This is a genomic window from Pelomonas caseinilytica (assembly GCF_021353235.1).
GTDB lineage: Bacteria > Pseudomonadota > Gammaproteobacteria > Burkholderiales > Burkholderiaceae_C > Pelomonas > Pelomonas caseinilytica.
This window is the reverse complement of sequence record NZ_JAJTWT010000002.1, coordinates 563,843-617,303: the sequence shown is the minus strand read 5'-3', so window position 1 is coordinate 617,303 and position 53,461 is coordinate 563,843. Positions and strand designations below refer to the sequence as shown.

Annotated in this window: 59 protein-coding genes and 1 tRNA gene (2 of these 60 cut by a window edge); 35 read left to right on the top strand and 25 right to left on the bottom strand. The window is 69.0% G+C overall.

Annotated elements, in window-relative coordinates:
* Positions 1-473 carry the 5' end (the start) of a glycoside hydrolase family 43 protein gene (locus tag LXT12_RS06675; protein ID WP_233390641.1) on the bottom strand. 577 nt of this gene lie to the left of the window's left edge, so 473 of the gene's 1,050 nt are visible here — the first part of the coding sequence; its start codon is at positions 471-473; its stop codon lies off the left edge, out of view.
* 57 nt (positions 474-530) lie between these two features.
* Positions 531-2,111 (bottom strand): GH39 family glycosyl hydrolase, encoded by a 1,581-nt coding sequence (locus LXT12_RS06670; protein ID WP_233390640.1) that lies wholly within the window; start codon positions 2,109-2,111, stop codon positions 531-533.
* Positions 2,112-2,308: 197 nt separating this feature from the next.
* Here LXT12_RS06670 and LXT12_RS06665 point away from each other — a divergent pair, with 197 nt between their 5' ends.
* Both LXT12_RS06665 and LXT12_RS06660 read left to right on the top strand, forming a co-directional pair.
* Positions 2,309-3,013, top strand: coding sequence for a FadR/GntR family transcriptional regulator (locus LXT12_RS06665; RefSeq protein ID WP_233390639.1), 705 nt, complete (start codon positions 2,309-2,311; stop codon positions 3,011-3,013).
* A gap of 116 nt (positions 3,014-3,129) precedes the next feature.
* On the top strand, positions 3,130-4,095 hold the full coding sequence (locus tag LXT12_RS06660; protein ID WP_233390638.1) for a hypothetical protein: 966 nt from the start codon (positions 3,130-3,132) through the stop codon (positions 4,093-4,095).
* Positions 4,096-4,113: 18 nt separating this feature from the next.
* Here the strand turns inward: LXT12_RS06660 and LXT12_RS06655 are convergent, their stop codons facing one another.
* The 3 genes from LXT12_RS06655 to nirK are packed head-to-tail and all read right to left on the bottom strand — an operon-like array spanning position 4,114 to position 6,853.
* The gene (locus tag LXT12_RS06655; protein ID WP_233390636.1) at positions 4,114-4,677 is read right to left on the bottom strand and encodes an SCO family protein; all 564 of its coding nucleotides are present in this window, start codon (positions 4,675-4,677) and stop codon (positions 4,114-4,116) included.
* Positions 4,674-5,405, bottom strand: a complete 732-nt coding sequence (locus LXT12_RS06650; protein ID WP_233390634.1) for a formylglycine-generating enzyme family protein — start codon at positions 5,403-5,405, stop codon at positions 4,674-4,676. Before LXT12_RS06650 ends, LXT12_RS06655 begins: the two co-directional genes overlap by 4 nt.
* Positions 5,405-6,853 carry a copper-containing nitrite reductase gene (gene nirK, locus LXT12_RS06645; RefSeq protein WP_233390633.1) on the bottom strand — a complete coding sequence of 483 codons (1,449 nt, stop codon included), beginning with the start codon at positions 6,851-6,853 and terminating at the stop codon, positions 5,405-5,407. The genes LXT12_RS06650 and nirK overlap by 1 nt, the downstream gene beginning before the upstream one ends.
* A 157-nt stretch (positions 6,854-7,010) precedes the next feature.
* Here nirK and LXT12_RS06640 point away from each other — a divergent pair, with 157 nt between their 5' ends.
* The 3 genes from LXT12_RS06640 to LXT12_RS06630 all read left to right on the top strand — a co-directional run bounded on the left by LXT12_RS06640 (position 7,011) and on the right by LXT12_RS06630 (position 8,082).
* Positions 7,011-7,250: a hypothetical protein gene (locus LXT12_RS06640; RefSeq protein ID WP_233390632.1), complete on the top strand. Its 240-nt coding sequence runs from the start codon at positions 7,011-7,013 to the stop codon at positions 7,248-7,250.
* A 7-nt stretch (positions 7,251-7,257) separates the two neighbouring features.
* Positions 7,258-7,803, top strand: a complete 546-nt coding sequence (locus tag LXT12_RS06635; RefSeq protein WP_233390631.1) for a 2'-5' RNA ligase family protein — start codon at positions 7,258-7,260, stop codon at positions 7,801-7,803.
* A gap of 93 nt (positions 7,804-7,896) precedes the next feature.
* Entirely contained in the window at positions 7,897-8,082 is a 186-nt protein-coding gene (locus LXT12_RS06630; RefSeq protein ID WP_233390630.1) for a hypothetical protein, read from the top strand.
* Between the two features lie 14 nt (positions 8,083-8,096).
* On the opposite strand, the gene LXT12_RS06625 is transcribed toward LXT12_RS06630, so the two are convergent.
* The 4 genes from LXT12_RS06625 to pxpB are packed head-to-tail and all read right to left on the bottom strand — an operon-like array spanning position 8,097 to position 11,418.
* Complete coding sequence (locus LXT12_RS06625) at positions 8,097-9,080, bottom strand: DUF72 domain-containing protein (protein WP_233390629.1); 984 nt, start codon at positions 9,078-9,080, stop codon at positions 8,097-8,099.
* 12 nt (positions 9,081-9,092) lie between these two features.
* Entirely contained in the window at positions 9,093-9,854 is a 762-nt protein-coding gene (gene pxpA / locus LXT12_RS06620; protein WP_233390627.1) for a 5-oxoprolinase subunit PxpA, read from the bottom strand.
* Entirely contained in the window at positions 9,851-10,774 is a 924-nt protein-coding gene (locus tag LXT12_RS06615) for a 5-oxoprolinase subunit C family protein (protein ID WP_233390624.1), read from the bottom strand. Before LXT12_RS06615 ends, pxpA begins: the two co-directional genes overlap by 4 nt.
* The gene (pxpB, locus tag LXT12_RS06610; RefSeq protein ID WP_233390623.1) at positions 10,771-11,418 is read right to left on the bottom strand and encodes a 5-oxoprolinase subunit PxpB; all 648 of its coding nucleotides are present in this window, start codon (positions 11,416-11,418) and stop codon (positions 10,771-10,773) included. Before pxpB ends, LXT12_RS06615 begins: the two co-directional genes overlap by 4 nt.
* A 14-nt stretch (positions 11,419-11,432) precedes the next feature.
* On the opposite strand from pxpB, the gene tadA reads away from it, so the two are divergent.
* The 7 genes from tadA (at position 11,433) to LXT12_RS06570 (ending at position 17,325) form a co-directional block, all read left to right on the top strand.
* Positions 11,433-12,011, top strand: coding sequence for a tRNA adenosine(34) deaminase TadA (gene tadA, locus LXT12_RS06605; protein ID WP_233390622.1), 579 nt, complete (start codon positions 11,433-11,435; stop codon positions 12,009-12,011).
* Positions 12,008-12,991 (top strand): LD-carboxypeptidase, encoded by a 984-nt coding sequence (locus LXT12_RS06600; protein ID WP_233390621.1) that lies wholly within the window; start codon positions 12,008-12,010, stop codon positions 12,989-12,991. Before tadA ends, LXT12_RS06600 begins: the two co-directional genes overlap by 4 nt.
* A 535-nt stretch (positions 12,992-13,526) precedes the next feature.
* The gene (locus tag LXT12_RS26890) at positions 13,527-14,168 is read left to right on the top strand and encodes an ABC transporter substrate-binding protein (protein ID WP_233390825.1); all 642 of its coding nucleotides are present in this window, start codon (positions 13,527-13,529) and stop codon (positions 14,166-14,168) included.
* Between the two features lie 77 nt (positions 14,169-14,245).
* Positions 14,246-15,076, top strand: coding sequence for a MotA/TolQ/ExbB proton channel family protein (locus LXT12_RS06585; protein ID WP_255763479.1), 831 nt, complete (start codon positions 14,246-14,248; stop codon positions 15,074-15,076).
* Positions 15,077-15,106: 30 nt separating this feature from the next.
* Positions 15,107-15,535 carry an ExbD/TolR family protein gene (locus LXT12_RS06580; protein ID WP_233390619.1) on the top strand — a complete coding sequence of 143 codons (429 nt, stop codon included), beginning with the start codon at positions 15,107-15,109 and terminating at the stop codon, positions 15,533-15,535.
* A gap of 15 nt (positions 15,536-15,550) precedes the next feature.
* Positions 15,551-15,988: an ExbD/TolR family protein gene (locus LXT12_RS06575; protein ID WP_233390617.1), complete on the top strand. Its 438-nt coding sequence runs from the start codon at positions 15,551-15,553 to the stop codon at positions 15,986-15,988.
* Positions 15,989-16,071: 83 nt separating this feature from the next.
* Positions 16,072-17,325, top strand: coding sequence for a hypothetical protein (locus LXT12_RS06570; protein WP_233390616.1), 1,254 nt, complete (start codon positions 16,072-16,074; stop codon positions 17,323-17,325).
* A 219-nt stretch (positions 17,326-17,544) separates the two neighbouring features.
* On the opposite strand, the gene LXT12_RS06565 is transcribed toward LXT12_RS06570, so the two are convergent.
* The 7 genes from LXT12_RS06565 to LXT12_RS06535 form a co-directional block, all read right to left on the bottom strand.
* Positions 17,545-18,303, bottom strand: coding sequence for a 3-hydroxyacyl-CoA dehydrogenase (locus tag LXT12_RS06565; protein WP_233390615.1), 759 nt, complete (start codon positions 18,301-18,303; stop codon positions 17,545-17,547).
* Between the two features lie 136 nt (positions 18,304-18,439).
* Positions 18,440-19,096, bottom strand: coding sequence for an adenylate kinase (gene adk, locus LXT12_RS06560; RefSeq protein WP_233390614.1), 657 nt, complete (start codon positions 19,094-19,096; stop codon positions 18,440-18,442).
* Positions 19,097-19,195: 99 nt separating this feature from the next.
* Positions 19,196-19,933 carry a 3-deoxy-manno-octulosonate cytidylyltransferase gene (gene kdsB, locus LXT12_RS06555; RefSeq protein WP_233390613.1) on the bottom strand — a complete coding sequence of 246 codons (738 nt, stop codon included), beginning with the start codon at positions 19,931-19,933 and terminating at the stop codon, positions 19,196-19,198.
* Positions 19,933-20,145, bottom strand: a complete 213-nt coding sequence (locus LXT12_RS06550; RefSeq protein WP_233390612.1) for a Trm112 family protein — start codon at positions 20,143-20,145, stop codon at positions 19,933-19,935. Before LXT12_RS06550 ends, kdsB begins: the two co-directional genes overlap by 1 nt.
* Positions 20,130-21,185, bottom strand: coding sequence for a tetraacyldisaccharide 4'-kinase (lpxK, locus tag LXT12_RS06545; protein ID WP_233390611.1), 1,056 nt, complete (start codon positions 21,183-21,185; stop codon positions 20,130-20,132). The genes LXT12_RS06550 and lpxK overlap by 16 nt, the downstream gene beginning before the upstream one ends.
* Complete coding sequence (locus LXT12_RS06540) at positions 21,151-21,567, bottom strand: ExbD/TolR family protein (RefSeq protein ID WP_233390610.1); 417 nt, start codon at positions 21,565-21,567, stop codon at positions 21,151-21,153. The genes lpxK and LXT12_RS06540 overlap by 35 nt, the downstream gene beginning before the upstream one ends.
* Positions 21,568-21,840: 273 nt before the next feature.
* Positions 21,841-22,458, bottom strand: a complete 618-nt coding sequence (locus LXT12_RS06535) for a MotA/TolQ/ExbB proton channel family protein (RefSeq protein ID WP_233390609.1) — start codon at positions 22,456-22,458, stop codon at positions 21,841-21,843.
* 350 nt (positions 22,459-22,808) lie between these two features.
* Here LXT12_RS06535 and xseA point away from each other — a divergent pair, with 350 nt between their 5' ends.
* From xseA to LXT12_RS06480, 11 genes are all read left to right on the top strand, one after another.
* Positions 22,809-24,110, top strand: coding sequence for an exodeoxyribonuclease VII large subunit (gene xseA, locus LXT12_RS06530; protein WP_233390608.1), 1,302 nt, complete (start codon positions 22,809-22,811; stop codon positions 24,108-24,110).
* Between the two features lie 59 nt (positions 24,111-24,169).
* Entirely contained in the window at positions 24,170-24,751 is a 582-nt protein-coding gene (locus LXT12_RS06525) for a superoxide dismutase (RefSeq protein WP_233390607.1), read from the top strand.
* Positions 24,752-24,877: 126 nt separating this feature from the next.
* Positions 24,878-27,088 (top strand): heavy metal translocating P-type ATPase, encoded by a 2,211-nt coding sequence (locus LXT12_RS06520; RefSeq protein ID WP_233390606.1) that lies wholly within the window; start codon positions 24,878-24,880, stop codon positions 27,086-27,088.
* 6 nt (positions 27,089-27,094) lie between these two features.
* On the top strand, positions 27,095-27,244 hold the full coding sequence (gene ccoS / locus LXT12_RS06515) for a cbb3-type cytochrome oxidase assembly protein CcoS (protein ID WP_233390605.1): 150 nt from the start codon (positions 27,095-27,097) through the stop codon (positions 27,242-27,244).
* A gap of 46 nt (positions 27,245-27,290) precedes the next feature.
* Positions 27,291-28,736 carry a cytochrome-c oxidase, cbb3-type subunit I gene (gene ccoN / locus LXT12_RS06510; protein ID WP_233390604.1) on the top strand — a complete coding sequence of 482 codons (1,446 nt, stop codon included), beginning with the start codon at positions 27,291-27,293 and terminating at the stop codon, positions 28,734-28,736.
* 10 nt (positions 28,737-28,746) lie between these two features.
* Positions 28,747-29,370 (top strand): cytochrome-c oxidase, cbb3-type subunit II, encoded by a 624-nt coding sequence (gene ccoO, locus LXT12_RS06505; protein WP_233390603.1) that lies wholly within the window; start codon positions 28,747-28,749, stop codon positions 29,368-29,370.
* A gap of 12 nt (positions 29,371-29,382) precedes the next feature.
* The gene (locus LXT12_RS06500) at positions 29,383-29,514 is read left to right on the top strand and encodes a cbb3-type cytochrome oxidase subunit 3 (RefSeq protein ID WP_233390602.1); all 132 of its coding nucleotides are present in this window, start codon (positions 29,383-29,385) and stop codon (positions 29,512-29,514) included.
* Positions 29,511-30,428 (top strand): cytochrome-c oxidase, cbb3-type subunit III, encoded by a 918-nt coding sequence (gene ccoP / locus LXT12_RS06495; protein WP_233390601.1) that lies wholly within the window; start codon positions 29,511-29,513, stop codon positions 30,426-30,428. Before LXT12_RS06500 ends, ccoP begins: the two co-directional genes overlap by 4 nt.
* Before the next feature lie 8 nt (positions 30,429-30,436).
* The gene (gene ccoG / locus LXT12_RS06490; RefSeq protein ID WP_233390600.1) at positions 30,437-31,870 is read left to right on the top strand and encodes a cytochrome c oxidase accessory protein CcoG; all 1,434 of its coding nucleotides are present in this window, start codon (positions 30,437-30,439) and stop codon (positions 31,868-31,870) included.
* 16 nt (positions 31,871-31,886) lie between these two features.
* Positions 31,887-32,159: a hypothetical protein gene (locus LXT12_RS06485; protein ID WP_233390599.1), complete on the top strand. Its 273-nt coding sequence runs from the start codon at positions 31,887-31,889 to the stop codon at positions 32,157-32,159.
* Positions 32,156-32,449 (top strand): hypothetical protein, encoded by a 294-nt coding sequence (locus LXT12_RS06480; RefSeq protein ID WP_233390597.1) that lies wholly within the window; start codon positions 32,156-32,158, stop codon positions 32,447-32,449. Before LXT12_RS06485 ends, LXT12_RS06480 begins: the two co-directional genes overlap by 4 nt.
* Here the strand turns inward: LXT12_RS06480 and LXT12_RS06475 are convergent.
* Positions 32,425-33,735 carry an NAD(P)/FAD-dependent oxidoreductase gene (locus LXT12_RS06475; protein WP_233390596.1) on the bottom strand — a complete coding sequence of 437 codons (1,311 nt, stop codon included), beginning with the start codon at positions 33,733-33,735 and terminating at the stop codon, positions 32,425-32,427. The two genes, LXT12_RS06480 and LXT12_RS06475, sit on opposite strands and share 25 nt — an antisense overlap.
* 78 nt (positions 33,736-33,813) lie before the next feature.
* Positions 33,814-34,530 (bottom strand): fumarate/nitrate reduction transcriptional regulator Fnr, encoded by a 717-nt coding sequence (gene fnr, locus LXT12_RS06470; protein WP_233390594.1) that lies wholly within the window; start codon positions 34,528-34,530, stop codon positions 33,814-33,816.
* Positions 34,531-34,686: 156 nt separating this feature from the next.
* Here fnr and hemN point away from each other — a divergent pair, with 156 nt between their 5' ends.
* The 4 genes from hemN (at position 34,687) to LXT12_RS06450 (ending at position 38,807) form a co-directional block, all read left to right on the top strand.
* A complete protein-coding gene (gene hemN, locus LXT12_RS06465) occupies positions 34,687-36,075 on the top strand; it encodes an oxygen-independent coproporphyrinogen III oxidase (protein WP_233390592.1) in 1,389 nt (462 codons plus the stop codon).
* Positions 36,075-36,701 (top strand): urease accessory protein UreH domain-containing protein, encoded by a 627-nt coding sequence (locus LXT12_RS06460; protein ID WP_233390590.1) that lies wholly within the window; start codon positions 36,075-36,077, stop codon positions 36,699-36,701. The genes hemN and LXT12_RS06460 overlap by 1 nt, the downstream gene beginning before the upstream one ends.
* A 61-nt stretch (positions 36,702-36,762) precedes the next feature.
* Complete coding sequence (gene icd / locus LXT12_RS06455; RefSeq protein ID WP_233390588.1) at positions 36,763-38,019, top strand: NADP-dependent isocitrate dehydrogenase; 1,257 nt, start codon at positions 36,763-36,765, stop codon at positions 38,017-38,019.
* A 278-nt stretch (positions 38,020-38,297) separates the two neighbouring features.
* The gene (locus LXT12_RS06450; RefSeq protein ID WP_233390586.1) at positions 38,298-38,807 is read left to right on the top strand and encodes an FxDxF family PEP-CTERM protein; all 510 of its coding nucleotides are present in this window, start codon (positions 38,298-38,300) and stop codon (positions 38,805-38,807) included.
* 87 nt (positions 38,808-38,894) lie between these two features.
* On the opposite strand, the gene LXT12_RS06445 is transcribed toward LXT12_RS06450, so the two are convergent.
* Positions 38,895-41,129: an NADP-dependent isocitrate dehydrogenase gene (locus tag LXT12_RS06445; RefSeq protein ID WP_233390584.1), complete on the bottom strand. Its 2,235-nt coding sequence runs from the start codon at positions 41,127-41,129 to the stop codon at positions 38,895-38,897.
* Positions 41,130-41,309: 180 nt separating this feature from the next.
* Positions 41,310-41,549 carry a cold shock domain-containing protein gene (locus LXT12_RS06440; RefSeq protein ID WP_233390582.1) on the bottom strand — a complete coding sequence of 80 codons (240 nt, stop codon included), beginning with the start codon at positions 41,547-41,549 and terminating at the stop codon, positions 41,310-41,312.
* A 182-nt stretch (positions 41,550-41,731) separates the two neighbouring features.
* Here LXT12_RS06440 and clpS point away from each other — a divergent pair, with 182 nt between their 5' ends.
* Together clpS and clpA are read left to right on the top strand one after the other, a co-directional pair.
* Entirely contained in the window at positions 41,732-42,109 is a 378-nt protein-coding gene (gene clpS, locus LXT12_RS06435; protein ID WP_233390580.1) for an ATP-dependent Clp protease adapter ClpS, read from the top strand.
* Positions 42,106-44,433: an ATP-dependent Clp protease ATP-binding subunit ClpA gene (gene clpA / locus LXT12_RS06430; protein ID WP_233390578.1), complete on the top strand. Its 2,328-nt coding sequence runs from the start codon at positions 42,106-42,108 to the stop codon at positions 44,431-44,433. Before clpS ends, clpA begins: the two co-directional genes overlap by 4 nt.
* A gap of 48 nt (positions 44,434-44,481) precedes the next feature.
* Here the strand turns inward: clpA and LXT12_RS06425 are convergent, their stop codons facing one another.
* Genes LXT12_RS06425 through LXT12_RS06405 form a run of 5 tightly spaced genes read right to left on the bottom strand, consistent with a single transcriptional unit; the run spans position 44,482 to position 47,588 of the window.
* On the bottom strand, positions 44,482-45,261 hold the full coding sequence (locus tag LXT12_RS06425) for a M90 family metallopeptidase (RefSeq protein WP_233390576.1): 780 nt from the start codon (positions 45,259-45,261) through the stop codon (positions 44,482-44,484).
* Positions 45,258-46,004: a UDP-2,3-diacylglucosamine diphosphatase gene (locus LXT12_RS06420; RefSeq protein WP_233390573.1), complete on the bottom strand. Its 747-nt coding sequence runs from the start codon at positions 46,002-46,004 to the stop codon at positions 45,258-45,260. Before LXT12_RS06420 ends, LXT12_RS06425 begins: the two co-directional genes overlap by 4 nt.
* Positions 46,001-46,498: a peptidylprolyl isomerase gene (locus LXT12_RS06415; RefSeq protein WP_233390572.1), complete on the bottom strand. Its 498-nt coding sequence runs from the start codon at positions 46,496-46,498 to the stop codon at positions 46,001-46,003. Before LXT12_RS06415 ends, LXT12_RS06420 begins: the two co-directional genes overlap by 4 nt.
* Positions 46,495-47,058, bottom strand: a complete 564-nt coding sequence (locus LXT12_RS06410) for a peptidylprolyl isomerase (RefSeq protein WP_233390569.1) — start codon at positions 47,056-47,058, stop codon at positions 46,495-46,497. The genes LXT12_RS06415 and LXT12_RS06410 overlap by 4 nt, the downstream gene beginning before the upstream one ends.
* 11 nt (positions 47,059-47,069) lie before the next feature.
* Positions 47,070-47,588, bottom strand: coding sequence for a tetratricopeptide repeat protein (locus LXT12_RS06405; RefSeq protein WP_233390567.1), 519 nt, complete (start codon positions 47,586-47,588; stop codon positions 47,070-47,072).
* Between the two features lie 137 nt (positions 47,589-47,725).
* On the opposite strand from LXT12_RS06405, the gene cysS reads away from it, so the two are divergent.
* The 6 genes from cysS to LXT12_RS06375 all read left to right on the top strand — a co-directional run.
* Positions 47,726-49,096 (top strand): cysteine--tRNA ligase, encoded by a 1,371-nt coding sequence (gene cysS / locus LXT12_RS06400; RefSeq protein ID WP_233390565.1) that lies wholly within the window; start codon positions 47,726-47,728, stop codon positions 49,094-49,096.
* Entirely contained in the window at positions 49,096-49,752 is a 657-nt protein-coding gene (locus LXT12_RS06395) for a DNA-3-methyladenine glycosylase family protein (protein ID WP_233390562.1), read from the top strand. Before cysS ends, LXT12_RS06395 begins: the two co-directional genes overlap by 1 nt.
* A gap of 56 nt (positions 49,753-49,808) precedes the next feature.
* Positions 49,809-50,780 carry an acetyl-CoA carboxylase carboxyltransferase subunit alpha gene (locus LXT12_RS06390; RefSeq protein WP_233390560.1) on the top strand — a complete coding sequence of 324 codons (972 nt, stop codon included), beginning with the start codon at positions 49,809-49,811 and terminating at the stop codon, positions 50,778-50,780.
* Positions 50,749-52,056, top strand: coding sequence for a tRNA lysidine(34) synthetase TilS (gene tilS, locus LXT12_RS06385; RefSeq protein WP_233390558.1), 1,308 nt, complete (start codon positions 50,749-50,751; stop codon positions 52,054-52,056). The genes LXT12_RS06390 and tilS overlap by 32 nt, the downstream gene beginning before the upstream one ends.
* Before the next feature lie 60 nt (positions 52,057-52,116).
* Positions 52,117-53,394 (top strand): aspartate kinase, encoded by a 1,278-nt coding sequence (locus LXT12_RS06380; protein ID WP_233390556.1) that lies wholly within the window; start codon positions 52,117-52,119, stop codon positions 53,392-53,394.
* 47 nt (positions 53,395-53,441) lie between these two features.
* Positions 53,442-53,461 (top strand) — tRNA-Ser (locus LXT12_RS06375); it runs 73 nt beyond the window's last position.

Here is a 53,461-nt window from a genome sequence, read left to right as displayed (position 1 = left end):
GGCGCCCAGGTGTTGCCGGCTTCCTCGGGCGCCACCTGGGCCAGGCGCGGTGCGCTCCAATGCACGAGGTCGGCGGACTCCCACACGACGATGGACAGGCTGCCCTGGCGCTGTACCACCCACCACTGGCCCATGTCCCTGCCCGCCATGCGCAGGTCGGTGGCGATGATGTAGAACTTGCCGCCGCCCGGCGCCCGGACGATGTAGGGATCGCGCACGCCCTTCTCGCCCACGGTGGAGGTCAGCACGGGCCGGCCGCCGTTCAGCGCGCGCCAGTGCAGCGGGTCGTTGCCGACGCTCAGCGCGTAGCGGATCTGCTCGCCGTCTGCGGTGCTGTCGCCGCCGAAGTAGACGAAGAGGTAGCCGGCGTAGCGCGGCGCCCGGGCCGGCTCGACCGTGGCGCAGGACGCCATGAGCGCGGCCACCGGCAGGGCGATGCAGGCCAGCAGGAGTCTGGAGAGGAGGTGAGACATGTCGAAGTCTGGGCGAAGGATCCGAAGCGCTCCACGGCCTTGCGGCGAGAAACGCCGTTACTTCGCGGCGGTGACCGGCTCCAGCGTGAGCAGCACAATGTCGTTGCTGTGCATGGGGAGCTGCCATCGCAGCTTGCCGTCCTGGCCGACCTTCACGAGTTCTTCGGTTTCAGGACGGTCCTGCGTGAGGGATTGCAGCTGGGCGAGCTGCTCGGCACTCAGGTCCTTGGGGGCGCCCATTTCGAGATAGGCGGTGTAGGCGTCGTTGGCCTTGTGGCCGGTGCGGCGGACCTGCACGCGGTAGCGGCCGGCGTCGAGGTTGCGCAGTTGCAGCGTCACCGGTGGCGCCGAGCCGTTGGGTACCGGTTTGCCGAAGAACACGCCGTTGCTGACGGTCTTCTGGTCCGGATGCTGCCAGTCCCAGACGAGCACCGCCGTCCTGCCCCCGTCGACCGCGGCCAGCACCCGGCCGTCGGCGCTCGGCACCTCCTTGCCGCGCAGGGCGTTGAGGTATTTGTAGGCGAACCAGGCCGGCTTGCGGATGCCGTCGCGCGTCATCAGCCCGAAGCCGCCGTGGAAGGCGCGGTCCGGCGGCCCCGGCTCCTCGAACAGGTCGCTGTAGGTCCAGTAGCTCATGGCCTGGGCATGGCCGCGCGTGCCGCGCAGCTTGGTCAGGATCCACGGCGCGCTGACGTAGCTGTCGTGCACCTTGTCCCGCGGGTTGTAGCTGGTGCTCCACTCGGTGATGTAGAGCGGGATGCCGGCGAAGGCCGAGGCCTGGATCTCGCGGCGGTTGCGGCGCACGTCGCCGATGATGGAATCCGGGTCGGTGGCGAGGATGCGGTCGGACTGGCCGTATTCATCGAGGAAGCCCTCGGTCACGCCGTAGGTATGGGTGGTGACGAAGTCCACCGGCAACTCGTGCGCCTGGGCATAGGCCAGCAATTCGGGCACCCAGGCGGCGCCTGCCGTCGACGGGCCGCCGACCTTCAGCCCCCGGTCGACCTTCTTCAGCGCCCGCGCGGTGTTGGCATAGAGCTCGAAATAGGCCTGCTGATCGGCCTTCTCCCAGAAGCCCGCCAGATTGGGCTCGTTCCAGACCTCGAAGGGCCATTGCCTGACCTCGTCGGCGCCATAGCGCTGGATCAGGTGGCGCGCGAAGGCCTCGACGAGCTGGCTCCAGGGGCCGGGCAGGGGATGCGAGGTGTTGCCCTTCCAGTGGAAGATGGTCTGCCCGGAGGTGGTCATGGCCTTGGGCGAGAAGCCCAGTTCGACGAAGGGCTTGATGCCGCGCGCCAGCAGCGCGTCGTAGACGCGGTCGATGCCGCTGAAGTCGAACACCCACTCGTCGCCCCGCTTCTGGACCGTGCCGTAGACGTCGTGGAACACGTCATGGAAGCGCACGTGGCGAAAGCCGAGTTCGTCCACGGCGGTCTTCAGCTGTGCGAGGTTCTCAGGGCGGCCGGTGGTGCCGATGTAGTCGGCGCCGACGCAGAAGTCGAAGAAGCGGTCCAGGGGTTGGACCGCGGCGGCGAGGTCGAGGTCGACGTTGCGCGGGAGGGGGCCGGCCGCTGGTGTCGGGCTGGAAAGGCCCAAGGCAAGCATGGCGGTCGCGATGGAGGTCAGGCGTTTGATCATGTGGCGGTCGTGTTGGGCGGGGCCGTTGGTCGTGCGACCTTGAGTCGGGGCTGGAGTCGGTCGTCAGATTTTTCGATAAATCATTCTGCAGGTAGTCCGTTGCCCAAACACTTCGCGCTTCCCCTGACGTGACTTTGCGTTAAATCATGCAGAATGCGGGCGGACCGGCGCTCCCGTCGGTCCATGCCGAGTGATCCATGTCCCTTCCGTTGCCCAGCCAAGAAGCGCCTCGCCAGCATCAACTGGTTGCTGAACGAATCCGCTCGCTGATCGCCCTGGACCACATCGCCATGGGTTCGCGCCTGCCCAGCGAGAGGGAGCTCGCCTTGCGGCTGGGTGTCTCGCGGCAGACGGTCCGCGAGGCGCTGATCGCCCTGGAGATCGACGGGCATGTCGACATCCGCGGGGGATCCGGCGTCTATGTGTGCGCCACGGCCAAGCTGAGCACGGATGTGGCGCCGCTGGTGCTCGGGGAATCGCCCGAGGCGCTGGCGAACGCCAGGGCCGTTCTGGAGAGTTCCGTGGCCAGCCTGGCAGCGGCGCGGCAGAACGAGGACGGCCTGCGGCGTGTCGAGGACGCCCTGCAAGCCATGCGCGACGACGTCGCCGTCGGGCGCCGGCCCATCGAATCTGACCGGCTCTTCCACGTCTGCATTGCGGAGATGTGCGGCAATGCCGTGCTGGCTGCGCTCGTCGGCGTTCTCTTCGATGGGCGCAACAACCCGGCGACCTTGCGCTTGTGCCACCGCTCGGAGTCGGCAGCGACGTGGCGCGCGGCGATCGCCGAGCATGAGGTCATCCTGGGCGCATTGAAGGGCCGGGACCCGCAATCGGCGTCCGCCGCCATGGACCACCATCTTCGGGCGTCGGTGCGGCGCTGGACCGAAGGTCCGGCGGCTTGAGCGGAGGCGGGGCGATGCGGTCGCCCGGCCGCACCCCTAACTAGAATGCCGGCCGGTGCCGAGCGGCCTGGTCCTTCGGCGTGTGGCGTTCGGGCGAGAGCCGTGGGAGATCCGCGATGAGCGAGGGTGCCGGCAATGTGACGCGCAAGGCGTTGGCCTTCCTGCGAGGGCGGCTGCAGGAGAAGGAACTGGGCACCAACCCCGAGTTCCACCAGGTCGCCAAGAAGAAGGCCTTCGGCCCGGAAGTCGCCGAAGTGGCGACCTGGTGCCAGACGCACCAGGACCCCAAGCACCAGCCCAGGACGCTCAAGGAAGCGGTCGCCTTCGTGAAGGCGCACGGCCATCGCGCCGAAACCCTCAGGGCCTGGCTGGTGAAGACGGGCCAGGCGGAACTCGACACCCTGAGCCCGTCGGAGCTGGCCAGGATCCTCGGCCAGCTGACGGCCAGGGACGTGGATCTGGTGGCGCAAAAGAGCCTGGAGCCGGCCGCGCGCGCCTATGCCGAGGCCTGCCGCGTGCTCGAGGAGCAGGTGCACAAGGCGCGCTTCGCCGAGGCCGACGCCGCGCGTCATCTGGCGGATCAGCAGGCGGCCTGGCTCAAGGGCCTCGAAAAGGCGCTCACGCATTCGGAAGTCGATCCGGCCGTGGCCAAGGCCTTCATGGAGAAGAAGAGCAAGCTGCTGCCCGACCTGTTCAAGCGCGGCCACGGCAAGGACGTGGTGGCCGCCGCCCAGGCGATCAAGCCGCGGCTCACGCGCTACCTGGCGATGGCTTCCCAATCGCCGGGCTCCGTCATGAAGATGGCGGTCGACGCCAAGATGCTCGACCTCGTCAACCAGATGCGTCTGCAGCGGCTCAACCTCGCCGACGAGATCCTGGAGCAGCTCCAGAAGTGGATCGCCGCCAAGGAAAAGCACAACGCCGAGCTCAAGCACCAGAGCGAGAAGCTGCCCATCGGCCGCCAGCTCAAGGCTCAGCTGACGGCCGACCGTGACCGCTGGAAGGGCCTGGTGCTCCAGCCTCCCCAGCCCGCGCACAAGCCGGCCAAGGGCACGCCGGGCGTGGACATGGTGAACTTCTAGGCTTGGCCCCGGCGGCGTTCAGCGCGCCGCCGCCAGTTGCTTGCGGATGGCGCCCACGATGCGCTCGTCGGCGCCGGCCAGCATGGACGTGCGGGCGGCCACGCGGCCCTCGCCGTCCAGCAGGATGAGCTCGGCGCTGTGGTTGAACTCGCCGTCGGGCAGCGCGCGGTACTGGAACTTCAGCAGCGCGGCGATCTTGCGCACCGTTGCGGGGTCGGTGCGCGCCAGCGTCCACTGCGTGGCGTCCAGGCCGCGTTCGCGCGCCATGGCCTCGAGCTTGGCCGGCGTGTCGCGCGCCGGATCGAAGCTGATCAGCAGCACCTTGACGCGCTTGCGCTCAGCCTCGGGCAGGGCGGCCCGGGTATCGCGTGCCGCGTCGATCAGCATCGGGCAGACGAACTGGCATGAGGTGTAGAACATGCTGACCAGCACCGGCTGGCCGCGCCCGGCATCGAGCTTGATGGCCTGGCCGCGCTGGTCGGTCAGCCTGGCGTCGAGCTGGTAGACGGAGTCGCCGGGCAGGGCCAGGGCCACGCCGGCCAGCCAGAACCAGGTCAGGATAAGGAATCGGAGTCGTTTCATCGCGTCACCTCGCGGGCACAACGGAAGCCCAGGCTGCCGGTGCTGTCGGCGGCGCTGAGGGAGGAGAGCAGGGCCACGCGCATCAGCACGGCGTAGTTCTGCCGATCCTGCAGGTCGATCGCGCCGGCCCCGCAGAACTTGAGCTTGTCGGGGTCTTCGGCGCTGCGGCTGTCGCCATTGACGAGCAGGGCGTTGAAGTCGTCCACCCACTCCCACACCAGGCCGTGCATGTCGCGCACGCCGTAGACGTTGGCCTCGCCGCCGACCTTGGGCAGGGCCTGGGTGGCTGGCCGGGCATACCAGCCGAGGATGCGGGCCAGCCACACCGGGTCGCCGCGCGCGTCGGTGCGCGTGGCGTCGGCGGCGGCGGCGTACTCCCACTCGTACCACGTCGGCAGCCGGCCGCCCTCGGCCTCGCAATAGGCCTGGGCTGCGAACCAGCTGACTTCGGTGACCGGCGCCTCGTCGTCGCCGCCTTGCAGCCCCTGGCGCAGATAGCCCGGCGATGCGAACACCGCCGGCACCTGCGCCGGCTGCCACTCGGGATGCGACTGCAGGAAGCGCCGGAACTCGCCGCGCGTGACCGGCCGCTCACGCAGCGAGAAGGCCGCCACGCGCGTCGGCTCGCGGTCGGTGTCGCGGGCCAGCACGCTGTTGAGCGTGCCGGCCGGCATCGCGACGTAGGCCGCGCCGGCGGCCAGCCCGATCAGCGCGGCGGCGAGGCTCATCAGTGGCCCGCTTGGTTGGCGGCTGCGGGCTTGGCGGCGCGCGCCTTCTTCACCTCGTCGGCCGAGATGCTGCCGCCGGGGTTGTCCCAGCTGTTGAGCACATAGGTCAGGATGTTGGCGACCTCGTCGTCATTGAGCTGGTTCATGGGCGGCATGACCGAGTCGTAGTCCTTGCCGTTGACCTTGACCTTGCCCGACAGGCCGTGCAGCACGACACCGACGGCGCGCTTGGGGTCGGCAGCCAGGAAGTCCGACTTGGCCAGGGGCGGGAAGACGCCGGGCAGCCCCGCGCCGTTCGCCTGGTGGCAGACCGAGCAGGTGCCGGCGAAGAGCTCGCGGCCGGCGTTGATCTGGTCCTGCGGCGTGAGCTTGCCGCCGGCGGCCGCCTGGGTGGCGCTGGCCACCGACTGCAGGTTGGGCTGCGCGCGGTCGCCCAGGTAGACCGAATCGACCTCCTTGCCGGAATAGATGCTCTTGTCCTCGGGGCCGTCGATCTTCATGATGGCCAGGGCGCCCTTGTTGAAGGCCCGGAAGATGGAGTGGTCGACCAGCACGTAGCTGCCGGGCACCTTGGCCGTGAACTTCACGATGGCCGCGCCGCCCGCGGGGATGAGCGTGGTCTGCACGTTCTTCTGGATGTTGCTGCCGCCTTCGTAGCGCACCTGGTCGAAGATGGCGCCGATGACGTGGAAGCTCGACACCAGGTTGGGGCCGCCGTTGCCGACGAACAGGCGCACCGTTTCGCCGACCTTGGCCGTCATGGCGCGGTCGCCGGTCAGCGATCCCTCGGCGCCGTTGAACAGCACGTAGGTCGGCTGCTCGGCGATGGCCTTCTCCATGTCGAAGGGCTGCTGGCCCTTTTCGCGGTACTTGCCCGCCGTGTAGAAGTCGCCCTGCATCACGTAGTACTCGTGGTCGACCTTGGGCAGGCCCTCGGGCGGCTCGACGAGGATGAGGCCGTACATGCCGTTGGCCACGTGCATGCCCACCGGCGCGGTGGCGCAGTGGTAGACGTAGATGCCTTCGTTGAGGGCCTTGAAGGTGAACTGGGACTCATGGCCCGGCGCCGTGAAGCTGGAGGCCGCGCCGCCGCCGGGGCCGGTGACGCCGTGCAGGTCGATGTTGTGGGGCATCTTGCTGCTGGGGTGGTTCTTCAGGTGGAACTCCACGGTGTCGCCCTGGCGCACGCGGATGAAGCTGCCCGGCACGGTGCCGCCGAAGGTCCAGAAGGTGTAGCTGACGCCTTCGGAGATGGGCATCTCCTTCTCGACGACTTCGAGCTCGACGACGACCTTGGCCGGCGCCTTGCGCCCGGTGGGCGGCGGCACGAGGGGCGGGCTGGTGAGCTGGGCCTTGATGACGGGCAGGCCGCTGCTGGCGGCCAGGACGGGCGGGCTCAGCAGCGTCGAGGTGGCGACGGCCGCGAGCAGGAGCAGGCGTTTGAACATAGGGTCTCCCCAGGGTTGAAGTGGTGGCGGCACATGCCGCGAACCCGGAGGAAATCCTAGGAAGGTCGTGGAAATATGTATTTGCGCTGCATCAATTGCGCGAGCGATGACCTTCGGCGGGCCGCGGCTATGCTTGCCAACTCCTCCACGACGCGGCATGACCATGCGCGCTGCCTTCAGCCTTCTCGCCCTCGTCATCGTTGCGGCCATCGTGCTGTCGCTGGCCAAGAAGCAGGCCACCGCGCTCAAGCCGCCGGCCAGCGCCGCATCTGCAAGCGCCAACGCCACGGGCGGCGCGGCGCTGCCCCAGCCCCGGGCGGTCGGCGAGCAGGTGCAGGGCAGCGTGGACGACGCCGCCCGCCGCGCGGCGGAAGCCGCCTCCGAAGCGACGCGCTGAAGCGCGCATGCCCGGCCACAAGCTCTTCTTCGCGCTGCGGCCAGATAACGAATCGGCCGAGCGCATTGCGCGTGTCGCCGCCGCGGAGCGCGAGGCGCGCGGCCTGGCGGCGCGCCTGCGCCCCACCCGCGTCTTCCACATCACGCTGCATTACTTCGGCGCCTTCGCGGGAGAGCCCGATGCGGGCCTGGTCGACCTGGCCTCGCGCGCCGCGTCGGAGGTCGTGCGGCCGGCCTTCGACCTCGCCTTCGAGGCCATCGAAAGCTGGGGCGGCGCGCAGGTGCGCCAGCATCCCTTCGTGCTGACCGGCGGCCAGGGCCTGGAGGCGGTGCGCGACTTGCGCGATGCGCTGGTCGAGCGCCTGGTCGCCCACGGACTGGCTGCGCCCGAGCGCGACTACGAACCCCATCTCACGCTCCGCTACGACAAGCATGTGGCCGCGGGCTGGCCGGTGGAACTGCCCGGCTGGGTGGCCAGCGAGTTCGCCCTGGTGAAGAGCCCGCAGGGCCTGACGCGCCACGACGTCATCGGGCGCTGGCCCTTGCAGCCCTGAGCCGGCCCGCTCCTACAGGGCATGGCGCCGCCCGCCGACGGGCGGGTGGGCGGGCGCCGGCCAGCATGGGCCGGTCCGCAAGGAGAACGCGCCATGATGATCAAGCCCCTCATCGCCCTCTTGGCCACGTCGGCGCTGGCCGTGAAACTGGTCCGGCATCTGAGCGACAGGCACCAGCTGCGCCGGGCGCACGATGAACGCCGGCGGCAGCGCGAGGACGTTTATCGCTGGGAAGAGGAGGGCGGCAACCTGCCGACGAGGAGCCAGGTGCCGCGCTGAGCGTCGCGCCGGGGTCAGCCGTCAACGATGGCTCGTGCGAGCGCTCGCACGCTGAGCGGCGCGCAGCCCTCGGCCTTGTTGGAGATGGTCACGAAGGCCTCCTGGCCAGCGCCCGCGGTACCGCGGATGACGCGGGCCAGCGTCGCGCGGGTGTCGGGGTCGGGATCCATCAGCGCGTCGAACTCACCATAGCGCTTCTCCGCCGCTTCATAGCCGAAGGGCCCGTGCAGGCGGTTGAGGTTCCAGCGCGCCACCAGCGGCCCGGGCCACATCGCGCGCAGTAGGGGCAGTTGGTCCGGCAGGGGCGGCAGCTTGGGATGCAGGCCGAGGCAATAGCAGGCGCGGGCGTCGCGCAGCAGGGCGACGAGGTCGGGGCCGAGCCACTCCGCGTTGCGCACTTCGACGGCGATGACACCGGCGGGAGGCCGGGGCAGGGCGAGCAGCAGGTCGTGCAGGAGGTCCAGTTGTTCGTTCATGCAGGCCAGCCGCTGCGGCGGCAGCGGGCTGAGCTGGAAGACCAGGGCGCCGATCCTGTCTCCCAGGCCCTCGCAGACCGGTTCGATGAAATCCCGTCTTGCGGCGACCGGGTCCAGGAAGAGCGGGTTGGCCTCCTGGCCGCGGCCGTCCTCCGTGCGCAGCAGCGCGTCCGTCACCAGGCTGGGCGCCTTGACGGTGAAGCGGAAACCTCGCGGCACCTGCTGCGCATGGCGCTCGAAATCGCTGGCCGCCAGCGGCCGGTAGAAGCCGCGGTCGATGCCGACGGCGCGCAGCAGCGGGTGAGCAGCGTAGGCCGGCAGGCCGGTCCTGGACAGCGTCGACTCGCTGTGCCGGCCGGCCCACACCAGGCCCTCCCAGCCGGGATAGCTCCAGCTCGACGTGCCGAGATGGACGCGGGGTGACAGCGCCTTCGCCAGGGCCAGGTCGCCCACGTCGGGCGGCACGGGCTGCACGCCGCGGGCGCGCCTGAGCGGCGGTGCCTCGAACAGCTCGTCCTGCATGGGGCGCGGGATTCAGCGGCCGGCGGGGCTGGCGACGATTTCCACGCCCCGCGCGACCAGGGCCGCCCGCAAGGCCCGGGCGAAGGCCAGCGCATGCGGCCCGTCCCCATGCAGGCAGACGGTCTGGGCCAGCAGCGGCACGGTCTCGCCGGTGACTGCGGTGACGACGCCGTCACGCACCATGCGCAGGGTGCGCGCCACGGCTTCGTCCACATCGTCGACGAGGGCGCCCGGCTGGCCCCGCGGCACCAGGCTGCCGTCGGCGCGGTAGCCGCGGTCGGCGAAGACCTCGGCCACGGCGCGCAGGCCCGCCCGCTCGGCTGCGCGCAGGAGTTCGCCGCCGGCCAGGCCGTAGACGGCCAGGCGCGGGTCCACGGCGCGTACCGCGTCGGCGATGGCGTCGGCCAGCCCCGGATCGCGGGCCGACTGGCTGTAGAGGGCGCCGTGGGGCTTGACGTGGTGCAGCCGTGCGCCGGCCGCGCGGGCCAGGGCCTCCAGCGCACCGATCTGGTAGATCAGGTCGGCCCGCACCTCGGCGGGTTCGAGTTGCATGGGGCTGCGGCCGAAGTTCGCGCGGTCCGGGAAGCTGGGATGGGCGCCGAGGGCGACGCCGTGAGCCAGCGCGGCCTCGATGGTGGCTTGCATCAGGCGGGCGTCGCCGGCATGCCAGCCGCAGGCGATGTTCGCGGAGCTGACGAGGGTGAGCAGATCGGCGTCGTCGGGCGCGCCTTCGCCGAGGTCGGCATTCAGGTCGAGGGACGGTTGAAGGCTCATGCCAGTGCAGTCTTCCATTGATCGAGCAGCAGCTGCCGGCGGCGCCAGGCCTCGAGGGCCTCGTCGGGCGTGCAGGGGACGAAGCGCAGGCTGGCGCCCAGCCGCAGTTGCGCGAGCTTCCACAGGTCGGCCCGGATGACGACGCCGATCTTCGGATAGCCGCCGGTGGTCTGCGCGTCGGCCAGCAGCACGATGGGCTGGCCCGAAGGCGGCAGTTGCACGACGCCGGGCAGTACGCCGTGCGAAGCGAGCTCGCCGCCGCGGCGCCGCTGCAGGTTCGGGCCTTGCAGGCGATAGCCCATGCGGTTGCTTTGCGGCGTCACGGTCCAGTCGGTGGCCCAGAAGGCCCGCCGCGCCGCGGCCGAGAACTCGCCGTGCTCCGGCCCCGGCAGGGTGCGCACGGCCGCCTCCCACTCGGGCGCCCGCAGGCCGACCGACCGTCGGCGCGGGCCGGTCGCTGGTGCGATGGGAAGCCGGTCGCCATCGCGCAGCGCGCGCCCCGCGAGGCCGCCGAATCCGGCCTTGAGGTCGGTGCTGCGCGAGCCCAGCACCGGCTCGACGGCGATGCCGCCGGCCACCGTGACGTAGCTGCGCATGCGCTCACGCGGTGCGGCCAGTTGCAGGGTCTGGCCGGCGCGCACCGCCATCCGCCAGCCGGAGCGAAGGGGCCGGCCGTCGACGGTGGCGTCGCTGTCGCTGCCCGTCAGGGCGATGCAGCTGTCGGTTGCGAAGCGCAGCACCGCCGGGCCCATGGTGAACTCCAGCCCCGCCGCGCCGGCCTCGTTGCCCACCAGCAGATTGCCCATGGCCAGGGCCAGGTCGTCGAGGGCGCCGCAGCGGCTGAGGCCGCGGTCGCGCCAGGCCGTGCGGCCCAGGTCCTGCACGGTCGCCAGTGGGCCGGCGCGCAGCACCTCGATCACGCCGGCTCCGCGACGAAGCGCACCCGGTCGCCCGGCGCCAGCAGGGTCGGCGGCTCGGCCTGCGGGTCGAACAGCGCCAGCGCCGTCCGGCCGATGAGCTGCCAGCCGCCCGGCGTGGCCAGGGGATAGATGCCCGTCTGCGCGCCGCCGATGCCGACGCTGCCGGCCGGCACGGCCACGCGTGGCGCCGCGCGGCGCGGCACGTGCAGGGCCGGGTCGAGGCCGCCGAGGTAGGCGAAGCCCGGCTGGAAGCCGATGAAGTAGACGACGTAGTCGCCGCCGGTGTGGCGCCTGACGACCTCATCGGGCGTCAGGCCGCAATGCCCGGCCACCTCGTCGAGGTCGGGGCCGGCGTCGCCGCCGTAGCGCACCGGCACCTCCACGACCCGGCCGCCCGCAGCCTCCCGGGCCGGCTGTGCCCACAGCGCTCGCGCGGCGTCTTCGAGCGCCGGCCCCTCGGCGCGCAGCGGGTCGAACACCAGGGTGAGGTTGTTCATGCCGGGGATGAGTTCGAGCACGCCTTCCACCCGCCCCAGGCCTTCGGCGAGTTGCCAAATGGCTTGCTGCTGCGCCAGCGTGACCGGTGCCGGCGGGGCGAAGCACAGGGCCGCTTCGCCGAGGGGATGGACGGTCAGTGCAGTCATGGCCGGAGCATGCCATGGGTACACTGCCGGCCCTGATGACCGAAGCCCTCTTCTCGCCCGCCGACGAGTACGCGATGCGGCTCGCGCTGGACCAGGCCCAGAACGCCTGGCTGGTGGGCGAGGTGCCCGTGGGGGCCGTCATCATGAAGGCCGGCCAGGTCGTCGCCACCGGCTACAACCGCCCGATCACCACGCACGACCCGACGGCCCACGCCGAGATCGTCGCCCTGCGCCATGCGGCCACGCTGCTGGAGAACTACCGGCTGCCGGAGTGCGAACTCTTCGTCACGCTGGAGCCCTGCGCGATGTGCGCGATGGCCCTGATGCACGCGCGCTTCAAGCGGGTCGTCTTCGCCGCCCCCGACCCCAAGACCGGCGTCGCCGGCTCGGTCATCGACCTGTTCGGCGAAGGGCGTCTCAACCATCACACGCGCGTCGAGGGCGGCCTGCTGGCGGAGGCCTCCGCGCGGCTGCTGCGGGACTTCTTCACCGAACGGCGCGAGGCGGCACGCGCCCGCCGTGCCCGCACTGCCGGGCCGGGCGACGAACCCATCCCGGCCGGCGAGGCCACGCACCTGGACGACCCCCAATGACTTCCCTGACCCTGTTCACCCCTGCTGGCGCGCTGGCCAAGGCCGAACCGCTCAAGCGCGCGGCGCGGCGCCTGGGCCAGCTCGGCTTCGACGTCGCCATCGACGCCGACGCCCTGGCCCGGCACCAGCGCTTCGCGGGAGACGACGCCACGCGCCTGGCGGCCCTGCACCGCATTGCCGACGCCGCGCCCTCGGTGGCGCTGGCCACGCGCGGCGGCTACGGCCTGACGCGCCTGCTCGACCGGATCGACTGGGGCCGCATCGCGCACAGCATTGAGCACGGCACGCGGTGGGTGGGCTACAGCGACCTGACTGCCCTGCACAACGGCCTGATCGCACGCCACAAGGGGCTACCGATGTGGGCCGGGCCGCTGGCCTGCGACGACTTCGGCCGCAGCGAGGCCGAAGGCGGCGTCGACGAGGTCACGCGCGACTGCTTCGTCGAGGCCATGAGTGGGGCCCTGGAGGCCGTGGGCTTTCGCGAATCCTCACGTGGCAGCGATGGCGGATTCGACGGCCTGGAGGCGCGAGGCCGCCTGTGGGGCGGCAATCTCACCGTGTTGTGCTCGCTGCTCGGCACGCCCCACTGGCCCAAGGTGAAGGGGGGCATCCTCTTCCTGGAGGACGTCAACGAGCACCCCTACCGCGTGGAGCGCATGCTGCTGCAGCTGCAGCAGGCCGGCGTCATCGATGCGCAGGCGGCGGTGCTGCTGGGCGACTTCAGCGGCGCGGCCAAGTCGCCGCTGGACCGCGGCTACGGCATCAAGGACGCCGTCGCCGCCCTGCGTGCGCGGACCCGCACGCCGGTGCTGACCGGGCTGCCTTTCGGCCACGTGCGCACCAAGGTCTGCCTGCCCATCGGGGCCACGGTGGAGCTTTATGTGCAGGGCCGCGAGGCCATCCTCGGCTGGCAGTCGGATCCGCGGCTGGCGCATGCGGCGCATGACCATGGCCATGACGAGGGCGCTCACCGGCATTGACGTGCACGAGCCGCGGTCGGCTTCGATGGTGGTCAGGCTTTCTTGGTCACCAGAGGCTCCGTGGAGCGGCTTCGGGGAGGCTTGACAGCGATGTCGACATCCCTCGACGACTGTTGCGTGGTTGCCGCGTTATGGAACGTCAAGTTCTCCTAAGTTGCATCTTCATGACGCAAAACATAGCGGCGCGAGCTGGTTTCTTGTTGGTTTCATGCTCGGGTAAGCCCCAGGAAAGGTGCTTCGGGCTGCCACCTATGATGCCGCGCTTCGCGGTGTAGTAGAGGTCTGCCTCGTCGTGGTTCGGGGCTGGTGCAGATGCCCGATGGCGCTTGCCTTTGGGCGTTTTTTTTGTAAGTGGTCCGGCCTGTTTGCAGCAGCCGGTACACCCGGGCAAGCACTGTCGGATCACGATCTAAGATACTGCCCCTTGTCGTTGGCATCTTCGAACGGCTGAGGCGGTCAGGCCGCCGCGGGTTTGACGATTCAGTCTCGCCCTAGCGAATTGAAGAGTGTGTTGTAGTTGCAAGAAGGAGCGCGCATGAATTTTGCGCAGGAGAAGCAGGGCGCATCCCGGTTCACGGGCTTCGGCATCGTCGTCCTGATCCACATCGTGGCGATCTATGCGCTGGCCAGCGGCCTCGCCAAGGACCTCGTCAAGAAAGTCACCGGTCCCATCGACGTCAAGGTGATCGAGGAGAAGGTCAAGCCGCCGCCGCCGCCCGATAAGGTCATCCCGCCCCCGCCGGACCTCAAGGCGCCGCCGCCGCCCTTCGTGCCGCCGCCCGAGTTCCAGGTGACCGCTCCGGCCCCGCCGGCCCCGGCCATCCAGTCCACCCAGGTCGCGCCGCCGGCCGTCGCCGAAGTGCGGCCGGCTCCGCCGCCCGCCCCGGCCGCCCCGCCGGCCGCCAAGCCCGCCAAGATCACGGCCGGCATGGTCTGTACCAAGATGGGCAAGCCCGAGATGCCGTCGGTCAACTGGAGCGGCGAGGCCCTCTACAAGGCCGTCGCCACCGTCAAGTCCGGCCGCGTGACGGCCGTCGAAATCACCTCGCTGCGTGGCGGCGTGGATCGCAAGGCCCAGCGGGCCCTGGTCCAGGCCATCGAACAAACGCTGCGCGACACCTACGAATGCCCGGGCGACCACGTGTTCGAGCAGGAGTTCCAGTTCAAGATCGAATAAGCGACCCGCTTCGAACCCGGCGCCGCATCGGCGCCACTGACCAATCAAACCAGAATTTTTCCCTAGGAGTTGACTCCATGATCTCTCGCATCACCGGCTTCCTTGCCGCCATCGCCATGGCCGCGACCCTGGCTGTTTCGCCTGCCCATGCGCAAGACCAGAAGCCGGCCGACGCTGCTTCGGCCGCCACGGCCGAAGCCACCGCTCCCGCCGCTGCCCCCGCCACGCCCGCCGCCAAGCCCGAAAATCCCTACAGCCTGGGCAACATCGTCGCCCACGGCAACGTGGTCGACCAGGTCGTGCTGGCCATCCTCGCCATCATGTCCATGGGCTCGTGGTACATCCTGGTCGTGCGCCTGTGGGACACGAGCAAGCTGTCGTCCGAAGCCAAGGAAGTCCGCGCCAGCTTCTTCAAGAAGCCCAGCCTGGCCGATGGCATCCGCGGCCTGAAGGAAGAAAGCGCCTTCCGCTACATCGCCCAGACCGCCGTCGAGGCCTCGGAGCACCATGAAGGCGCCCTGACCGAGAACATCGACCACAGCAGCTGGGTCACGATGAACGTGGACCGCGCCGTCGGCGACGTCAACACCAAGATCTCCGGCGGCCTGGGCTTCCTGGCCACCGTCGGCTCGACCGCTCCCTTCGTCGGCCTGTTCGGCACGGTGTGGGGCATCCTGAACGCGCTGACCGCCATCGGCGTCGCCGGCCAGGCCTCCATCGACAAGGTTGCCGGCCCCGTGGGCGCCGCCCTGATCATGACCGCCATCGGCCTGGTCGTCGCCGTGCCGGCCGTGCTGGGCTACAACTGGCTGGTCAACCGCAACAAGAGCGTCATGGGCCAGGTGCGCGCCTTCGCAGGCGACCTGCATGGCGTGCTGATGGGCAACCGCGCCGTTGCCAAGCGCTAAGCCCGAGCTGCTCGTACAGGAGCCAATGCCATGGGCATGAACGTCGGATCCTCTTCCGGCGAGGACGATGTGGTCTCGTCCATCAACACCACGCCCCTCGTGGACGTGATGTTGGTGCTCTTGATCATCTTCCTCATCACCGTGCCGGTGGTGACGCAATCGATCGCGGTCAATCTCCCCAAGGAGACCAACATCGTCCGTGTCACCAAGCCGGAGAACATCGAAATCTCGGTCAGCAAGGACGGCGACGTCTACTGGGGTACCAAACTGGTTCCGGACATGGAGGAGCTCGTGCAGCGCCTCGGCAAGGAATCCGTGAAGAACCCGCAGCCCGAGGTGCACATCCGCGGCGACGACAAGTCCCGCTACGAGTCGGTGGGCCGCGTGGTCTTCGCCTGCCAGCGCGCGGGCATCATGAAGATCAACTTCGTCACCGAGCCGCCCGCACGCGGCGGTTGAGCCCAGGAGTCAAACATGGGAATGAATGTTGGAAGTTCCTCGGGCAGCGGTGAACCCGAAGTCCTGATGGACGTCAACACGACGCCGCTGATCGACGTGATGCTGGTCCTGCTGGTGATGCTCATCATCACCATCCCGATCCAGCTGCATACCATCAACCTGGACATGCCGCCGCCGAGTACGAACCCGCCGTCGCAGGAGCCCGTCGTGCACACGGTGATGATCGACTTCGACGGCACCATCTACTGGGACGAGAACGCACTGCCGAACATCGACGCGGTCAACTCCAAGATGGCCGAAGTCGGTGCCATGCCGATCTCCGACCAGCCCGAAATCCACATCAAGCCGAACAAGCTGGTGGACTACGGCGTCGTCGCTGCCGTGATGGCCTCGGCCCAGCGCAACAGCGTCAAGAAGATGGGCATGGTTGGTAACGAGCAATACGTCAAGTGACGTGCACTCGGGGCCGCTGACACCCATACTGTGATGCGCGCTGCCCGAAAGGGCGGCGCGCTTTTGCTTTGCAGGAGAGCAAGTTGAAGACTTTGAAAACCGTGGTCGCCGTCGCCGTCGGCGCTCTGGCCCTGTCCCTGAACGGTGCGCCCGGTGCCGCGTTCGGTATCAGCCAGGCTGCCGCCCAGGAAAGCGTGCGCAAGGAGGTCGGCACGCCGCTGACCGAGGCCAGCAAGTTCGTCAAGGCCGGCAAGTACCGCGAGGCGCTGGCCAAGCTGCGTGACGCCGAGGCGGTCGGTGGCCGCACGGCGGCCGAGAACAACGCCATCGAAGGCGTGCGCTTCTCGGCGGCCATGGGTGCCAACGATCCCGACACGATGGTGCGTTCGTTCGATGCCCTCAAGGGCGCGGGCAAGCTGTCGCAGTCGCAGCAGCTGCAGTACATGGAAGCCATCGCCGGCACCTATCTGCGCAATCGCGACAGCAACAAGGCGCTGACCTGGGCCCAGCGCTACTTCAAGGAAGGCGGCAACAGCGCCACCATGAAGCAGGTGCTGCAGAACGCCCAGTTCGCCACCGGCGACATGAGCGGTGCCATCAAGGACACGCTCGAAGAGATCGCCGCCGACGAGAAGGCCGGCCACACCCCGCCGAAAGACAAGCTCAACCTGCTGCTCTACGCAGCCCAGAAGAAGGGGGACGCCAACGCCGAGGGCATCGCCACCGAGAAGCTGCTGAACTACTACCCGGACCCCAAGCTCTGGGCGCAGATCCTCGGCAGCCTGCCGCAGAAGAAGAGCTTCGACAACAACCGCTTCCAGCTCGACCTCTACCGCCTGCGCCTGGCGACGGGCAATATGCGCGAGGCCAACGACTACATGGAGATGGCTCAGCTCGCCGCCCAGGCCGGCTATCCGGAAGAGGGCAAGCAGGTTGTCGACAAGGGCTTCGCCGCTGGCGTGCTCGGCCAGGGGGCCGAAGGCGCCCGCCACAAGCGACTGGCCGACCTGATGATCAAGAAGATCGCCGAGGCCAAGGCTGGCGCTGCTGCCAACGAGAAGGCGGCCCAAGACGCCAAGGACGGCAACGACTTCGTCAAGCTGGGCCTGGCCAACGCCTTCGGCGGCAACGCCAAGAAGGGCATCGACCAGCTCGAGCAGGGCATCGCCAAGGGCAACCTGAAGCGCCCCGAAGACGCCAAGCTCTACCTGGGCCTGGCCCACTATCTGGCGGGTGATACCGCCAAGGCGCAAGGCGTGTGGAAGACCGTCAAGGGCACGGACGGCTCGGCCGACCTGGCCCGCCTGTGGATCATCCAGTCGCGCACCAAGCACTGACCGGCCACTGCCGAAACGAAACGGGCCTGGTGCGAACCAGGCCCTTTTTCGTTCAGATGATCCGTTCGGAAATTGCGATGCCGGGCCGAGCGCTGGGCCGATCCCGAGCCGGCCCGCCTGGCGAAGTGCTTGCGGCTCAACGCCGCAAGCATCGCCGTCCCCTTGGGGGACCGGTCAGGCCTCGCTCGCGTTCAGCGCAGCGGGCCTGGCCGAGGGGTCTCACTTCGGGGCCAGGCGGATGGCCCCGTCCAGGCGGATCACCTCGCCATTGAGCATGTCGTTGGTGACGATCTGATGCACGAGCTTGGCGTAGTCCTCCGGCCGGCCGAGGCGGCTGGGGAAGGGCACGCTCGCCGCCAGGGCGTCCTGCACCTCCTGCGGCATGCCGAAGAGCATGGGGGTGCCGAAGATGCCGGGCGCGATGGTCATGTTGCGGATGCCGTTGCGGGCCAGGTCGCGCGCGATGGGCAGGGTCATGCCGACCACGCCGCCCTTGGAGGCCGAATAGGCTGCCTGGCCAATCTGGCCGTCGAAGGCCGCAACCGAGGCGGTCGAGATCAGCACGCCTCGTTCGCCGGTCGGCTCGGGGTCGTTCTTCGCCATCGCCTCGGCGGCCAGCCGGATCATGTTGAAACTGCCGATCAGGTTGACGGTGATGGTCTTGGTGAAGCTCGCCAGAGGATGGGCGCCGTCCTTGCCCACCGTCTTGATGGCCGGCGCGATGCCGGCGCAGTTGACGAGGCCGACCAGCTTGCCCAGGCCGGTCGCGGCAGCCACCGCCGACTGGCCGTCGGCCTCCTGGCTGACGTCGCACTTGACGAAGACGCCGCCGATCTCGGCCGCGACCTGCTGGCCGCGCTCGATCTGCAGGTCGGCGATGACGACCTTGCCGCCATGCGCGGCCAGCATGCGTGCCGTGCCTTCGCCGAGGCCCGAGGCGCCGCCGGTGACGATGAACACCTTGCCTGCGATTTCCATGGTGAGGATCTCCTGGGAGTTTGATTGACGTAAACGTCAATTGTGGCCGACAAATGCCTGCCCAGGCCGCTGCGGGCCGGCCATGAAAAAAGCCGCGGGGCTTGCGCGCCGCGGCTTCGGTGGGGCAGGGGGGCTGTCAGCTCGACAGCGCGGCCAGCGCCTTGCGCGTGATCTCGTCGACCGAGCCCATGCCTTCGATGCGGCGGTACTTCGGTGCGTTGGCATCGCCCGTGGCGGCCCACTGCGAGTAGTAGTCGACCAGCGGACGGGTTTGGGCCTGGTAGACCTCCAGGCGCTTGCGCACGGTCTCTTCCTTGTCGTCCTCGCGCTGGATCAGCTCCTCACCGGTCTCGTCGTCCTTGCCCTCCGCCTTGGGCGGGTTGTACTTGACGTGGTAGGTGCGACCCGAGGCCACGTGGACGCGGCGGCCGCTCATGCGCTCGATGATGGCCTCGAAGGGCACGTCGATCTCGAGGACGTAATCGAGCTTGACGCCGGCGGCCTTCATGGCGTCGGCCTGGGGAATGGTGCGCGGGAAGCCGTCGAACAGGAAGCCCTTGGCACAGTCGGGCTGGGTGATGCGTTCCTTGACGAGGCCAATGATGATGTCGTCGCTGACCAAGGCGCCGGAGTCCATGACCTGCTTGGCGGCCAGGCCCAGGGGCGTGCCGGCCTTGATGGCGGCGCGCAGCATGTCGCCCGTCGAAATCTGCGGAATGCCGAACTGCTTGCAGATGAAGGCGGCCTGGGTGCCTTTGCCGGCGCCGGGGGCGCCCAGAAGAATCAGTCGCATGGGTCTCCTCGTTGTGTCGGGACCGTGAACAAGTCCCGCATCAGCAGCGAAGGAGTATCGCATGTGGCCTTTCGGGGGCCTGACGCTCCAGGATGGTGCTCAGCCCTGGATCAGTGCGCGCACACGCTCCAGGTCTTCGGGCGTGTCCACCCCCGGTCCGGGGCGTTCGGGGCTGACGTGCACGGCGATGCGCTCCCCGTGCCACAGCACCCGCAGCTGCTCCAGCGACTCGATCTGCTCCAGCGGGCTCACCGCCAGCGTCGGGAACCGCCGCAGGAAGCCGGCGCGGTAGGCATACAGGCCGACGTGGCGCAGCGCCTGGTTGGGTTGGCCGCCGCCGTCACGCCACCACGCGATCGGGGCTCGGGAGAAATACAGCGCCCGGCCGGCCTTGTCGGTGACCAGCTTGACGACGTTGGCGTTCGCGAACTCGGAAGGATCGGTCAGGGCGTGGGCGACCGTCGCCATGACGCAGTCCGGCTGGGCCGCCAGCGTCGCGGCGCACGCGTCGATCATGGCCGGGGCGATGAGGGGCTCGTCGCCTTGCACGTTGACGACGGCGGCCTCGTCGGGCAGGCCGAGCTGCTCCACCGCCTCGGCAAGGCGGTCGCTGCCCGACGGATGGTCGGGCCGGGTCATGAGCGCCCTCACGCCATGGGCGGCACAGGCTGCGGCCACCTCCGGGGCATCGGTGGCCACGACGACCGCCGCAGCCCCCGACTCGGCCGCCCTGCGAGCCACGCGCACGATCATGGGCAGGCCGCCGATGTCCGCCAGCGGCTTGTTGGGCAGCCGCGTCGACGCCAGCCGAGCGGGGACGATGACGGTGAAGCCCATCAGTCGGCCGGCGCCAGCGACACCGGGGCCGGCGTGGCGTCCGGGTCCCAGGGGCGGGCCTCGTTCTCGAGCATCAGAGGGATGCCGTCGCGGATCGGGAAGGCCAGCCGGTCGGCCCGGCAGCCCAGGGCCGGCAGTTCGCCCTCGCGCAGCAGCGTCAGCGGGCCCTTGCACAGCGGGCAGACCAGCATCTCGATCAGTCTTTGATCCATCGGGAGGGGAAGAGGCGTTGGAGTTGGGCGTCCAGCGCGGCCTCGAAGCCGGCGCCGGGCGCAAAGTCTAGCGTCACCACCCACACCGGCGTGGCGCCGATGCGCTCGGGCGGCAGCTTGACGGCGTCCTTCTCCGTCAGCAGCACGCCGGCGGCGTCGGCCGGCCAGGGGAGGGCGGCATAGTCGGCGTGGTCGGGCAGGGCGAGCGGCGAGCACTGGAGACCCAGGTCCGCCAGCATGTCGAAGAAGCGCTGGGGGCGGGCCACGCCCGCCACGGCCACCAGGCCGGGCCGGCCGCGCAGCGCCAGCAGGCCGTCCATCGAAGGGGCTTCGCCCGCCCACCAGCCGGCCAGCGAGACGGCGCCGGCCAGGCGGCGCCCGGCGAGGAAACCGGGCAGGCCGGTGCTGGCCCGGGGGGCGTTGTAGACGACGAGCTGGTCCGGTGCAGGCGGCCCGGGTGGCTGGCGCAGCGGGCCGGCGGGCAGCAGCCGGCCGTTGCCCAGGCCCCGCTCATCGAAGACGAGCAAGGTCAGCGCCCGCGGCAGCCGCCAATGCTGCAGGCCGTCGTCGCTGACGAGCAGGTCGAGGCCGGGATGGGCGGCGAGCAGGGCTCGCGCCGCCGCGACGCGGTCGGCGCCCACGGCCACCGGCACACGACCGCGCAGGTGGATGAGCAGGGGCTCGTCGCCCACCTCGCTGGCCGTCGAGCCGGGCCCGACGAGTCGCACCTCGCGGCCATCGCGGCCATAACCTCTCGACACCACGCCAGCGCTCAGGCCGCGGGCGCGCAGCAGGTCCAGCAAAGCCAGGGTCGTCGGTGTCTTGCCGGCGCCGCCGACGATCCAGTTGCCGACGACGATGACCGGCACGGGCAGGGCGCCGACCTGCATGAGACCGAGGCGGTAGGCCCGGCGACGCAGTGCCAGCAGCCCGGCGTAGAGCCAGCTCAGCGGCAGCAGGGCGGCCGACAGCGCACCGCCACTCAGCCACTCGCGCTGCAGGCGATCAGCGAGCGTCGGTCTGGGCGGCGAAGGTGACACGCGTGAGGCCAACGCGGCGCGCGGCGTCCATCACGTTGATGACCGCCTGGTGGGGCGTGGCCGCATCGGCCGAGATGATGAGCGATGCCTCGGTGTTGCCGCCCGATGCCTGGCGCAGGGCGTTGATCAGGATGTCCACCGAACGGCCTTCCACGGGCTGCCGGTTGACCACGAAGCGCCCGTCGGCCGCGATGCCGACGATGACTTCCTGCGGCCGGTCCTTGAGCCTCTCCGCGTCGGCCGAAGGCAGCGTGATCTGCAGCTCGGTGAACTTGGAGTAGGTCGTCGACAGCATCAGGAAGATGAGGATCACCAGCAGCACGTCGATGAAGGGGATCAGGTTGATCTCCGGCGGCTCGCGGTGCGGGGAGCGGAATCTCATATGGGTCGATCCATGGTTTGCGGCACCGAGGCCGCGTGAAGCCGCGCGCGGCGGACCGGCGCCGGGCCGTCCCAAGCCGGCCCGCAGGCGATGTGCTCGCAGCTCAATGCTGCGAGCATCGCCGTCCCCTCGGGGGCTGAGGCCGGACACATGGCGCCCAATGGGCGGCATGTGCCTGCCGAAGAGCTGCGGCACAAGCCGCAGCGCGGTCTGCAAGACCGGCTGGGCACGCCTGCGTTCAGCAGGGCGAGACCAGACGAGGGGCTGTCCATTTCAGGCGGTGTAGCGGCGCAACTGGCCCAGCAGCCGGTCGGCGGCGGCTTCGAGTTCGAGCACGTACTCCTCGATGCGGCCGCGGAAGTAGCGGTAGAACATCAGCGAGGGGATGGCGATCATCAGGCCGAAGGCGGTGTTGTACAGGGCGATGGAGATGCCGTGCGCCAGTTGCGCGGGGTTGCCGCCGCCGGGCGTCTGGCTGCCGAAGATCTCGATCATGCCGACCACGGTGCCCATCAGGCCGAGCAGCGGGGCCGCCGTGGCGATGGTGCCTAACGTGTTCATGTAGCGCTCGAGCTGGTGCACGGCGCGCCGGCCCGCGAACTCGAAGACCATGCGCAGCTTGCCCTCGGGCATCTGCGGCTCGGCGGTGACGGCACGCAGTCCTGCGGCCAGCACCTCGCCGAGCAGAGAGTTCTCGGCCAGGCGGTCGACCATGTCGGGCGCGGGCAGCTGCTGGGCGCTCACGTTGAGCACGTCCTCCAGCAGCCTCGGCGGCAGGATGCGGCTGGCGCGCAGGCTGGACAGCCTCTCGATGATCAGGGCCAGGGCCACCACGGAGCACAGGAGCAAGGGCCAGATCGGCCAGCCGGCGGCTTGTATGATCGAAAACAAGGTCGTCCCCGTCGAGAAAAACGGCCGCGCACCGGCCGGTTGAGTGCGCGGGATTATGGCCCCAGCGTTGGCGCCCGCCGCAGGTCGCGGCGCGGCACGGAAGCGTTCCCATAATCCACTGCCGCTGTGGACAACTTTGTGGGCAAGACGCCTCGACGGGCCGACAGAGGCCGTCAAATCAAGGCCTTGGACAATTTGCCTCAAGTTTGAGCAGCGGAATTCGAATTGAAAAACAAGGCCTTATGTGCTCATGACGGCGGCGTGACAAGCCGCCCGGGCCGAAACTGCCCGCCAGCCCAGCATTGGCGCGGCTGTGGACTTCCCGGCCCGCGCCGGCATTGGGTTTGCGCGTGATTGACGCCCGCGAACCCGCGTCGAACCGAAGGGTCTGGGGTGTGGCTGGCCTCGTCGAGGCCATCTCCCAGAGCCTGGCGGAGCGCTTCTCGGTCGTCGTGGTCGGCGGCGAGATCACCGGCTTCACGCGCGCCGCCAGCGGACATTGCTACTTCTGCCTGAAGGACGCCGACGGCCAGTCGGCCAGCATGCGCTGCGCCATGTTCCGCCGCGCTGCCGCCATGCTGGACTTTTCTCCCGGCGAGGGACTGCTCGTCGAGGTGCGCGGCCGGGTCGCGGTCTACGAGCCGCGCGGCGAACTGCAGTTCGTCGTCGAGGCGATGCGGCGGGCCGGCGCCGGCAGCCTGTACGAGCAGTTCCTAAAGCTGCGCGCCCGGCTGGCGGCCGAGGGGCTCTTCGATGCCGCATCCAAGCGGGCGCTGCCCGTGCACCCGCGCCGCATCGGCGTGATCACCTCGGCGGCGGGGGCGGCCCTGCACGACGTGCTGACGGCGCTGGCCCGCCGCGCGCCGCACGTCGAGGTGGTCGTCTACCCCAGCCCGGTGCAGGGCGCCGAGGCTCCGCCTGCGCTGGTGCAGGCCCTGCGCACCGCCAACGCCAGGGCGGAGGTCGACGTGCTGCTGCTCGTGCGCGGCGGCGGCTCGCTGGAGGACCTTTGGGCCTTCAACGACGAACGAGTCGTGCGCGCGGTGGCGTCGTCGGCCCTGCCGGTCGTGTGCGGCGTGGGGCATGAGACGGACGTGAGCCTGTGCGACCTGGCCGCCGACCTGCGCGCCCCCACGCCCACGGCCGCCGCCGAACTCGCGGCACCCGCACGCGACGCCCTGCTGCAACAGCTCGCCGCCCTCGAGCGCGGCCTGGCCCTGCGCCTGGACCACCGGCTCCAATCCCTTGGCCAGCGCCTGGACCGCCTCGCCCTGCGCCTGGCCCGGCCCAGCGACGCCCTGGCCCGCCAGCGCCGCCGGCTGGAACTGCTGGCCCAGCGGGCGGCTGCGGCGCCCGGCCGACGCCTGGAGCTGCACCGGCAGCGGCTGGAGCACCTCGGGCCGCGTCAGCAGCGCGCGGCCGCCGAGCTGCTGCGCCGCCATGCCGTGCGCCTGGACGGGCTCCAGGCGCGACTGCAGGCCCTGGACCCCCAGCACGTCCTCGCCCGCGGGTATGCGTGGCTGGACGACGGACGGGGCGGCGCCATCACGTCCGTGCAGGCCCTGCAGCCCGGCGCCGACGTGCGCGCCGTGCTGGTCGATGGCAGTGCGGAGCTGAGGGTTCTGGGGGTAGTGCCTTCGCCACAAGGGTGATGCGGCCTCCCTACAATCCTGCGGTTTTTCCCTCCCCCCAAACACCTGAGGATTGCACGATGGAACACACGCTGCCCCCGCTGCCCTACCCGATCGATTCACTGGCGCCCCACTACAGCAAGGAAACGCTCGAGTACCACCACGGCAAGCACCACAACGCCTACGTGGTCAACCTCAACAACCTGCAAAAGGGCACCGAGTTCGAGAACATGCCGCTCGAAGAGATCGTCAAGAAGAGCTCGGGCGGCATCTACAACAACGCCGCGCAGATCTGGAACCACACCTTCTTCTGGAACTGCATGAAGCCCCAGGGCGGCGGCGAGCCCGGCGGCGCGCTGGCTGCGGCCATCAATGCGAAGTGGGGCAGCTACGCCGCCTTCAAGGAGGCATTCGTCAAGAGCGCCGTGGGCAACTTCGGCTCCGGCTGGACCTGGCTGGTCAAGAAGGCCGACGGCTCGGTGGACATCGTCAACATGGGCGCCGCCGGCACGCCGCTGACGACCGGCGACAAGGCGCTGCTGACGGTCGACGTCTGGGAGCACGCCTACTACATCGACTACCGCAACCTGCGCCCCAAGTTCGTCGAGACCTTCCTGAACAACCTCGTGAACTGGCAGTTCGCCGAAGCCAACTTCGCCTGAACGACACCGCTCTGACCCGCGACAGGCCGGCATCCGCCGGCCTTTTTTGCGCCCGCCCCGTAAAGCTCAGGTGCGATGCGTCTGCCTTGATGCAGATCATGGGCCGGCCGCGGGGCAGCGGCCAAGATGGCCGTCGTGAGTGCTCCCCCTCCCGGCCTGCACGCGGCTGATGCCGACGCGCGCCTCCTTGCCCCCTTCACGACCTGGCCCGACGGGCCGGATGGCGTGGCCGTGTCGCAGTTCCAGGTCGGGGGCATCCATTGCGCCGCCTGCTCCGGCATCATCGAGTCGGCCCTGCTGGCCCTACCCGGCGTCGAACAGGCCAGCGTGAACCCCGCTTCGGCGCGCCTGGCGCTGCGTTGGCGGCCTTCGCAACTCCCCCTGGCCGACGTGCTCGCCGGCCTGCAGGCCGTGGGTTACTCGGCCACGCCGGACGTCGCCGCGCCGGCGCGCGACCTGCGCCGGCGCGAAAAGCGGCAGGCGTTGTGGCGGCTCTTCGTCGCCGGCTTCCTGATGATGCAGGTCATGATGATGGCCACCCCCGCCTACGTGGCCGGCGCCGGCGAACTGGCCCCCGACCTGGACCAGTTGCTGCGCTGGGCCAGCTGGGTGATGGCCCTGCCGGTGATGGCTTTCTCGGCGGCCCCCTTCTTCGCCGGCGCCTGGCGCCAGCTGCGCGCCGGCCACCTTGGCATGGACGTGCCCGTGGCGCTGGGCATCGGCGTCACCTTCGTCGCCAGCACCGGGGCGCTGTTCGATCCCGGCGGCCTGCTGGGCCGCGACGTCTATTTCGACTCGCTGACCATGTTCATTGCGCTGCTGCTGCTGGCGCGCTGGTTCGAGCTTGGCGCGCGGCATCGGGCGGCCGAGGCCCTGGAGGCCGTGGCCGGATCGCTGCCGACGGCGGCCGAGCGGCTGCTGGACGATGGCCGCAGTGAGCGCGTTGCGCCCGAGTCCCTGCGCGTGGGCGACCGCATCCGCGTCGCGGCCGGCGAGGCCTTCGCTGCCGATGGCCTGGTGTTGTCGGGGCAGGGCTGGGTCAACGAGGCGCTGCTGACGGGCGAATCGGCACCCGTGGCCAAGGCCCTGGGCGACCCGGTCGTGGCGGGCAGCATCAACGGCGACGGCCCCCTGGTGGTGGCGGTGCAGCGTGTCGGCGCCGACACGACCGCCCAGGGCATCGTGCGCCTGATGCAGCAGGCGCAGAGCCAGCGGCCGCCTGCCCACGGCATCGTCGACCGCGTGGCGGCCGGCTTCACGGCCGGCGTGCTGCTGCTGGCCCTTGCCGCGGGCCTGGCCTGGTGGTGGGTGGAGCCCTCGCGCGCCGTGGCCGTGGCCGTCGCCGTGCTCATCGTCACCTGCCCCTGCGCCCTCACGCTCGCCGCGCCCGCCGCGTGGCTCACGGCCAGCGGCGCGCTCGCGCGACGCGGCCTGCTGCTGACCGACCTGTCCGCGCTGGAGCGGCTGTGCGGCGTCGGCACCGTCGTCTTCGACAAGACCGGCACCCTCAGCGAAGACCGGCTGCAGCTGCAGCGCCACTGGTCCTCGGGCGGCGATGCCGATGCCTTGCTGGCCCAGGCGCGCAGCCTGGCGGCGCTGTCCCGCCATCCACATGCGCGGGCCTTGGTCGACGGTCGCGATGCCAGCGGCTGGACGGATGTGCACGAGCTGCCGGGCCGCGGCGTCGAGGCGCGCGACGCGACGGGGCGGACCTGGCGCCTGGGCGCGCCCGGCTGGGTCAGCGAACGGCCCGATCCTGCGGCGCGGCTCGCCTTCGGCAGCGGCGACAGCGCGTTGTGGATGGACCTCGCCGAGGAGCCCCGCGAGGATGCCCACGAAGCCCTGGCGGCCTTGCGCGGCGCCGGCCTGCGCCTGCGGCTGCTGTCCGGCGACCAGCCCGCCGCGGTGGCCCGCATGGCCGCCGCCCTCGACATCGTGCACTGGCATGCCGGTGCCTCGCCGGACACCAAGCTCGCGCTGCTGCGGGACTGGCAGGCGCGCGGTGAACGCGTGCTGATGGTGGGCGACGGCATCAACGACGCGCCGGTGCTCGCCGCTGCCGACGTCCGCATCGCGATGGGGCAGGGCGCCATGCTGGCCCGCGCCGCGGCCGATGCGCTGCTCGTCTCCAACCGGCTGATGGCCCTTCCTCAGGCCGTGTCGCTGGCCCGTCGCACGCGGCGTGTGCTGCGCCAGAACCTCGCCTGGGCGGCGCTCTACAACCTGGCCTGCGTGCCGCTGGCGCTGGCAGGCCTGCTGCCTCCGCTCGCCGCAGGCATCGGCATGGCGGCGAGTTCGCTCTTCGTCGTGCTCAACGCACAGCGCCTGGCGCGCTGAACCCCCATGGACATCCTCTATCTCCTCATCCCTTTTTCCGTCGTCCTGGTGCTCATCATCCTGGCCGTCTTCGGCTGGGCCGTGAACTCCGGGCAACTCGAAGACCTGTCCCTCGAGGGGGAACGCATCCTGCTTGACAAGGATCAAGGCGTCTAAGACGGTCCACGCGAAGAATCGTTTGCATCAGACTGAAGGAGTCGCGATGGCGAACGAAAAGGCCCTGGCCACCGGGGCAATCTACGAGGATGGACCCGTGCGCGCCTTTGCGCTGGCAGCCGTTCTCTGGGGCGTGGTGGGCATGCTGGTAGGCGTAATCATCGCCGCCCAACTGGCTTGGCCCGATCTGAACTTGGGCATCCCGTGGCTGAGCTACGGCCGCTTGCGACCGCTGCACACCAACGCGGTCATCTTCGCTTTCGGTGGCTGCACGCTGTTCGCCACCAGCTATCACGTCGTTCAACGCACAGGCCAGACGCGGCTCTTCCTGCCGTCCCTGGCCTGGTTCACGTTCTGGGCCTGGCAGCTCGTCATCGTGCTGGCGGCCATCTCGCTGCCGCTGGGCTACACGACCGGCAAGGAATATGCCGAGCTCGAGTGGCCCATCGACATCCTGATCGCCGTGACCTGGGTGGCCTATGCGGTCGTCTTCTTCGGCACGGTGGGCACGCGCAAGATCCGTCACATCTACGTGGCCAACTGGTTCTTCGGCGCCTTCATCATCGCCGTGGCCCTGCTGCACATCGTCAACAGCGCCGAGATCCCGGTCAGCCTCACCAAGAGCTACTCCGCCTACGCCGGCGTGCAGGACGCCATGGTGCAGTGGTGGTACGGCCATAACGCGGTGGGCTTCTTCCTGACTGCCGGCTTCCTCGGGATGATGTACTACTACATCCCCAAGCAGGCCGAGCGTCCGGTCTACAGCTACCGCCTGTCCATCGTCCACTTCTGGGCGCTGATCTTCACCTACATGTGGGCGGGCCCGCACCACCTGCACTACACGGCCCTGCCGGACTGGGCGCAGAGCGTAGGCATGCTGTTCAGCCTGGTGCTGCTGGCGCCGAGCTGGGGCGGCATGATCAACGGCGTCATGACCCTGTCGGGGGCCTGGCACAAGCTGCGTGACGACCCCATCCTGAAGTTCCTCATCGTCGCGCTGTCGTTCTACGGCATGTCGACCTTCGAGGGCCCGATGATGTCGATCAAGACGGTCAACTCGCTGTCCCACTACACCGACTGGACCGTCGGCCACGTGCACAGCGGCGCCCTCGGCTGGGTGGGCCTCATCTCGATGGGTTCGCTCTACCACCTGATCCCGCGCATGTTCGGCCGCACGGAGATGTACTCCAAGCGCGCCATCGAGCTGCACTTCTGGATCGCGACCCTGGGCATCGTGCTCTACATCGCCGCGATGTGGATCGCCGGCGTCATGCAGGGCCTGATGTGGCGTGCGGTCAACCCGGACGGCACCCTGGTCTACACCTTCGTCGAGAGCGTCAAGGCGACCTGGCCGTTCTACGTGATCCGTCTCAGCGGCGGCCTGCTCTACCTGACCGGCATGCTGGTCATGAGCTGGAACGTCATCAAGACCGTGCAGGCCGGCCGTGCGCAGCCGGTGAGCATCCCCGCGCCTGTGATGGCCCACGCCTGAAGGAGATTTCATGAGTACCGATACCCAAGCCGTCTCCGGCCACCAGCGCATCGAGACCAGCAACCTGCTGATGATCGTGCTGGTGCTGCTGACCGTGCTGGTCGGCGGCGTCGTCGAGATCGTGCCGCTGTTCTTCCAGCGCTCGACCACCCAGGCCGCCCCTGGCCTGAAGCCCTACACCGCGCTGCAGCTGGCCGGCCGCGACATCTACCTCCGCGAGGGCTGCTACAACTGCCACTCGCAGATGATCCGGCCGCTCGCCGCCGAGACGCTGCGTTATGGCAAGTACTCCACCGCGGGTGAGTTCGTCTACGACCACCCGTTCCAGTGGGGCAGCAAGCGCACCGGTCCCGACCTGGCTCGCGTGGGCGGCAAGTACAGCGACGACTGGCATCGCATCCACCTGAACAACCCGCGCGACCTCGTGCCCGAGTCCAACATGCCGGCCTATTCCTGGCTGGCGGGCGCTCCGGTGGACGCTGCCGGCATGCCGGCACGGCTGGCCGCGATGCGCCTGCTGGGCGTGCCCTACAGCGAGGCTGAAGTGAAGTCCTCCGCGCAGGACGTGGCCGGCAAGACCGAGCTCGACGCGCTGGTGGCTTATCTGCAGGTGCTCGGCACCGCGAACAAGTAAGGAGCCCGCACCATGGGCATCAACGAACTCCGCATTGCCGTGACCCTCGTGTCGCTGGCCGTTTTCGTGGGCATCGTCGTCTGGGCCTGGCGCGGCCGTTTCGACGCCGCCGCCGCTCTGCCCTTCGAGGGAGGTGAGCAATGAGCGACTTCATCAATTCGGGCTGGTCGGTCTTCGTGGCCGCCGCCACCATCTTCGGCCTGGTGGCCTGCGTCGTGCTGCTGCTCATCGCCAGCCGCCGCCAGCCGTCCGCGGCCGACAACACCACCGGCCACATCTGGGACGAAGACCTGCGTGAGCTGAACAACCCGCTGCCGCTGTGGTGGATGGGCCTGTTCGTGCTGACCATCGTCTTCGCCGGCGCCTACCTCGCCCTCTACCCGGGCCTGGGCAGCTCGGCGGGCAAGCTGGGCTGGAGCAGCGCGGGCGAGCATGCGGCCGACGTGGCCCAGGCCCGCGCCACGATGGCTCCCGTCTACGCCGCCTTCAACGGCATGGCGCCGGAGCAGCTGGCCAAGGACCCCAAGGCCCACGCCATCGGCGAGCGCCTGTTCGCCAACAATTGCGCGCAGTGCCACGGTGCCGACGCCAAGGGCTCCAAGGGCTTCCCCAACCTGACGGACAACGACTGGCTCTGGGGCGGCAGCTACGACACCATCGTCGAAACCATCACCAAGGGCCGCGAGGGCAACATGCCCGTCATGGCGCCGGCGGTGGGCACGAGCGAGGACGTGCGCAACGTCGCCCACTACGTGCTGTCGCTGTCGGGCAGCCCGCACAACGCGCTGTACGCCCAGCTCGGCAAGCCCAAGTTCGTCGCCTGCGCGGCCTGCCACGGTCCCGCCGGCCAGGGCAACCAGGCCCTCGGCGCTCCCAACCTGAGCGACAAGATCTGGCTGCATGGCTGGGGCGAGCAGGCCGTGATGGCGATGATCAACAACGGCAAGCACAATGTGATGCCGGCCCACGGCGAACGGCTCACGCCCGAACAGATCCGCGTGCTGGCCGCCTACGTCTGGAGCCTGTCGCAATCGCAGGCCGTCGCCGCCGCACCCTGACCTGACCCATGACCGCTCCCGCCGCGCCCGGCTCGGGTGATGCCACCCACGTCATCCGCCTCTACCGATCGGAAGACAGGATCCACCCCCGATCGGTGGACGGCTTCTACGCCCGCTGGCGCTGGGCCTTCGTCGCGCTGACCCAGATCGTCTTCTACGGCCTGCCCTGGCTCAACTGGGGCGAACGGCAGGCCGTGCTGTTCGACCTGGGCGCGCGGCGTTTCTACGTCTTCGGACTGGTGCTCTATCCGCAGGACTTCGTCTACCTGACGGCCCTGCTGATGATCTCGGCCTACGGCCTCTTCCTGTTCACGGCCGTGGCGGGCCGCCTGTGGTGCGGCTATGCCTGCCCGCAGACGGTCTACACCGAGATCTTCATGCGGGTGGAGCATTGGTTCGAGGGCGACCGCAATGCGCGGCTGCGCCTGGACAAGGCCCCCTGGGGATGGAACAAGCTCTGGCGCAAGAGCGGCAAGCAGGCCGTCTGGATCGCCCTCGGGCTGTGGACGGGCTTCACCTTCGTCGGCTACTTCACGCCCATCCACACGCTGGCCGCGGAGGTCGCGGAGCTGGCGCTGGGCCCGTGGGAGACCTTCTGGGTGCTGTTCTACGGCTTCGCCACCTATGGCAACGCCGGCTACATGCGCGAGCAGGTCTGCAAGTACATGTGCCCCTACGCGCGCTTCCAGAGCGCGATGTTCGACCGCGACACCCTCATCGTCAGCTACGACCCCGACCGCGGCGAGCCGCGCGGCAACAACGCCCAACGCGGCAAGAAGGGCGAGGCGCGCGCCGACGCCATCGGCGACTGCATCGACTGCGGGCTGTGCGTGCAGGTCTGCCCGACGGGCATCGACATCCGCAACGGCCTGCAATACGAGTGCATCGGCTGCGCCGCCTGCATCGACGTCTGCAACGGCGTCATGGACAAGATGGGCACCGAGCGTGGCCTCATCCGCTACGACACCGAGAACGGCCTGGAGCAGCACCTCGACGCCGGGCAGCGCTGGCGCCGCGTGCTGCGCCCGCGCGTGCTGATCTACACCACCGTCCTCCTCATCATCTGCACGGCGCTTCTGTGGAGCCTGGCCTCGCGGCACAGCTTCCGCGTCGACGTCGTGCGCGACCGTGCGTCGCTCGCCCGTATCGTGGATGATGGGTGGATCGAGAACGTCTACCGCCTGCAGGTCATGAACGCCACCGAATCGCCCCAGCACTACCGCATCGAGGTCGAAGGCCTGAGCGGGCTGGTGCTGAGCCAGGCCACGACGGTGGACCTGGGCCCGGCCGAGGCGCGCTGGGTGGCGGTGGCCTTGCGCATGCCGCCGGAGGCGGCGCAAAGCCTCAAGGCAGGCGCCCACCCGATGCATTGGCGCATCAGCCGAGACGGCCCGTCCCCCGAGGTGGTCGTCGAGAAATCCACGTTTGTGCTGCCGCGTTGACGGCAAGGAGACCGACATGTCCGCAACCCATCCCTTGCCTGCCCGGTCCGCCTGGCGCGAGCCCATGGTCTGGTTGGTGGTTGGCGGCCCGGCCGTCGTCGTGGTGGCCAGCTTCCTGACGCTGGCCCTGGCCATCCGCCATCCCGATCCGCCGCTGGATCTCCACGCCACGGCCCAGCGGTCTGCCGACGATGTCGAGCCGGCCGACGTGCGGGCCCACTCTGGCGACATGCCGGCCCTCGTGGCTCGCAATCACGCCGCCACCGGCGTACCCGGGGCCAAGCGGTGATTGCAGGCGGCCCGGGCCCCTCCCGCCTCGCGCGCTACGCGATGGCGGTGGCCTGGTCGTCCTTCCTGGGGGCGGGCGTCCTGGAGGCCCTGGTCTTTGCCGTCGTCGACCCCGGCGAGCTGCGCTGGTTCGGCGCGGCGCCCGTCGAGCTGTCGGCCCAGGCGGTCTACACCTTGAGCTTCCTGATCTTCTGGGGTGTCAGTGCCCTGGGTTCCAGCCTGGCCCTGCTGCTGGTGAGCCTGCCCGACGAAGGCCGGCCCGCGCGTCACGCCCCCGGCTGGCCGCGCTGAGTCACCACGCGGGCGCTGCGGTCGTAGGTCCAGTAGGCCCAGGCCCAGTCCAGCAGCACCATGAAGCGGTTGCGGAAGCCGATCAGGAAGTACACGTGGGCGAACAACCAGAACAGCCAGGCCGGATAGCCTGAAAAGCGCACCGGCCCGGCCGGCGTGCCGAGATCGACGACCGCACTGTTGCGGCCGATGGTCGCCAGGTTGCCGTAGTCGCGGTAGCGAAACGGCTGCGTCGGCTCGCCGCGTCGGCGGCGTTTGAGGTTGGCTGCGGCGCAGCGGCCCATCTGCTTGGCGCCGGGCGACACGCCGGGCACCGGCCTGGGCTCCCGCCCCGGCACATGGCTGCGGGCGGCGGCGAGGTCGCCGATGACCTGGATGTCCGGATGGCCCGGCACGCTCAGGTCGGCTTCGACGACGACCCTGCCGGCCCGGTCCAGCGTACAGCCGGTCGCCTCGGCCAGCACGCGCCCGAGGGGCGACGCCGCCACCCCGGCGGCCCAGACGATGCAGCGGCTGTCCAGCCGCTCGGCGCCGGAGTCGGTGACGAAGTCCAGCCCCTGGGCGTCGAGGCCGGTGACCCGGGCGCCGACGCGCACTTCGACACCCAGCGCGGCGAGTTGTTCACGGGCGCGCTCGCTCAGCGACTCGGGCATGGCCTGCAGCACGCGCGGGCTGCCTTCGACCAGCGTGACGCGGGCCTGGCGAGGGTCGATGCGGCGGAATTCGCCGGGCAGGGTGTGGCGCGCGATCTCGGCGAAGGTGCCGGCCAGCTCCACGCCGGTGGGGCCGCCGCCCACGACGACGAACTGCAGCAGGGCGGCGCGCCGGGCCGGGTCGTCCTCGCGCTCGGCGGCCTCGAATGCCAGCAGCACGCGGCGCCGGATCTCGAAGGCGTCGTCCAGGGTCTTGAGGCCCGGGGCGAACGCGGCCCAGTCGTCGCGTCCGAAGTAGCTGTGCGTGGCGCCGGCGGCCACGATCAGGTGGTCCCAGCGCAACAGGCCGCCGTCCTTGAGCGTCGCCGTCCTGGCCCGGGCGTCGATGGCGACCACTTCTCCCATCAGCGTCGTCACGTTGCGCTGTCGGCGGAAGAGGTGGCGGATGGGCGCAGCGATGGAGGGGGCCGACAGCCCGGCCGTCGCCACCTGGTAGAGCAGGGGTTGGAAGAGGTGGTGGTTGGTCTTGTCGACCACCGTCACGTCGATGTCGGCAGCGCCGGAACCGCTCAGGGCCCGCGCCGCCTCCAGGCCGCCGAATCCGCAGCCGATGATGAGGACTTGGGGACGCATGGCCCCATCCTACGCCGCCTTTGCTGCGGTGCAGCAAAGGCCATCACGGCTTGCGGGTGGGTCGCTGTGGGCTCGCCCTCAGCAGGCGGCGTTGGAGACCAGCCCTTGCAGGGCCTGCAGATCGAGGACGGTGATCTGGCGCTGCTTCACGTCCAGCACGCCTTCCTCCTGGAACTTGGAGAACGTGCGGCTAACGGTCTCGAGCTTGAGGCCGAGGTAGCTGCCGATCTCTTCGCGCGTCATGCGCAGTACCACGCTCGACGCGGAAAAGCCCCGGGCCTGCAGCCGCTGGGTCAGGTTGAGCAGGAAGGCCGCGAGCCGCTCCTCGGCGCGCATATTCCCCAGCAGCAGCATCACGCCATGGTCGCGCACGATCTCGCGGCTCATGATCTTGTGGAACTGGTGCTGCAGCACCGTGAACTCGCGCGACAGCTCCTCCAGCTGGCTGTACGGGATGACGCAGACCGAGGAGTCCTCCAGCGCGACGGCATCGCAATGGTGGTGGTCGCTGCTGATGCCGTCCAGGCCGAGCAACTCGCCGGCCATCTGGAAGCCGGTGACCTGGTCACGGCCGTCCTCGCTGTTGACGCAGGTCTTGAAGAAGCCGGTGCGCACCGCATAAAGCGCCTCGAAGCGCTCGCCGTTGCGAAAGAGATGGTCGCCCCGCTGCACGGTCCGGCGCTTGGCGACGAGGCCGTCGAGGCGGCTCAGGTCGTGGACGTTCAGTCCGACGGGCAGGCAAAGCTCGCGCAGGTTGCAGCTCGCACACGCGACCTTGAGCGGCTCAAGCGTCATGTCGGGGCAGTTTCGGGCGGGGGCCGCGAACGGCGTGGGAGTCGGCATGGTCTGGCGCTTGGCTTGCATCAATGCCGGGCATTCTTGGCCGCCCGCCCGGCCGCCCGCTTGATCTGGATCAAAACCGCGGCCAAGGTGGCTCGGCACAGTGGTCGCATGGCTGCACTGACTGAAACCGTCCGCCCCCTCGACCCCGACCTGCTGCGTCGCCACGACGTGGCCGGTCCGCGCTACACGTCCTACCCGACGGCCGACCGCTTCGTCGAGGCCCACCAGGCGCCGCAGCACCTGCAGGCGCTGGCACAGCGCGGCGCCGCGCAGGCGCTGTCGATCTACGTGCACATCCCGTTTTGCGAGCAGCTCTGCTACTACTGCGCCTGCAACAAGATCATCACCAAGCACCATGAGCGCGCCCAGCCCTACCTGGACCTGCTCGAGGTGGAGATGGACCTGGTCGCCGGCGCCATCGGCGGGCATGCGCCGGTGTCGCAACTGCACCTCGGCGGCGGTTCGCCGACCTTTCTTTCCGACGCCGAACTCAGCGCGCTGATGGCGTCGCTGCGGCAGCGCTTCCGCCTGCTGCCGAGCGCCGAACTGTCCATCGAGGTCGACCCCCGCACCGTCGACGCCGGCCGGCTGGCCCACCTGAAGTCTCTGGGTTTCAACCGCCTGTCGCTGGGCGTACAGGATTTCGAGCCGGCGGTGCAGAAGGCGGTGCATCGCGTGCAGCCTTTCGAATCGGTCGCCGCGCTGATGCGCTCGGCGCGGGCCCTCGGCTTCACCTCGATCAGCGTCGACCTGATCTACGGCCTGCCGCTGCAGACGCCGGCCAGCTTCGCCCGCACCATCGCCCAGGTGTCCGAGCTGCGGCCCGACCGCATCGCGATGTACGCCTATGCCCACCTGCCGCAGCGCTTCAAGCCCCAGCGCCGCATCGTGGCCGAACTGCTGCCGCCGGCTGGAGACAAGCTGGCCATGCTGTCCGGCGCCATCAGCGCGCTGCTGGGCGATGGCTACACCTACATCGGCATGGACCACTTCGCCCTGCCGGACGACCCGCTGGCCGTGGCCAAGCGCCAAGGCCTGTTGCACCGCAATTTCCAGGGCTATTCCACGCAGCCGGACTGCGACCTCGTCGGTCTCGGCGTCTCGGCCATCAGCCGCGTGGGCGCCACCTACGCCCAGAACGCCAAGACGCTGGAGGAATACGAGGACTCCCTCCGCCAGCGCCAGTTGCCCGTGCAGCGTGGCCTGGCACTGAACCGCGACGACCTCGTGCGCCGTGCCGTCATCATGGCGCTGATGTGCCAGGGCCGCGTCGAGTTCGAGTCCATCGCCGCGTCCTACCTCGTCGACGTGCCCCGCTACTTCGCGCCCGAGATCGAGCGGCTGGAGCAGCTCGCGGACCAGGGTCTCGTCACGCTCGAGCCGGGGGCCATCCAGGTGACGCCGCTGGGCTGGTACTTCGTGCGGGCGGTGGCCATGGTCTTCGACCGCTACCTGCAGGCCGACGCGAGCCGGGAGCGCTTCTCCAAGATCATCTGATGGCGCTCGATGTTGCGCTGATCACGTCGGCCACCCTCATGGGCCTGGCCGGCATGCCGCATTGCGCGGCGATGTGCAGCGCGCCCTGCGCCCTGGCGGGTGGCCACCGGCCGGCGAGGCTGCTCGCGGGCCGGCTCGTCGGCTATGCCGCGGGCGGTGCCATCGCGGCGGCCTCGGCCCAGGCCCTGGCGCGCGCCTCCCAGAGCGCGGCCCTGCTGCAACCCGCCTGGGCGTTGCTGCAGGCGGCGATGCTGCTGCTGGGGTTGACCCTGCTCGTGCGTGGCCGCATGCCCGTCTGGCTGGGCCGCGTGAACTGGCGCCCCCAGCCCCGCCACGCCTTCTTCACCGGCATGGCCTGGCTGGTCATGCCCTGCGGCCTGCTGCATGCGGCGCTGCTGCTGGCTGCGCTGGCCAGTTCGCCCCTCGGCGGTGCGGGCGCGATGGCTGGCTTCGCGCTCGGCAGCACGCCCGGCCTGGTGATCGCGCCGTTGTGGCGGGCGCGGCTGCTGCGCCGCGGTGCCGGCGGCGAGATGCTGGCCCTGCGCCTGGCCGGCCTGGCCCTGGTGGTGGGCGCCGGCTTTGCGCTCGGTCACGGCGTTTGGCAGCGCATCGCGCTGGCCTGCTGACGCGGTCATAAACTCGCCGGGTTTCGTTTTCCCTCTCGCCTTTTTGCGAAAGCCCCCAGCCATGTACCAACACATCCAAGTGCCCGAAGGCGGCCAGAAGATCACCGTCAACGCCGACTTCTCGCTGAATGTGCCCACCCATCCCATCATTCCCTACATCGAGGGAGACGGCACCGGCCTCGACATCACGCCCGTCATGCTCAAGGTGGTGGACGCGGCCGTGGCCAAGGCCTATGGCGGCGCCCGCAAGATCCACTGGATGGAGATCTATGCCGGCGAGAAGAGCACCCGCGTCTACGGCCCGGACGTCTGGCTGCCCGAAGAGACGCTGCAGGTCCTGAAGGACTATGTCGTCTCGATCAAGGGGCCGTTGACGACGCCGGTCGGCGGCGGCATCCGCTCGTTGAACGTGGCCCTGCGCCAGGAGCTCGATCTCTACGTCTGCCTGCGCCCCGTGCAGTATTTCGACGGCGTGCCCAGCCCCGTGAAGGAGCCGCACAAGGTCGACATGGTCATCTTCCGCGAGAACTCGGAGGACATCTACGCCGGCATCGAGTACGAGGCCGAAAGCGACAAGGCCAAGAAGCTCATCAAGTTCCTGCAGGAGGAGATGGGCGTCAAGAAGATCCGCTTCCCCAACACCTCGGGCATCGGCATCAAGCCCGTGTCGCGCGAGGGCACCGAGCGCCTGGTGCGCAAGGCCATCCAGTACGCCATCGACAACGACAAGCCCAGCGTGACCCTGGTCCACAAGGGCAACATCATGAAGTTCACGGAAGGCGGCTTCCGTGACTGGGGCTACGCCCTGGCGCAGAAGGAATTCGGCGCCCAGCTGATCGACGGCGGCCCGTGGTGCAAGTTCAAGAACCCCAAGACGGGGCGCGACATCACCATCAAGGACAGCATCGCCGACGCCTTCCTGCAGCAGATCATCCTGCGCCCGGCGGAATACAGCGTCATCGCGACCCTCAACCTCAACGGCGACTACATCTCCGATGCCCTGGCCGCGCAAGTGGGCGGCATCGGCATAGCGCCGGGCGCCAACATGAGCGACTCGGTGGCGATGTTCGAAGCCACCCACGGCACAGCGCCCAAGTACGCCGGCAAGGACTACGTCAACCCGGGCTCGGAGATCCTCTCCGCCGAGATGATGCTGCGCCACATGGGCTGGACGGAAGCGGCCGACCTCATCATCAGCGCCATGGAAAAGGCCATCCTGAGCAAGAAGGTGACCTACGACTTCGCCCGCCTGATGGACGGGGCGACGCAGGTGTCCTGCTCCGGCTTCGGCCAGGTCATGATCGACCAGATGGGCTGAGCTTTCGAGCCCGCCCGCGCGGCGCCCCTGCGGGCCCCGTCCTCCCAGGAGGCCGGGGCCTTTTTCATGTCGGCGTCATCGGAGGGCTACATCCTCCGGCGAGCTGTGCGCCACGCGTCGGTCACTGGTAGCAAGGCAAAAGTCATCTGTCGAGAATCTTGACAACTCGGCACGGGCGCGCGGGCATTCCGTCACAAGCTGCTGAATTCTCAAGGGTTTTCTCGAATGGCATGCACCTTGCTTGGCGTGCTGAGTCTGTTCTCGTCCCAGGAGGAAAAATGAAACTCAAGTTCGTTCCGGTCGTCGCGGCCCTTTCGTTTGCTGCCGCCGCGGCGCAGGCCTCGACGGTCAACCTCGGTACGCTCGGCTCGACCATCACCACCACCGGTGGCGCGGCGACGTCCTTCGGTGCGATCGTCAACGACAACTTCACGTTCTCGGTGTCCGTGGCCTCCACGGTGGAGAGCAACGCGAGCGTCGTTTTCGGCAACCTCAACCCCGCCTTCTACGGCATCTACACCGCGGGCCTGGATTCGATCGTCGGCAACGCCGACGACGTGCTGGTGGTCGGCCATGGTTTCTCCGCCGTGTCGACCAGCCACTTCGACACCCTGGCCGCCGGCAACTACTACTTCAAGGTCCTGGCGCTGTCGAACGCGCCGGTGTCGGCCTATGCCCTCGCGGCGAAGGCCGTTGCCCAGCCGGTGCCGGAGCCCGAGACCTATGCGCTGCTCGGCGCTGGCCTGGGCATCATCGGGTTCGTCGCGCGCCGTCGTCGCGCCGACTGATCCGGGATCAATCCTGCTGCCCCGCCCGGGGCGGCCGTAAAAAGGGGCGCCTCGGCGCCCCTTTGTCATTGGCCCGCCGGCCGGGTATCAGGCCAGCGATGCCAGCACGGCGTTGAAGGTGGCGCTCGGCCGCATGACCTGCTCCAGCTTGGCGTCGTCCGGCAGGTAGTAGCCGCCGATGTCGGCCGGCTTGCCCTGCACCGCCTTGAGTTCGGCCGAGATCTTGGCCTCGTTCGCCGCCAGGGCTTCGGCCACCGGCTTGAAGCGGGCGGCCAGCTCGGCGTCGTCGGTCTGCGCCGCCAGTTCCTGCGCCCAGTACAGGGTCAGGTAGAAGTGGCTGCCCCGGTTGTCCAGCTCGCCGGTCTTGGGGCTGGGGCCCTTGCCGTTGTCCAGCAGCTTGCCGGTCGCGGCGTCCAGGGTCTTGGCCAGCACCTTGGCCTTGGCGTTGTTGTTCTTGATGCCGAGGTCTTCGAGGCTGACGGCCAGTGCGAGGAACTCGCCCAGGGAATCCCAGCGCAGGTGGTTTTCCTCCACCAGCTGCTGCACGTGCTTCGGGGCGGAGCCGCCGGCGCCCGTCTCGTACATGCCGCCACCGGCCATCAGCGGCACGATCGACAGCATCTTGGCGCTGGTGCCCAGCTCCATGATGGGGAAGAGGTCGGTGAGGTAGTCGCGCAGGATGTTGCCGGTGGCGCTAATGGTGTCGAGGCCGCGGATGACGCGCTCCAGCGTGTAGCGCATGGCACGCACCTGGCTCATGATCTGGATGTCCAGGCCGGTCGTGTCGTGCTCATGCAGGTACATCTTGACCTTGCGGATGAGCTGCGCCTCGTGCGGGCGGTAGCTGTCCAGCCAGAAGACCACCGGCATGCCGGAGTTGCGGGCGCGGTTGACGGCCAGCTTGACCCAGTCGCGGATGGCGGCGTCCTTGCACTGGCACATGCGCCAGATGTCGCCCTGCTCGACGTCCTGGCTCAGCAGCACTTCGCCGGTTTCGAGGTCGGTGATGTTGGCGACGCCGTCCTCGGGAATCTCGAAGGTCTTGTCATGCGAGCCGTACTCCTCGGCCTGCTGGGCCATCAGGCCGACGTTGGGCACCGTGCCCATGGTGCGCGGGTCGAAGGCGCCGTGCCACTTGCAGAAATTGATCATCTCCTGGTAGATGCGGGCGAAGGTCGATTCGGGCATCACGGCCTTCACGTCCTTGAGCCGGCCGTCGGCGCCGTACATCTTGCCGCCGCTGCGGATCATGGCCGGCATCGACGCGTCCACGATGATGTCGTTGGGCGAGTGGAAGTTGGTGATGCCCTTGGCCGAGTCGACCATTGCCAGCTCGGGGCGGTGCTCGTGGCAGGCGTGGAGGTCGTGCTTGATCTCGTCCTGCTTGCTCTGCGGCAGGCTGGCGATCTTGGTGTAGAGATCGACCATGCCGTTGTTGACGTTGACGCCCAGCTCCTCGAACAGCTTGGCGTGCTTCTCGAAGGCCTCCTTGTAGAAGATCTTCACGCAGTGGCCGAACACGATGGGGTGGGACACCTTCATCATCGTGGCCTTGACGTGCAGCGAGAACATCACGCCGGTCTTGCGGGCGTCCTCGATCTCCTTTTCGTAGAAGGCGAGCAGCGCCTTCTTGCTCATGAACATGGAGTCGATGACCTCGCGGTCCAGCAGCGAGACCTTGGGCTTGAGGACGATGGTCTTGCCGCTCTTGGTGATCAGCTCCATCTTCACGTCGCGAGCACGGTCCAGCGTCATGGACTTTTCGCCGTGATAGAAGTCGCCGGCATGCATGTGCGAGACGTGCGAGCGAGAGGCCTGGCTCCATTCGTCCATGCGATGGGGGTTCTTGCGGGCGTATTCCTTCACCGCCTTGGGGGCGCGGCGGTCGGAGTTGCCTTCGCGCAGCACCGGGTTCACCGCCGAGCCGATGCACTTGTTGTAGCGGGCGCGGATGTCCTTCTCTTCGTCCGTCTTTGGCGCTTCGGGGAAGTCGGGGATCTTGTAGCCCTTGTCCTGCAGTTCCTTGATGGCCGCCTTGAGCTGTGCCACCGAGGCGCTGATGTTGGGCAGCTTGATGATGTTGGCTTCGGGCCGCAGCGTCAGCTTGCCGAGCGCGCCGAGGTTGTCGGGCACGCGCTGTGCTTCGGTCAGCAGTTCGGGAAACTGGCCCAGGATGCGGCTCGCCACCGAGATGTCGTTGGTGACGACATCGATGCCGGCGGATGCCGCGAAGCGCTGGACCACCGGCAGCAGCGAGGCGGTGGCCAGGCGGGGGGCTTCATCGGTCAGGGTGTAAACGATCTGGGTCTTGTCGGCGGTCATGAACGTGGTCCGGTGAAAGGGAGATCCGTGCGGCGCGCGGCAGCCTGGCCGTGGCGCGCAAGAGGCGAACTCTAGCAAGCCGGGTTTAGCGGTTGCTGACGATCCGGTCGTGTGCCGGCAAACAAAAGCCCCGTGGCCGGCAGGCTCACGGGGCGGTTGGCAGCCCGGTGCGTGGTGGCGTCAGGACGCCTGCGGCTGCTCCAGCTTGTGCGCCACCTCCATCGGCGTGATGTTCTGCGCCAATTGACCCTTGGGGCCTTGCACCAGGTCGAACTGCACCTGGCTGCCCTGCTTCAGCGTCCGAAAGCCTTCCATCTGGATCGCCGAGAAGTGGGCGAAGACATCATCGCCACCGGCTTCCGGCTCGATGAAACCAAAGCCCTTGGCATCGTTGAACCACTTGACTTTGCCCAGCGCCATCGTTTTGTCTCCATTCTTGTGGCACCTCCCGCGGAGGCGGACATAAATTCTCAGGACCCGTGAAAAAGCGTCAATTCGGGACCTTCCCGGCCGGGTTCACCCGGGGATGCTTGCAAATTGGGGCAATGCCGCCAACTGCCCCCGGTCGGCGGGGAAACCCCCCCGTCGATAGAATCCCAGGCATGTCCTCGTCCCCCGTTTTCTCGTCGCGAAACCACTCGCCGCCGCCCCCCACGCCGCCGCTCCAGCCGGGGCGCGACGAGGGCGACGGCGCGACCGTCGTGGAGCGCCAGCCCCAGAAAACCGAGCCTCCGCGGCTCTACCAGGTGCTGCTGCTCAACGACGATTTCACGCCGATGGAGTTTGTTGTCATGGTTCTACAGGAATTTTTCCGCCATGACCTCGATACGGCGACGCAGATCATGCTCAAAATCCACCACGAGGGTCGCGGGGTCTGCGGTGTCTATACCAAGGATGTCGCCGCGACCAAGGTGGAGCTGGTACTGGCCGTCTCCCGGCGCGCCGGCCACCCCCTGCAGTGCATTATGGAGGCCGCATGATTGCGCAAGAGCTTGAAGTCAGTCTGCACATGGCGTTCGTCGAAGCGCGTCAGCAGCGGCACGAATTCATCACCGTCGAGCACCTGCTGCTCGCCCTGCTCGACAACCCGAGCGCCGCGGAGGTGCTGCGCGCCTGCGCCGCCAACCTGGACGACCTGCGCAAGAGCCTGACGCAGTTCATCAAGGAAAACACGCCCATGGTGGGCGGCAGCGACGAGGTCGACACCCAGCCCACGCTGGGCTTCCAGCGCGTCATCCAGCGCGCCATCATGCACGTGCAGAGCACGGGCAGCGGCAAGAAGGAAGTCACCGGAGCGAACGTGCTGGTGGCCATCTTCGGCGAGAAGGACTCCCACGCCGTCTACTACCTGCACCAGCAGGGCGTGACGCGCCTGGACGTCGTCAACTTCATCGCCCACGGCATCAAGAAGACCGATCCCAGCGAGCCGCCCAAGGCCCCCGAGGGCCAGAACCAGGGCAGCCAGGAAGGCGAGCGCGAGGAAGGCGAGGGCGGCAACGCCAAGGCGTCGCCGCTGGAGCAGTTCACCCAGAACCTCAACCAGCTCGCCAAGGACGGCAAGATCGATCCGCTGATCGGCCGCGAGTTCGAGGTCGAGCGCGTCGTGCAGGTGCTGTGCCGCCGCCGCAAGAACAACCCCCTGCTCGTCGGCGAGGCCGGCGTCGGCAAGACGGCCATCGCCGAAGGCCTGGCCTGGCGCATCACCGAGGGCGAGGTGCCCGAGGTGCTGGCCGACAGCGTCGTGTACTCGCTCGACATGGGCGCCCTGCTGGCGGGCACCAAGTACCGGGGCGACTTCGAGCAACGGCTGAAGGCCGTGCTCAAGGCGCTGAAGGAGCAGCCGCACGCCATCCTGTTCATCGACGAGATCCACACCCTCATCGGGGCCGGTGCCGCCTCGGGCGGCACGCTGGACGCCAGCAACCTGCTCAAGCCCGCCCTGTCCAGCGGCGCCATGAAGTGCATCGGCGCCACCACCTTCAGCGAGTACCGCGGCATCTTCGAGAAGGATGCGGCCCTGAGCCGGCGCTTCCAGAAGGTCGACGTGGCCGAGCCGTCGGTGGAGCAGACCATCGAGATCCTCAAGGGCCTCAAGAGCCGCTTCGAGGAGCATCACTCGGTCAAGTACGCCCTCGGCGCGCTGCAGGCCGCGGCCGAGCTCTCGGCCAAGTACATCAACGACCGCCACCTGCCGGACAAGGCCATCGACGTCATCGACGAGGCCGGTGCCGCGCAGCGCATCCTGCCCAAGAGCAAGCAGAAGAAGACCATCACCCGCGCCGAGGTCGAGGACATCGTCGCCAAGATCGCGCGCATCCCGCCCGCCTCCGTCAACAGCGACGACCGCAGCAAGCTCAAGACCCTGGACCGTGACCTCAAGAGCGTCGTCTTCGGCCAGGACCCGGCCATCGACGCCCTGGCCGCTGCCATCAAGATGGCCCGTTCGGGCCTGGGTCGTCCGGACAAGCCCATCGGCTCCTTCCTGTTCAGCGGCCCCACCGGCGTCGGCAAGACCGAGGTGGCCAAGCAGCTCGCCTACATCCTGGGCATCGAGCTGATCCGCTTCGACATGTCGGAGTACATGGAGCGCCATGCGGTCAGCCGCCTCATCGGCGCGCCTCCGGGCTACGTCGGCTTCGACCAGGGCGGCCTGCTGACCGAGGCGGTCACCAAGAAGCCGCATGCCGTGCTGCTGCTCGACGAGATCGAGAAGGCCCACCCGGACGTCTTCAACGTGCTGCTGCAGGTCATGGACCACGGCACCCTGACCGACAACAACGGGCGCAAGGCCGACTTCCGCAACGTCATCATCATCATGACGACGAACGCGGGCGCCGAGATCATGAACAAGGCCACCATCGGCTTCACGACCCAGCGCCAGCAGGGCGACGAGATGGCCGACATCAAGCGGCTGTTCACGCCCGAGTTCCGCAACCGGCTGGACGCCATCGTGTCCTTCCGCCCGCTGGACGAGGAAATCATCCTGCGCGTGGTCGACAAGTTCCTGCTGCAGCTGGAGAGCCAGCTGCAGGAGAAGAAGGTCGAGGTCAGCTTCTCCGACGCGCTGCGCAAGCATCTCGCCAAGAAGGGCTTCGACCCGCTGATGGGCGCGCGGCCGATGCAGCGCCTCATCCAGGACACCATCCGCCGCGCGCTCGCCGACGAACTGCTGTTCGGCCGGCTGGTGGACGGCGGGCGCCTGGGCGTGGACGTCGACGACAAGGGCGAAACGGTGCTGGACATCCAGCCCAACGCCAAGCCTAGCAAGGACGGCAAGCCCAAGGCCGAACCCGCGACCGCCTGAGCAGGCGTGGTGCGCTGACGAAGGGACGCCTCGGCGTCCCTTCGTCGTTCAGGCCGCCGGGTCCTGCCTGAAGAAGCCGGCCAGAAGCTCGTACATCGCCGGCTCCTCGGCCCGCATCGCGGCCGGGGCCACGAAAAAGGCCTCGACGGCCACGGCGAAGAACTCCTCCACGGCCTCGGCGCCGTAGGGGTCGACGAGGGTGTCCTCGCCGGCGTCGACCCGCTCGCAGAACTTTTCCCACTCGGCGTCGATGACGGCGATCCAGCGCTCGCGTTCCTCCGTGCCGGGCAGCGGCGGCACGCCGTCGGCTTCGCCGTCGCGCATGTCGATGACGTGGGCGAACTCATGGATGACGACGTTGTAGACCTCGTCCTTGCCGAACTCGGCCGGGTCGTTGCTGACGGCGATGGCGTTCCAGGCCAGCATCAGCGGCCCGCCCTCCATGGCCTCGCCGGCCAGCTCCTCGTCGTACTCGTGGACGATGCCGTCTTCGTCCTCGATGCGCCGCTGGGCCACCACCTCGCCCTCGTGCATGACGATGCCGACGAAGCCGTCGTACCACGACAGGCCCAGGCGCAGCACCGGCAAGCAGGCCTGGGCGGCCACGGCCAGGGCCACCTCGTCGGTGACCTCGAAGCCGTCCACGCCGTGGAACTCCTTGGCCGCCAGGAAGAGGCTGCAAAGGCGCCGGAGCTCGGTGAGGTCAGCGCTGCTGCGCCGGGCCAGGAAGGGGTAGCGCAGCAGCGTCAGCTGCCAGAGCGGCTCCGGGATGGCGTGGCGCTCGACGGCACGCTGCTCGCGCCATTCCCGCAGGGCCTTGAGGATCACGGCGCGAGGCGCTGCAGGCCGGTGGCGGACAGGCGGACCACATCGCCGCGCGGCGGCGTTGCATCGAAATCCCAGTCCGACAGCACCACGCGCCGCATGCCTTCGCCGAGGTCGTGTTCCGCCGGTCGATGCGTGTGGCCATGGATGAGCGTCGCCGCACCGGCCTCGCGCAGCAAGGCGCGGCAGGCGGCGGCATCGAGGTCGGTGGCCAGCAGCTGGGCGGCCTGGGATGCCCGGCTCTGCGCACGCGCCTGCCTTCCGAAGGCCTGGCGCTCGGCCAGGGGCTTGGCGAGGAAATCGGCCTGCCAGGCCTGCGAGCGGCTGGTCGCCCGCCAGGCTTGGTAGGCCGTATCGTCCAGACATTGGGCGTCGCCGTGGGCCAGCAGCCAGCGCTGGCCGAAGGCGACGAGCAGAGTGGGGTCGGGCAGGGCCGTCATGCCGCAGGCGGCAAGCATGTCGGCGCCGACGAGGAAGTCGCGGTTGCCGGGCATGAAGTAGAGCGCCAGGCGCTGGCTGGCGGCTCGCAGCAGGTTCACGACGCCCTGCTCGAAGGCCTCATGGCGGGCGTCGTCGCCCACCCACACCTCGAAGATGTCGCCCAGCAGCAGGACGGCCTGTGCCGGCGTGCCGGCCAGGTGGGCCTCGAGCCGCGCGGCGGTGCCCGGCGTGTCAGGCCCCAGGTGCAGGTCGGACAGCAGATCCACCTGCCGCCAGTGCGCCGGGGCCGTCAGCGTGTGGATCAAACTTCGACGGCTTTCTCGATCACGACGGCCTCGACGGGCACGTCGTCGTGGAAGCCCGACCGGCTGGTCTTGACCTTCTCGATCTTGTCGACGACGTCCTGGCCTTCCACGACCTTGCCGAACACGGCATAGCCCCAGCCCGACGGCGACTCGGACTTGAAGTCCAGGAAGCCGTTGTCGGTCGTGTTGATGAAGAACTGGGCCGTGGCCGAATGCGGCGCATTCGTGCGGGCCATGGCCACGGTGTAGTGCGCGTTCTTCAGGCCGTTATTGGCCTCGTTCGGGATGGGGGCGTCGGTGGGCTTTTGCTTCATGCCCTGTTCGAAGCCGCCGCCCTGGATCATGAAGCCCTTGATGACGCGGTGGAAGACCGTGCCGTCGTAGTGGCCCTTGCGGACGTAGCTGAGGAAGTTGGCGGCGGACTCCGGCGCCTTCTCGGCGTCCAGCTCGATGACGATGTCGCCGTGGTTGGTGGTGAGTTTGACTTGGCTCATTTCTTGACGGGCTCGACGAGAGCCTTGGTGATGAAGATGGCTTTCACGGGCAGGTGCTGGTGGATGCCGTGCGGCGCCACCTCGACGGCGCGGATCTTGTCGACCACGTCCATGCCATCGACGACCTGGCCGAACACGGCATAGCCGCTGGCCCTGTCGTCGGGCTCGCCGTCGAGGCGGACGTTGTCGGCCACGTTGATGAAGAACTGCGAGGTGGCGGAATTCGGGTCGTTGGTGCGGGCCATGGCCACGCTGCCGCGGACGTTGGACAGCCCGTTGTGCGATTCCAGCGGAATGGGCGGTTTGGTTGGGCGCTGGGCCAGCTTGGCGTCGTAGCCGCCGGTCTGGATCATGAAGCCATCGATGACGCGGTGGAAGACCACGCCGTTGTAGTGCCCCGCCTTCACGTACTGCAGGAAGTTGGCCACCGTGCGGGGCGCCTTCTCGGCGTCGAGCTCGATGCGGATGTCGCCTTCGGTCGTCTGCAGCTTGACAGTCTGGGCGTTGGCGCTGCCCAGCGTGAGCAGGCCGGCGAGGAGGAGGGCGAGGGAACGGGTCATGGATTTGCGGGTCAGGGCGCTGCGCGCAGTTCGCGCGTCAGCGCCAGGGTACGGTTGATCTTGGTGGCCAGGGCGTCCGTCGGCGTGACGGCGGCTTTCTGGGCCCGTTCGTAGGCCCGCAGCGCCAGGCGCAGCAGCACGTCGCCGAGGTTTTCCTGGGCCTGGGCGTGCTCGGGCTGCAGCCGCAGGGCCTGCTCCAGGGCGGCCTTGGCCTCGTCGAGCTCGCCCGCGGCGGCATGCAGCACGGCGAGGTTGTTGTACGGGTCGGCCAGGTCGGGGAAGTCCTGCGTGAGGCGGGTGAAGATGGCCAGCGCCTTGGCGCGCTCGCCAAGCTCCATGCGCATGACGCCGAGGGCGAAGCGCAGTTGCAGGTCGTCGGGCGTGCGTGCGAGGGCCTGCTCGACCTGCTCGACCGCCTGGGCCTTCTGCCCGGCCAGCCAGAGGCGCTGGGCGCCGGCCAGGTCGTCGGCTCGGGCTGGCATCCCGGCGAGGGCGGCCAGCAGCGCAAGGATGGAAAGGGGAAGGCGCATGAGGGTTGAGGCGGGGGGGCGGCGCCGGGGGTGGCCGCTATACTGAATTCATTCTATGAGCCCCGCCTGGCCGGCCCCTGCGCGGGGCTTCTTGTTGGCGGGGCGCCTGGTGGCCGTTGCCCCTGTTTCCGTTTCACATGTCCCTGCGCGTCCACAACTCCCTCAGCCGCACCCTCGAAGACTTCCAGCCCATCGTTCCGGGCCAGGTGCGCATGTACGTCTGCGGCATCACGGTCTACGACCTGTGCCACATGGGGCATCTGCGCATGAACATGGCGTTTGACGTCATCTACCGCTGGCTGCGCGCCAGCGGCTATCAGGTGACCTATGTCCGCAACATCACGGACATCGACGACAAGATCATCAAGCGCGCCGTGGAGCGCGGCATCAGCATCCGACAGCTCACCGACGAGATGACGGCGGCGATGCACGAGGACTTCGCGGCCGTCGGGCTGCTGCGCCCCGACCACGAGCCGCGCGCGACCGAGTACGTGCCCCAGATGCTATCGCTGATCGGCCGGCTGGAGGAGCGCGGCCTGGCTTACCGGGCCGAGGGCGGCGACGTCAACTACGCGGTGCGCAAGTTCGAGGGCTACGGCAAGCTCAGCGGCAAGAGCCTCGACGACCTGCGCGCCGGCGAGCGCGTCGCCGTGGACGACGGCAAGCTCGACCCGCTGGACTTCGTGCTCTGGAAGGCCGCCAAGCCCGAGGAGCCGGCCGATGCCAAGTGGGCCGCGCCCTTCGGCGAGGGCCGGCCGGGCTGGCACATCGAGTGCTCGGCGATGAGCTGCGCCCTGCTCGGCGAGAGCTTCGACATCCACGGCGGCGGCACCGACCTGCAGTTTCCGCACCACGAGAACGAGATCGCCCAGAGCCAGGGCGCGGGCTATCCGTTCGCGCGCTACTGGCTGCACAACGGCTTCCTGAACGTCGATGGCGAGAAGATGTCCAAGAGCCTGGGCAACTTCTTCACCATCCGCGACGTGCTGCGCAAGTTCGACGGCGAGACGCTGCGCTTCTTCATGCTGCGCACCCATTACCGCCGCCCCTTCAACTTCAGCGACGCCCACCTCGAGGACGCCCGCACCGCGCTGACGCGGCTGTACACCGCCCTCGACGCCGTGCCGCCGGCCGACGTCGCCGTCGACTGGAACGAGCCCAGCGCCGCCGCCTTCAAGGCTGCCATGGACGAAGACTTCGGCACCCCCGGCGCCATCGCCGTGCTGTTCGACCTGGCCAACGAAGTCAACCGCGACCGGTCGCCGCAGCGGGCTGGCCTGCTCAAGGCGCTGGCCGGCGTGCTCGGCGTGCTGCAGCAGGCGCCGCGCGCCTTCCTGCAAGGCGGTTCCGGCGACGATGCCGCCTGGATCGAGGAGCGCATCGCGGCCCGTGCGGCGGCCAAGGCGGCCCGGGACTTCGCCGGTGCCGACGCCATCCGCGCCGAACTGGCGGCCAAGGGCATCACGCTGAAGGACGGCGCGGGCGGTACGACCTGGGTCAAGAGCTGATGGCGTCCAAGCCTCCCGTCGAGGCCGCCCCCGAGGTGGTCGTGCCGCCCTACTGGGACGAGGCGTGCAAGCACCTCGCCCGGCGCGATCGGGTGATGAAGAAACTCATCCCCCAGTTCGGCGAAGCCCGGCTGCAAAGCCGCGGCGATGCCTTCGCCACGCTGGCCCGATCCATCGTCGGACAGCAGATCTCGGTCAAGGCGGCGCAGTCGGTCTGGCATCGCTGGGTCGACCTGATGCCGAAGTTCCTGCCTGCCAGCGTGCTGGGCCTGAGCGTCGAGGCCCAGCGTGCCGCCGGGCTGTCGGCCCGCAAGGTCGAGTACCTGCGCGACCTGGCCGAGCATTTCGACGCCGGCCGCGTCCACGTGCGCCAATGGGCGCAGATGGACGACGAGGCCATCATCGAGGAACTGGTCGCCATCCGCGGCATCGGCCGCTGGACGGCCGAGATGTTCCTCATCTTCCACCTGATGCGCCCCAACGTCATGCCGCTGGACGACGTCGGCCTGCTCAAGGGCATCAGCCAGAACTACTTCTCCGGCGAGCCCGTGTCCCGCGCCGAGGCCCGCGAAGTCGGCGACGCCTGGGCCCCCTACCGATCGGTAGCGGTTTGGTACATTTGGCGGAGCCTGGATCCCCTACCGGTGGACTATTAGCCCACCCCCTGCCGGCTCTGCGCGGTGCGGTTGGTTTGTTTGAGTCAGGACGACTGATGAGCAAAAAGCATTTTCTGGAATTCGAGCAGCCCATCGCCGAGCTCGAGACCAAGATCGAAGAGCTGCGCTACGTGCAAAGCGAGTCGGCCGTCGACATCTCCGAAGAGATCGACCGCCTGTCCAAGAAAAGCCAGCAGCTGACCAAGGAGGTCTACTCCAACGTCGCGCCTTGGCAGGTCTACCAGGTCGCCCGCCACCCGCAGCGCCCGCAGACCCTGGACTACTGCGCCGAGGTGTTCACCGAGTTCCAGGAACTCCACGGCGACCGGCACTTCGCCGACGACGCCGCCATCGTCGGCGGCCTGGCGCGGTTCAACGGCCAGGCCTGCATGGTCATCGGCCACCAGCGCGGCGCCGACGCCAAGGAGCGCACGCTGCGCAACTTCGGCATGCCGCGCCCCGAGGGCTACCGCAAGGCCCTGCGCCTGATGAAGCTGGCCGAGAAGTTCGGCCTGCCCGTCTTCACCTTCATCGACACCATGGGCGCCTACCCCGGTATCGGTGCGGAGGAGCGCGGCCAGAGCGAGGCCATCGGCCGCAACATCCTCGAGATGGCGCAGCTCGAGGTGCCCATCGTCGCCACCGTCATCGGCGAAGGCGGCTCGGGCGGCGCCCTGGCCATCGGCGTCGCCGACCAGGTGCTCATGCTGCAGTTCTCGGCCTACTCCGTCATCTCGCCGGAAGGCTGCGCGTCCATCCTCTGGAAGAGCAGCGAGCGCGCCTCCGATGCGGCCGAAGCGCTGGGCATCACGGCGCACCGCCTCAAGGCGCTCGGCCTCATCGACAAGATCGTCAGCGAGCCCGTGGGCGGCGCGCATCGCGACCCCAAGCAGATGGCCTCCAACCTCAAGCGCGCGCTCTCCGACGCGCTGCGCCAGGTCAGCGACCTCAAGACCCGCGAGCTGCTGGACCGCCGCTACGAACGCCTGCAGGCCTATGGCCGCTTCGGCGACACCAAGAACCGGTGATGTCGTCACGGTCGCCTTCAGTGGCGGCCTCGATTCCACGGCCCTGCTGCACGCCGCGGTCCGCGCGGCAGCCGGTCGCCAACGCGTGGTTGCCCTGCATGTCCACCACGGCCTGCAACCGCAAGCCGACGACTGGGCCGCGCATTGCGAGCAGGTCGCGGCCTCGCTCGGCGCCGGCTTCGCCTGCACGCGCCTGAGCGGAGCCCCGCAGCGCGGCGACAGCGTCGAGGCTTGGGCCCGCGCCGGCCGGCATCGCGCCCTGCACGACATGACCGTCGCCGCCGGCGCCGACCTGCTGCTATTGGCCCACCACCGCCGCGACCAGGCCGAGACCTTCCTCCTGCAGGCGCTGCGCGGTGCCGGTCCGGCGGGCCTGGCCGGCATGCCCCGGCAGCAATGGCGAGATGGCGTCTGCTGGGCCCGACCCTGGCTGGACAGGCCACGCGAGGCTATCCAGGCCTATGCCGAGCAGCAGGGCCTGCGCTGGATCGAGGATCCGAGCAATGCCGACCCCCGCTTCGCCCGCAACCGCCTGCGCCAGACCTTCTGGCCGGCCTTTCCGGGTGGCGAGACGGGTCTCGCACAAGCGGCCCGCTGGGCCCGCGAGGCCCACGAGCTGGCTGCCGAAATCGCCCAGGTCGACCTCGCGGTGCTGGCGAGCCCCGAACGCCTGGACCTCGCCGCCCTGTCGCGGCTATCTCCCGCGCGGGCCAGCAACGCGCTGCGCGCCTGGCTGTCCACGCATACGACGCCGCCTGCCAGTCTGATCGAGCGTCTGCTCAGCGAATGGCATGCGGGCGCGACTGCTTCCTGGCCCGCCCCGGGCGGCATGTGCCATGCCTATCGCGACGGCCTGCATTGGTCCGCCGAGGTCGTGGCCACGCCGGCGGCGCGCCCCGTCGACCTCAGCGTGCCGGGCCTGCACCGCCAACCGGACTGGCAAGGCGCCTGGGTCGTCGAACCGGGGGCGCCGGGCATCGCTGCCGAGCGGCTCGCCCAGCTGACCCAGCAGGGCCGAGCCGGTGGCGAACAGTTCCAGTGGGCGCCCGGCTCGGTGCCGCGAAGCCTGAAGAAGGCCTGCCAGGCGGCCGGCCTGCCGCCCTGGCGCCGTGCCGGCCCGCTGCTTTTCGACGTGGACGGCCGGCTCCTTGCCGTGGCCGGGCTGGGCATGGATGCGCGCGCCTTCGCCCGGCAAGATGAGCCGCAGCTGTCCGTGCGCTGGCTTGACGACTCAGCCTTGCCGCAGAGCGAAGGCGAGGGCGGAGGTCCCGCATAAAATCGCGGGTTTGCGAGCATGCCGTCCCGGCGGCTCCCTCTTCAGCCTTCGCTCAAACACATGGCCCTGATCGTCCACAAGTACGGCGGCACCTCGATGGGGTCCACCGATCGCATCCGCAACGTCGCCAAGCGCGTCGCCAAATGGGTGCGCGCCGGCCACCAGATGGTGGTCGTGCCCTCGGCGATGAGTGGCGAGACCAACCGGCTGCTGGGCCTGGCCAAGGAACTCTCGCCGGCCAGCACCACGCCCGAGGTCATGCGCGAGCTGGACATGATCGCCGCCACCGGCGAGCAGGTGTCGGTCGGCCTGCTGGCCATCGCGCTGCAGGCCGAAGGCGTGCCTTCGGTCAGCTACACCGGCTGGCAGGTGCCCGTGGCCACCGACTCGTCCTACACCAAGGCCCGCATCGAGAGCATCGACGACAAGCGCGTGCGCGCCGACCTCGCCGAGGGCAAGGTCGTCGTCATCGCCGGCTTCCAGGGCATCGATGCCGACAACAACATCACCACCCTCGGCCGTGGCGGCTCCGACACCTCGGCCGTGGCCATCGCCGCCGCGATGAAGGCCGACGAGTGCCTGATCTACACCGACGTGGACGGCGTCTACACCACCGACCCGCGCATCGTCCCGGAAGCCCGCCGCCTGCACACCATCAGCTTCGAAGAGATGCTGGAGATGGCGTCCCTCGGCTCCAAGATCCTGCAGATCCGCTCGGTGGAGTTCGCCGGCAAGTACCGCGTGCCGCTGCGCGTGCTGTCCAGCTTCACGCCCTGGGACATCGACATCAACGAAGAGGCCAAGTCCGGCACCCTGATCAGTTTTGAAGAGGACGAAAAAATGGAACAAGCCGTCGTTTCGGGCATTGCCTTCAACCGCGACGAGGCCAAGGTGACGCTGCTCGGCGTGCCCGACAAGCCCGGCATCGCCTTCCAGATCCTCGGCCCCGTCGCCGAGGCCAACATCGACATCGACGTCATCATCCAGAACGTCTCGCAGGACGGCAAGACCGACTTCTCCTTCACCGTGCACCGCAACGACTATGCGCGCACGATGGACCTGCTGCAGAACACCGTCGGCCCGGCCACCAACGCCGCCCGGGTCGTCGGCGACCCCAAGATCTGCAAGGTCTCCATCGTTGGCATCGGCATGCGCTCGCATGTGGGCGTGGCCAGCAAGATGTTCCGGGCGCTGAGCGAAGAGGGCATCAACATCCAGATGATCTCCACCAGCGAGATCAAGACCAGCGTCGTCATCGACGAGAAGTACATGGAGCTGGCCGTCCGCGCCCTGCACAAGGCCTTCGACCTCGACCAGGAAGTGGCGCCCGCGGCGTGATTTCGATCTGAGGCCGCGCGCCTTGGTATAGAATGCGCGGCTGTGCTGGAGTCGTGACCGAGTGGCC

Excerpts from the sequence above, each read along its gene's own strand:
- LXT12_RS06500 (WP_233390602.1), top strand. The coding sequence starts at position 29,383 with ATGGGCATCAACGAACTCCGCATTGCCGTGACCCTCGTGTCGCTGGCC.
- LXT12_RS06585 (WP_255763479.1), top strand. The coding sequence starts at position 14,246 with ATGATCTCTCGCATCACCGGCTTCCTTGCCGCCATCGCCATGGCCGCG.
- LXT12_RS06640 (WP_233390632.1), top strand. The coding sequence starts at position 7,011 with ATGACCATGCGCGCTGCCTTCAGCCTTCTCGCCCTCGTCATCGTTGCG.
- LXT12_RS06660 (WP_233390638.1), top strand. The coding sequence starts at position 3,130 with ATGAGCGAGGGTGCCGGCAATGTGACGCGCAAGGCGTTGGCCTTCCTG.
- clpS (WP_233390580.1), top strand. The coding sequence starts at position 41,732 with ATGTCCTCGTCCCCCGTTTTCTCGTCGCGAAACCACTCGCCGCCGCCC.
- LXT12_RS06395 (WP_233390562.1), top strand. The coding sequence starts at position 49,096 with ATGGCGTCCAAGCCTCCCGTCGAGGCCGCCCCCGAGGTGGTCGTGCCG.
- LXT12_RS06580 (WP_233390619.1), top strand. The coding sequence starts at position 15,107 with ATGGGCATGAACGTCGGATCCTCTTCCGGCGAGGACGATGTGGTCTCG.
- LXT12_RS06625 (WP_233390629.1), bottom strand. The coding sequence starts at position 9,080 with ATGCAGGACGAGCTGTTCGAGGCACCGCCGCTCAGGCGCGCCCGCGGC.
- pxpA (WP_233390627.1), bottom strand. The coding sequence starts at position 9,854 with ATGAGCCTTCAACCGTCCCTCGACCTGAATGCCGACCTCGGCGAAGGC.
- tilS (WP_233390558.1), top strand. The coding sequence starts at position 50,749 with ATGGCCGCTTCGGCGACACCAAGAACCGGTGATGTCGTCACGGTCGCC.
- adk (WP_233390614.1), bottom strand. The coding sequence starts at position 19,096 with ATGCGACTGATTCTTCTGGGCGCCCCCGGCGCCGGCAAAGGCACCCAG.
- ccoS (WP_233390605.1), top strand. The coding sequence starts at position 27,095 with ATGGACATCCTCTATCTCCTCATCCCTTTTTCCGTCGTCCTGGTGCTC.
- LXT12_RS06475 (WP_233390596.1), bottom strand. The coding sequence starts at position 33,735 with ATGCGTCCCCAAGTCCTCATCATCGGCTGCGGATTCGGCGGCCTGGAG.
- LXT12_RS06630 (WP_233390630.1), top strand. The coding sequence starts at position 7,897 with ATGATGATCAAGCCCCTCATCGCCCTCTTGGCCACGTCGGCGCTGGCC.
- ccoN (WP_233390604.1), top strand. The coding sequence starts at position 27,291 with ATGGCGAACGAAAAGGCCCTGGCCACCGGGGCAATCTACGAGGATGGA.
- LXT12_RS06655 (WP_233390636.1), bottom strand. The coding sequence starts at position 4,677 with ATGAAACGACTCCGATTCCTTATCCTGACCTGGTTCTGGCTGGCCGGC.
- LXT12_RS06410 (WP_233390569.1), bottom strand. The coding sequence starts at position 47,058 with ATGACCCGTTCCCTCGCCCTCCTCCTCGCCGGCCTGCTCACGCTGGGC.
- LXT12_RS26890 (WP_233390825.1), top strand. The coding sequence starts at position 13,527 with ATGAATTTTGCGCAGGAGAAGCAGGGCGCATCCCGGTTCACGGGCTTC.
- ccoG (WP_233390600.1), top strand. The coding sequence starts at position 30,437 with ATGACCGCTCCCGCCGCGCCCGGCTCGGGTGATGCCACCCACGTCATC.
- LXT12_RS06485 (WP_233390599.1), top strand. The coding sequence starts at position 31,887 with ATGTCCGCAACCCATCCCTTGCCTGCCCGGTCCGCCTGGCGCGAGCCC.
- nirK (WP_233390633.1), bottom strand. The coding sequence starts at position 6,853 with ATGTTCAAACGCCTGCTCCTGCTCGCGGCCGTCGCCACCTCGACGCTG.
- LXT12_RS06600 (WP_233390621.1), top strand. The coding sequence starts at position 12,008 with ATGACTTCCCTGACCCTGTTCACCCCTGCTGGCGCGCTGGCCAAGGCC.
- pxpB (WP_233390623.1), bottom strand. The coding sequence starts at position 11,418 with ATGACTGCACTGACCGTCCATCCCCTCGGCGAAGCGGCCCTGTGCTTC.
- kdsB (WP_233390613.1), bottom strand. The coding sequence starts at position 19,933 with ATGGGCTTCACCGTCATCGTCCCCGCTCGGCTGGCGTCGACGCGGCTG.
- hemN (WP_233390592.1), top strand. The coding sequence starts at position 34,687 with ATGGCTGCACTGACTGAAACCGTCCGCCCCCTCGACCCCGACCTGCTG.
- clpA (WP_233390578.1), top strand. The coding sequence starts at position 42,106 with ATGATTGCGCAAGAGCTTGAAGTCAGTCTGCACATGGCGTTCGTCGAA.
- LXT12_RS06550 (WP_233390612.1), bottom strand. The coding sequence starts at position 20,145 with ATGGATCAAAGACTGATCGAGATGCTGGTCTGCCCGCTGTGCAAGGGC.
- LXT12_RS06635 (WP_233390631.1), top strand. The coding sequence starts at position 7,258 with ATGCCCGGCCACAAGCTCTTCTTCGCGCTGCGGCCAGATAACGAATCG.
- tadA (WP_233390622.1), top strand. The coding sequence starts at position 11,433 with ATGGGTACACTGCCGGCCCTGATGACCGAAGCCCTCTTCTCGCCCGCC.
- LXT12_RS06575 (WP_233390617.1), top strand. The coding sequence starts at position 15,551 with ATGGGAATGAATGTTGGAAGTTCCTCGGGCAGCGGTGAACCCGAAGTC.
- LXT12_RS06405 (WP_233390567.1), bottom strand. The coding sequence starts at position 47,588 with ATGCGCCTTCCCCTTTCCATCCTTGCGCTGCTGGCCGCCCTCGCCGGG.
- LXT12_RS06525 (WP_233390607.1), top strand. The coding sequence starts at position 24,170 with ATGGAACACACGCTGCCCCCGCTGCCCTACCCGATCGATTCACTGGCG.
- fnr (WP_233390594.1), bottom strand. The coding sequence starts at position 34,530 with ATGACGCTTGAGCCGCTCAAGGTCGCGTGTGCGAGCTGCAACCTGCGC.
- LXT12_RS06520 (WP_233390606.1), top strand. The coding sequence starts at position 24,878 with ATGGCCGTCGTGAGTGCTCCCCCTCCCGGCCTGCACGCGGCTGATGCC.
- LXT12_RS06415 (WP_233390572.1), bottom strand. The coding sequence starts at position 46,498 with ATGAGCCAAGTCAAACTCACCACCAACCACGGCGACATCGTCATCGAG.
- LXT12_RS06450 (WP_233390586.1), top strand. The coding sequence starts at position 38,298 with ATGAAACTCAAGTTCGTTCCGGTCGTCGCGGCCCTTTCGTTTGCTGCC.
- LXT12_RS06665 (WP_233390639.1), top strand. The coding sequence starts at position 2,309 with ATGTCCCTTCCGTTGCCCAGCCAAGAAGCGCCTCGCCAGCATCAACTG.
- ccoO (WP_233390603.1), top strand. The coding sequence starts at position 28,747 with ATGAGTACCGATACCCAAGCCGTCTCCGGCCACCAGCGCATCGAGACC.
- LXT12_RS06380 (WP_233390556.1), top strand. The coding sequence starts at position 52,117 with ATGGCCCTGATCGTCCACAAGTACGGCGGCACCTCGATGGGGTCCACC.
- LXT12_RS06565 (WP_233390615.1), bottom strand. The coding sequence starts at position 18,303 with ATGGAAATCGCAGGCAAGGTGTTCATCGTCACCGGCGGCGCCTCGGGC.
- ccoP (WP_233390601.1), top strand. The coding sequence starts at position 29,511 with ATGAGCGACTTCATCAATTCGGGCTGGTCGGTCTTCGTGGCCGCCGCC.
- LXT12_RS06390 (WP_233390560.1), top strand. The coding sequence starts at position 49,809 with ATGAGCAAAAAGCATTTTCTGGAATTCGAGCAGCCCATCGCCGAGCTC.
- icd (WP_233390588.1), top strand. The coding sequence starts at position 36,763 with ATGTACCAACACATCCAAGTGCCCGAAGGCGGCCAGAAGATCACCGTC.
- LXT12_RS06460 (WP_233390590.1), top strand. The coding sequence starts at position 36,075 with ATGGCGCTCGATGTTGCGCTGATCACGTCGGCCACCCTCATGGGCCTG.
- LXT12_RS06670 (WP_233390640.1), bottom strand. The coding sequence starts at position 2,111 with ATGATCAAACGCCTGACCTCCATCGCGACCGCCATGCTTGCCTTGGGC.
- LXT12_RS06440 (WP_233390582.1), bottom strand. The coding sequence starts at position 41,549 with ATGGCGCTGGGCAAAGTCAAGTGGTTCAACGATGCCAAGGGCTTTGGT.
- LXT12_RS06540 (WP_233390610.1), bottom strand. The coding sequence starts at position 21,567 with ATGAGATTCCGCTCCCCGCACCGCGAGCCGCCGGAGATCAACCTGATC.
- LXT12_RS06650 (WP_233390634.1), bottom strand. The coding sequence starts at position 5,405 with ATGAGCCTCGCCGCCGCGCTGATCGGGCTGGCCGCCGGCGCGGCCTAC.
- cysS (WP_233390565.1), top strand. The coding sequence starts at position 47,726 with ATGTCCCTGCGCGTCCACAACTCCCTCAGCCGCACCCTCGAAGACTTC.
- LXT12_RS06445 (WP_233390584.1), bottom strand. The coding sequence starts at position 41,129 with ATGACCGCCGACAAGACCCAGATCGTTTACACCCTGACCGATGAAGCC.